Annotated in this window: 55 protein-coding genes and 3 pseudogenes (1 of these 58 running past the window's edge); 19 read left to right on the top strand and 39 right to left on the bottom strand. The window is 66.5% G+C overall.

All coding sequences use genetic code 11. The annotated features are described in order from the left end of the window. The 3 genes and pseudogenes from EAG14_RS01230 to EAG14_RS01220 all read right to left on the bottom strand — a co-directional run. Positions 1 to 669, bottom strand: the 5' portion of a protein-coding gene (locus EAG14_RS01230) for an amidohydrolase family protein (RefSeq protein ID WP_121727829.1). The gene continues 366 nt to the left of window position 1, outside the view; only the first 669 of its 1,035 coding nucleotides appear in the window; the start codon lies at positions 667 to 669; its stop codon lies beyond the left edge, outside the window. 52 nt (positions 670 to 721) lie between these two features. Continuing rightward, the gene (locus EAG14_RS01225) at positions 722 to 2,083 is read right to left on the bottom strand and encodes an MFS transporter (RefSeq protein WP_121727828.1); all 1,362 of its coding nucleotides are present in this window, start codon (positions 2,081 to 2,083) and stop codon (positions 722 to 724) included. A gap of 54 nt (positions 2,084 to 2,137) precedes the next feature. After that, positions 2,138 to 2,825: pseudogene (locus EAG14_RS01220) on the bottom strand (substrate-binding domain-containing protein). A 229-nt stretch (positions 2,826 to 3,054) separates the two neighbouring features. Between EAG14_RS01220 and EAG14_RS01215 the strand changes: the two are divergent. Continuing rightward, positions 3,055 to 3,963 carry a LysR substrate-binding domain-containing protein gene (locus tag EAG14_RS01215; RefSeq protein ID WP_099657025.1) on the top strand — a complete coding sequence of 303 codons (909 nt, stop codon included), beginning with the start codon at positions 3,055 to 3,057 and terminating at the stop codon, positions 3,961 to 3,963. Positions 3,964 to 3,981: 18 nt separating this feature from the next. On the opposite strand, the gene EAG14_RS01210 is transcribed toward EAG14_RS01215, so the two are convergent. From EAG14_RS01210 to EAG14_RS01175, 8 genes and pseudogenes are all read right to left on the bottom strand, one after another. Beyond that, positions 3,982 to 4,929, bottom strand: coding sequence for an AEC family transporter (locus tag EAG14_RS01210; protein WP_121730235.1), 948 nt, complete (start codon positions 4,927 to 4,929; stop codon positions 3,982 to 3,984). Between the two features lie 142 nt (positions 4,930 to 5,071). Then, positions 5,072 to 6,045, bottom strand: a pseudogene (locus tag EAG14_RS01205) (Bug family tripartite tricarboxylate transporter substrate binding protein). A 9-nt stretch (positions 6,046 to 6,054) separates the two neighbouring features. Next, positions 6,055 to 6,780, bottom strand: coding sequence for an ABC transporter ATP-binding protein (locus EAG14_RS01200; RefSeq protein WP_121727827.1), 726 nt, complete (start codon positions 6,778 to 6,780; stop codon positions 6,055 to 6,057). Further along, complete coding sequence (locus EAG14_RS01195; protein WP_121727826.1) at positions 6,773 to 7,543, bottom strand: ABC transporter ATP-binding protein; 771 nt, start codon at positions 7,541 to 7,543, stop codon at positions 6,773 to 6,775. The genes EAG14_RS01200 and EAG14_RS01195 overlap by 8 nt, the downstream gene beginning before the upstream one ends. Next, on the bottom strand, positions 7,540 to 8,517 hold the full coding sequence (locus tag EAG14_RS01190) for a branched-chain amino acid ABC transporter permease (protein ID WP_121727825.1): 978 nt from the start codon (positions 8,515 to 8,517) through the stop codon (positions 7,540 to 7,542). The genes EAG14_RS01195 and EAG14_RS01190 overlap by 4 nt, the downstream gene beginning before the upstream one ends. 128 nt (positions 8,518 to 8,645) lie before the next feature. Then, a pseudogene (locus tag EAG14_RS01185) lies at positions 8,646 to 9,517 on the bottom strand (branched-chain amino acid ABC transporter permease). Between the two features lie 214 nt (positions 9,518 to 9,731). Beyond that, complete coding sequence (locus EAG14_RS01180; protein WP_121727824.1) at positions 9,732 to 10,910, bottom strand: ABC transporter substrate-binding protein; 1,179 nt, start codon at positions 10,908 to 10,910, stop codon at positions 9,732 to 9,734. A gap of 152 nt (positions 10,911 to 11,062) precedes the next feature. Beyond that, positions 11,063 to 11,848 carry a GntR family transcriptional regulator gene (locus EAG14_RS01175; protein WP_121727823.1) on the bottom strand — a complete coding sequence of 262 codons (786 nt, stop codon included), beginning with the start codon at positions 11,846 to 11,848 and terminating at the stop codon, positions 11,063 to 11,065. Between the two features lie 261 nt (positions 11,849 to 12,109). On the opposite strand from EAG14_RS01175, the gene EAG14_RS01170 reads away from it, so the two are divergent. Together EAG14_RS01170 and EAG14_RS01165 are read left to right on the top strand one after the other, a co-directional pair. Further along, positions 12,110 to 13,153, top strand: a complete 1,044-nt coding sequence (locus EAG14_RS01170; RefSeq protein ID WP_121727822.1) for an aromatic ring-hydroxylating dioxygenase subunit alpha — start codon at positions 12,110 to 12,112, stop codon at positions 13,151 to 13,153. Further along, positions 13,150 to 14,118: a PDR/VanB family oxidoreductase gene (locus EAG14_RS01165; protein ID WP_121727821.1), complete on the top strand. Its 969-nt coding sequence runs from the start codon at positions 13,150 to 13,152 to the stop codon at positions 14,116 to 14,118. Before EAG14_RS01170 ends, EAG14_RS01165 begins: the two co-directional genes overlap by 4 nt. Positions 14,119 to 14,148: 30 nt before the next feature. On the opposite strand, the gene EAG14_RS01160 is transcribed toward EAG14_RS01165, so the two are convergent. From EAG14_RS01160 to EAG14_RS01130, 7 genes are read right to left on the bottom strand one after another with little or no spacing between them, the layout of a single operon-like run. Continuing rightward, positions 14,149 to 15,849 (bottom strand): nitrite reductase, encoded by a 1,701-nt coding sequence (locus tag EAG14_RS01160; RefSeq protein WP_121727820.1) that lies wholly within the window; start codon positions 15,847 to 15,849, stop codon positions 14,149 to 14,151. Next, on the bottom strand, positions 15,839 to 17,080 hold the full coding sequence (nirJ, locus tag EAG14_RS01155) for a heme d1 biosynthesis radical SAM protein NirJ (RefSeq protein WP_121727819.1): 1,242 nt from the start codon (positions 17,078 to 17,080) through the stop codon (positions 15,839 to 15,841). The genes EAG14_RS01160 and nirJ overlap by 11 nt, the downstream gene beginning before the upstream one ends. Positions 17,081 to 17,082: 2 nt before the next feature. Continuing rightward, entirely contained in the window at positions 17,083 to 17,565 is a 483-nt protein-coding gene (locus EAG14_RS01150; protein ID WP_121727818.1) for an AsnC family transcriptional regulator, read from the bottom strand. Then, positions 17,546 to 18,052 carry an Lrp/AsnC family transcriptional regulator gene (locus EAG14_RS01145; protein WP_121727817.1) on the bottom strand — a complete coding sequence of 169 codons (507 nt, stop codon included), beginning with the start codon at positions 18,050 to 18,052 and terminating at the stop codon, positions 17,546 to 17,548. Before EAG14_RS01145 ends, EAG14_RS01150 begins: the two co-directional genes overlap by 20 nt. Beyond that, positions 18,039 to 19,175, bottom strand: coding sequence for an Lrp/AsnC family transcriptional regulator (locus tag EAG14_RS01140; RefSeq protein WP_162995871.1), 1,137 nt, complete (start codon positions 19,173 to 19,175; stop codon positions 18,039 to 18,041). The genes EAG14_RS01145 and EAG14_RS01140 overlap by 14 nt, the downstream gene beginning before the upstream one ends. A 1-nt stretch (position 19,176) precedes the next feature. Then, positions 19,177 to 20,397 (bottom strand): cytochrome D1 domain-containing protein, encoded by a 1,221-nt coding sequence (locus EAG14_RS01135; RefSeq protein ID WP_121730233.1) that lies wholly within the window; start codon positions 20,395 to 20,397, stop codon positions 19,177 to 19,179. Positions 20,398 to 20,417: 20 nt separating this feature from the next. Beyond that, positions 20,418 to 20,819 carry a cytochrome c gene (locus tag EAG14_RS01130; protein WP_371414391.1) on the bottom strand — a complete coding sequence of 134 codons (402 nt, stop codon included), beginning with the start codon at positions 20,817 to 20,819 and terminating at the stop codon, positions 20,418 to 20,420. 187 nt (positions 20,820 to 21,006) lie between these two features. On the opposite strand from EAG14_RS01130, the gene cobA reads away from it, so the two are divergent. Then, entirely contained in the window at positions 21,007 to 21,882 is an 876-nt protein-coding gene (gene cobA, locus EAG14_RS01125; RefSeq protein ID WP_121727816.1) for a uroporphyrinogen-III C-methyltransferase, read from the top strand. A 151-nt stretch (positions 21,883 to 22,033) separates the two neighbouring features. Here the strand turns inward: cobA and EAG14_RS01120 are convergent. Then, a protein-coding gene (locus EAG14_RS01120) for an IS5 family transposase (protein ID WP_371414354.1) occupies positions 22,034 to 22,826 on the bottom strand; the annotation gives its coding sequence in 2 pieces (ribosomal slippage) (positions 22,034 to 22,567 and positions 22,569 to 22,826; 792 coding nt in all). Between the two features lie 461 nt (positions 22,827 to 23,287). On the opposite strand from EAG14_RS01120, the gene EAG14_RS01110 reads away from it, so the two are divergent. Further along, positions 23,288 to 24,178 carry a gamma-glutamyl-gamma-aminobutyrate hydrolase family protein gene (locus EAG14_RS01110; RefSeq protein WP_121727814.1) on the top strand — a complete coding sequence of 297 codons (891 nt, stop codon included), beginning with the start codon at positions 23,288 to 23,290 and terminating at the stop codon, positions 24,176 to 24,178. Positions 24,179 to 24,197: 19 nt separating this feature from the next. Here EAG14_RS01110 and EAG14_RS01105 read toward each other — a convergent pair whose 3' ends face one another. Both EAG14_RS01105 and EAG14_RS01100 read right to left on the bottom strand, forming a co-directional pair. Then, positions 24,198 to 24,593 (bottom strand): hypothetical protein, encoded by a 396-nt coding sequence (locus EAG14_RS01105; RefSeq protein ID WP_143226003.1) that lies wholly within the window; start codon positions 24,591 to 24,593, stop codon positions 24,198 to 24,200. A 94-nt stretch (positions 24,594 to 24,687) separates the two neighbouring features. After that, positions 24,688 to 25,608, bottom strand: a complete 921-nt coding sequence (locus tag EAG14_RS01100) for a LysR family transcriptional regulator (RefSeq protein WP_121730232.1) — start codon at positions 25,606 to 25,608, stop codon at positions 24,688 to 24,690. A 73-nt stretch (positions 25,609 to 25,681) separates the two neighbouring features. Between EAG14_RS01100 and EAG14_RS01095 the strand changes: the two genes are divergently transcribed. From EAG14_RS01095 to EAG14_RS01080, 4 genes are all read left to right on the top strand, one after another. Then, on the top strand, positions 25,682 to 26,032 hold the full coding sequence (locus EAG14_RS01095; RefSeq protein WP_121727813.1) for a protocatechuate 4,5-dioxygenase subunit alpha: 351 nt from the start codon (positions 25,682 to 25,684) through the stop codon (positions 26,030 to 26,032). Between the two features lie 120 nt (positions 26,033 to 26,152). After that, positions 26,153 to 26,998 carry a class III extradiol dioxygenase family protein gene (locus EAG14_RS01090; RefSeq protein ID WP_121727812.1) on the top strand — a complete coding sequence of 282 codons (846 nt, stop codon included), beginning with the start codon at positions 26,153 to 26,155 and terminating at the stop codon, positions 26,996 to 26,998. A gap of 225 nt (positions 26,999 to 27,223) precedes the next feature. Then, a complete protein-coding gene (locus EAG14_RS01085) occupies positions 27,224 to 28,516 on the top strand; it encodes a putative DNA modification/repair radical SAM protein (RefSeq protein WP_121727811.1) in 1,293 nt (430 codons plus the stop codon). Between the two features lie 15 nt (positions 28,517 to 28,531). Beyond that, complete coding sequence (locus EAG14_RS01080; protein WP_121727810.1) at positions 28,532 to 29,407, top strand: TIGR03915 family putative DNA repair protein; 876 nt, start codon at positions 28,532 to 28,534, stop codon at positions 29,405 to 29,407. A gap of 85 nt (positions 29,408 to 29,492) precedes the next feature. Here the strand turns inward: EAG14_RS01080 and EAG14_RS01075 are convergent, their stop codons facing one another. Then, positions 29,493 to 30,548: a pyridoxamine 5'-phosphate oxidase family protein gene (locus EAG14_RS01075; protein WP_121727809.1), complete on the bottom strand. Its 1,056-nt coding sequence runs from the start codon at positions 30,546 to 30,548 to the stop codon at positions 29,493 to 29,495. Then, the gene (locus EAG14_RS01070; RefSeq protein ID WP_121727808.1) at positions 30,545 to 31,210 is read right to left on the bottom strand and encodes a glutathione S-transferase family protein; all 666 of its coding nucleotides are present in this window, start codon (positions 31,208 to 31,210) and stop codon (positions 30,545 to 30,547) included. The genes EAG14_RS01075 and EAG14_RS01070 overlap by 4 nt, the downstream gene beginning before the upstream one ends. Positions 31,211 to 31,319: 109 nt before the next feature. Here EAG14_RS01070 and EAG14_RS01065 point away from each other — a divergent pair, with 109 nt between their 5' ends. After that, complete coding sequence (locus EAG14_RS01065; RefSeq protein WP_121727807.1) at positions 31,320 to 32,240, top strand: LysR family transcriptional regulator; 921 nt, start codon at positions 31,320 to 31,322, stop codon at positions 32,238 to 32,240. Positions 32,241 to 32,297: 57 nt separating this feature from the next. Continuing rightward, positions 32,298 to 32,531: a hypothetical protein gene (locus tag EAG14_RS22580; RefSeq protein WP_162995870.1), complete on the top strand. Its 234-nt coding sequence runs from the start codon at positions 32,298 to 32,300 to the stop codon at positions 32,529 to 32,531. Between the two features lie 102 nt (positions 32,532 to 32,633). Here the strand turns inward: EAG14_RS22580 and EAG14_RS01055 are convergent, their stop codons facing one another. The 7 genes from EAG14_RS01055 to EAG14_RS01025 all read right to left on the bottom strand — a co-directional run bounded on the left by EAG14_RS01055 (position 32,634) and on the right by EAG14_RS01025 (position 38,175). Then, positions 32,634 to 32,984 carry a hypothetical protein gene (locus tag EAG14_RS01055; RefSeq protein ID WP_143226004.1) on the bottom strand — a complete coding sequence of 117 codons (351 nt, stop codon included), beginning with the start codon at positions 32,982 to 32,984 and terminating at the stop codon, positions 32,634 to 32,636. A gap of 15 nt (positions 32,985 to 32,999) precedes the next feature. After that, entirely contained in the window at positions 33,000 to 33,473 is a 474-nt protein-coding gene (locus tag EAG14_RS01050) for a peptidylprolyl isomerase (protein WP_099743638.1), read from the bottom strand. Positions 33,474 to 33,619: 146 nt separating this feature from the next. Continuing rightward, the gene (locus EAG14_RS01045; protein WP_121727805.1) at positions 33,620 to 34,693 is read right to left on the bottom strand and encodes a pirin family protein; all 1,074 of its coding nucleotides are present in this window, start codon (positions 34,691 to 34,693) and stop codon (positions 33,620 to 33,622) included. Positions 34,694 to 34,837: 144 nt separating this feature from the next. After that, positions 34,838 to 36,193: a hypothetical protein gene (locus EAG14_RS01040; protein ID WP_121727804.1), complete on the bottom strand. Its 1,356-nt coding sequence runs from the start codon at positions 36,191 to 36,193 to the stop codon at positions 34,838 to 34,840. Positions 36,194 to 36,487: 294 nt separating this feature from the next. Next, the gene (locus tag EAG14_RS01035; protein WP_121727803.1) at positions 36,488 to 36,973 is read right to left on the bottom strand and encodes a DUF1579 domain-containing protein; all 486 of its coding nucleotides are present in this window, start codon (positions 36,971 to 36,973) and stop codon (positions 36,488 to 36,490) included. Between the two features lie 81 nt (positions 36,974 to 37,054). Beyond that, positions 37,055 to 37,750 carry a glutathione S-transferase family protein gene (locus tag EAG14_RS01030; RefSeq protein ID WP_121727802.1) on the bottom strand — a complete coding sequence of 232 codons (696 nt, stop codon included), beginning with the start codon at positions 37,748 to 37,750 and terminating at the stop codon, positions 37,055 to 37,057. Further along, entirely contained in the window at positions 37,747 to 38,175 is a 429-nt protein-coding gene (locus tag EAG14_RS01025; protein ID WP_099657056.1) for a VOC family protein, read from the bottom strand. The genes EAG14_RS01030 and EAG14_RS01025 overlap by 4 nt, the downstream gene beginning before the upstream one ends. A gap of 112 nt (positions 38,176 to 38,287) precedes the next feature. On the opposite strand from EAG14_RS01025, the gene EAG14_RS01020 reads away from it, so the two are divergent. After that, positions 38,288 to 38,953: a TetR/AcrR family transcriptional regulator gene (locus EAG14_RS01020; RefSeq protein WP_121727801.1), complete on the top strand. Its 666-nt coding sequence runs from the start codon at positions 38,288 to 38,290 to the stop codon at positions 38,951 to 38,953. 410 nt (positions 38,954 to 39,363) lie between these two features. Here the strand turns inward: EAG14_RS01020 and EAG14_RS01015 are convergent, their stop codons facing one another. Next, positions 39,364 to 40,350, bottom strand: a complete 987-nt coding sequence (locus tag EAG14_RS01015; protein WP_121727800.1) for a YafY family protein — start codon at positions 40,348 to 40,350, stop codon at positions 39,364 to 39,366. 135 nt (positions 40,351 to 40,485) lie between these two features. On the opposite strand from EAG14_RS01015, the gene EAG14_RS01010 reads away from it, so the two are divergent. Both EAG14_RS01010 and EAG14_RS01005 read left to right on the top strand, forming a co-directional pair. Next, complete coding sequence (locus EAG14_RS01010; protein ID WP_240456898.1) at positions 40,486 to 41,259, top strand: NIPSNAP family protein; 774 nt, start codon at positions 40,486 to 40,488, stop codon at positions 41,257 to 41,259. A gap of 20 nt (positions 41,260 to 41,279) precedes the next feature. Beyond that, positions 41,280 to 41,813 (top strand): hypothetical protein, encoded by a 534-nt coding sequence (locus EAG14_RS01005; RefSeq protein WP_121730230.1) that lies wholly within the window; start codon positions 41,280 to 41,282, stop codon positions 41,811 to 41,813. A gap of 103 nt (positions 41,814 to 41,916) precedes the next feature. On the opposite strand, the gene EAG14_RS01000 is transcribed toward EAG14_RS01005, so the two are convergent. After that, positions 41,917 to 42,819, bottom strand: coding sequence for an oxidoreductase (locus EAG14_RS01000; RefSeq protein WP_121727799.1), 903 nt, complete (start codon positions 42,817 to 42,819; stop codon positions 41,917 to 41,919). Between the two features lie 189 nt (positions 42,820 to 43,008). On the opposite strand from EAG14_RS01000, the gene EAG14_RS00995 reads away from it, so the two are divergent. Beyond that, a complete protein-coding gene (locus EAG14_RS00995; RefSeq protein ID WP_121727798.1) occupies positions 43,009 to 43,989 on the top strand; it encodes a LysR family transcriptional regulator in 981 nt (326 codons plus the stop codon). Between the two features lie 90 nt (positions 43,990 to 44,079). Here the strand turns inward: EAG14_RS00995 and EAG14_RS00990 are convergent, their stop codons facing one another. Further along, positions 44,080 to 44,640, bottom strand: a complete 561-nt coding sequence (locus EAG14_RS00990; RefSeq protein ID WP_121727797.1) for a DUF1439 domain-containing protein — start codon at positions 44,638 to 44,640, stop codon at positions 44,080 to 44,082. Between the two features lie 353 nt (positions 44,641 to 44,993). Here EAG14_RS00990 and EAG14_RS23625 point away from each other — a divergent pair, with 353 nt between their 5' ends. Beyond that, positions 44,994 to 46,841 carry a methyl-accepting chemotaxis protein gene (locus tag EAG14_RS23625; protein WP_121727796.1) on the top strand — a complete coding sequence of 616 codons (1,848 nt, stop codon included), beginning with the start codon at positions 44,994 to 44,996 and terminating at the stop codon, positions 46,839 to 46,841. Positions 46,842 to 46,985: 144 nt separating this feature from the next. Here EAG14_RS23625 and EAG14_RS00980 read toward each other — a convergent pair whose 3' ends face one another. The 6 genes from EAG14_RS00980 to EAG14_RS00955 all read right to left on the bottom strand — a co-directional run bounded on the left by EAG14_RS00980 (position 46,986) and on the right by EAG14_RS00955 (position 51,092). After that, entirely contained in the window at positions 46,986 to 47,402 is a 417-nt protein-coding gene (locus EAG14_RS00980; RefSeq protein WP_121727795.1) for a hypothetical protein, read from the bottom strand. Between the two features lie 228 nt (positions 47,403 to 47,630). Then, on the bottom strand, positions 47,631 to 47,882 hold the full coding sequence (locus EAG14_RS00975) for a hypothetical protein (protein ID WP_099657064.1): 252 nt from the start codon (positions 47,880 to 47,882) through the stop codon (positions 47,631 to 47,633). A 230-nt stretch (positions 47,883 to 48,112) separates the two neighbouring features. Beyond that, positions 48,113 to 48,991: a PA4780 family RIO1-like protein kinase gene (locus EAG14_RS00970; protein ID WP_121727794.1), complete on the bottom strand. Its 879-nt coding sequence runs from the start codon at positions 48,989 to 48,991 to the stop codon at positions 48,113 to 48,115. 31 nt (positions 48,992 to 49,022) lie between these two features. After that, entirely contained in the window at positions 49,023 to 49,841 is an 819-nt protein-coding gene (locus tag EAG14_RS00965; RefSeq protein WP_121727793.1) for a tRNA-uridine aminocarboxypropyltransferase, read from the bottom strand. After that, entirely contained in the window at positions 49,841 to 50,458 is a 618-nt protein-coding gene (locus EAG14_RS00960; protein WP_121727792.1) for a class I SAM-dependent methyltransferase, read from the bottom strand. The genes EAG14_RS00965 and EAG14_RS00960 overlap by 1 nt, the downstream gene beginning before the upstream one ends. Positions 50,459 to 50,711: 253 nt before the next feature. Next, positions 50,712 to 51,092 (bottom strand): VOC family protein, encoded by a 381-nt coding sequence (locus tag EAG14_RS00955; RefSeq protein WP_099657068.1) that lies wholly within the window; start codon positions 51,090 to 51,092, stop codon positions 50,712 to 50,714. 156 nt (positions 51,093 to 51,248) lie between these two features. Between EAG14_RS00955 and EAG14_RS00950 the strand changes: the two genes are divergently transcribed. The 3 genes from EAG14_RS00950 to rarD all read left to right on the top strand — a co-directional run bounded on the left by EAG14_RS00950 (position 51,249) and on the right by rarD (position 54,451). Then, the gene (locus tag EAG14_RS00950) at positions 51,249 to 51,869 is read left to right on the top strand and encodes a flavin reductase family protein (protein WP_121727791.1); all 621 of its coding nucleotides are present in this window, start codon (positions 51,249 to 51,251) and stop codon (positions 51,867 to 51,869) included. 212 nt (positions 51,870 to 52,081) lie between these two features. Beyond that, positions 52,082 to 53,185: an MBL fold metallo-hydrolase gene (locus EAG14_RS00945; protein ID WP_121727790.1), complete on the top strand. Its 1,104-nt coding sequence runs from the start codon at positions 52,082 to 52,084 to the stop codon at positions 53,183 to 53,185. A gap of 360 nt (positions 53,186 to 53,545) precedes the next feature. Then, a complete protein-coding gene (gene rarD, locus EAG14_RS00940; RefSeq protein WP_121727789.1) occupies positions 53,546 to 54,451 on the top strand; it encodes an EamA family transporter RarD in 906 nt (301 codons plus the stop codon). The last annotated feature ends 77 nt before the right edge of the window (positions 54,452 to 54,528 follow it).

The following is a 54,528-nucleotide window of genomic DNA, read 5'->3' as shown; positions in this document are numbered from 1 at the left end:
GATCAGGAACTTGAGCGTGGGGAAGTCCTTGAACAGATCGCCCTGGATGAGCTGCATGAAGGCCGTGGTGTCGGCGTTCAGGTAGTGCGCGCCTGTGGTGTGGAAGCACGCGTTGCAGCTGGTGCTCACGTGGATCATGGCGGGCAGGTCGTACTCCACCATCTTTTCGTAGATGGGGTACCAGTGCTTGTCGGTCAGTGGCGGGCTGGTCCAGTGGCCGCCAGAGGGGTCGGGGTTGAGGTTGATGCCGACGGCACCGTATTCCTTCACGCACTTTTCCAGCTCGGGGATGCAGGTGGCAGGGTCCACCCCGGGCGACTGCGGCAGCATGGCCACGGGCACGAAGTGGTCGGGGAACAGGATGGAGACGCGATGGCACAGCTCGTTGCAGATGGCAGCCCAGGTGCTGGAGACGTTGAAGTCGCCAATGTGGTGGGCCATGAAACTGGCGCGCGGGCTGAACAGCGTGATGTCGCTGCCGCGTTCTTTCATCAGCTTGAGCTGGTTGGTCTCGATGGACTCGCGCAGCTCATCGTCGCTGATCTTCAGGTCTGCCACTTTGGGCATGGCGGCGGGGTCCTTGATACCGGCGATCTGCGCATTGCGCCAGTTCTCCAGCGCCTTGGGGGCCGTGGTGTAGTGGCCGTGGCAGTCGATGATGAGGCTCATGGGTTTGCTCCTAGGAAATCGAAAATCAGTGACAACAGGGATCGCAGCGCCGTCAGTGGGCTGCCGAGCCCGCCACGGCAGACAAGGGGGCCGCTTGCGTGGGGTAGATCATTTGCTTGGCCCATACCGCAGCAGCCGCGATCAGGCCGGGGATGGCCACCACCGCAAAAATCTGCCCAAAGCCCATGTGGGCCGCCGACAGCTGGGCCACGAGGAACGAGCCCGCAATGCCACCAAAGCGGCCAATGCCCAGCATCCAGGCCACACCGGTGGCGCGGCCACTGGTGGGGTAGAAGGCCGCAGCCAGTGCAGGCATGGAAGACTGGGCCGTGTTCATCAACGTGCCCGCCACAAACACCACCACCACCAGCAGCCCCACATTGCCCAGGGCATGGCCAATGGCATAGATGACCAGTGCGGTGAGCAGGTAACCCAGGGCAATGATGCGGTCGGCGTTGAAGCGGTCCATCAGCCAGCCAAAGAACACCGCGCCCACGCCCCCCAGGGGGAACAGCGCAGACACCAGGGTGGCGGTGTGCGGCTCAATGCCGCCTTCCTTGAACAAGATGGGCATCCAGTTGATGAGCGCATAGAAGATCACCAAGCCCATGAAGTAGGTCACCCACAGCAGCAGCGAGCCCCAGCGGTAACGGGCGGACAGCACCACGCCCAGGCCGCTGGCGCCTTGGGCGGCCTGCGCCTCACCGGCCACAAAGCGCCCCACCTGCGCAGCAGAGGCAGAAATGCGCACCAGAATGGCCCGCACGCGCTCGGTGGACGCACCGTGCGCCACCAGGTAACGGGCCGATTCAGGCAACAGCAGCAACATCAGCACGCCCAGCACCAAGGGTGCCACACCGCCCAGCTCCAGCACGCTGCGCCAGCCCCATAGAGGAATCATCCACGCGGCCAAGAAGCCACCAAAGGCCGCACCGAGCGGAAAGCCGCAAAACATGGCGTTGGTCAGCAAGGCACGGCGGGGCGATGGGCAGTATTCGCTCATCAGCGTCACGGCGTTGGGCATGGCCGCGCCCAGGCCAATGCCGGTGACAAAGCGCAGCACGGTCAACTCGGTCAACCCCGGTGCAAACGCCGAAGCCAGGCAGGCTGCGCCAAACAGGAAGACGGAACCGGTCAGCAGTCGCTTGCGGCCCAGCTTGTCGGCCAAAGGGCCAGCCACCAAAGCGCCAGCGGCCAGGCCAAACAGCGCAGCGCTCAGCACGGGCGCCAGGGCGGGCTTGCTCACCCCCCACTCGGCCACCAGAGAGGGCGCGATGTAGCCGATGGCAGCGGTGTCAAAGCCGTCCAGCAGCACGACCACAAAACACAGCCCAAAAATCAGCCATTGGTAGGCTGAAAACGGGTGCGCATCAAGAAAAGTCTGGACGTCGGTGTCCTTGCCGTGTGCCTGCATTGCAAATGTCTCTGAGTTGGTTGTGATTGTTTTGAAATGGTGCGGGCCGCTTGCTCAGGCTGGGTCCATGCCCTGGCGGCGCTTGGCATCGGCGGCCTGGGGGACGCCATGAAAGCCAGCAGGGCCTGCGCCGCCGCAGGTTGGGCAGAGGCAGCGCCCACGCCTGCGCAGAAGGTGGTGGTGATCTGGATGGCGGCGGGCAGCGGGCCCACCAGGGTAATGCCGGGCACATGCAGCAGCTCGCTCAGTTGCTGAAAGCCCAGTGCCACCTCGCCGCGCGCCACCAGGGTGCCCACAGGCACGCCTGGGGGGCCTGCATAATGCGCGGCGCAATCTCTTGGGCAATGCCCCAGCGCTCAAACAGCTGGGCCAGGGCCACCCCGCTGGGGCCGGTGGAATAGCTGATGCTGGGGGCGGCCAGCACCGCTGCGCGCACGGCGTCTTCAGAGCCGATGTCTGGCACCGGCGCACCGGCCTGCACGGCCACGGCCACACCGGAATGCACCAGATCGACCTTGCTGGCCGCGCTCACATGGCCTGCCGCCACGAGCTTGTCGATGGCATCCGACGCCAGGATCACCACGTCAAAGGGCTCCCCCGCCTGCACGCGCTTGGCAGCGTCCACGCCCCCCACGGATTCGATGCCCACGCGGTCGGATGACTGCTGCGCGTACAAGGCCACCAGCTCTGCCAGCACCTGGCGGGTGGCCATGGACGAAATGCCTTTGATGTCGATAGTCATATTGTCTCCTTGAAGGCCCGGGAAAGGCATCCCGTGGCCACCGTGGCGCACACCCAGCGGTGCGCCACATCACCCCTCTACCGGAGGTGAAAACACCCGCATTGTGAACAGGGCTGCCCCGCTGCGACAGCAGTCTGCGGCACTACCAGATATATCATTCTGCAATTGGTGATGCAGAGATATGCAAAATTCTGCTAGTTTGCAGACCCCTTTTGACAAGGCAAAGGCGATGGACCTCAAGCAAATCGAGTACTTCGTGCGGGTGGCCGAGCTGGGCAGCTTCACCCGGGCATCGGTGGTGCTCAACATCGCCCAGCCTGCGCTAAGCCGGCAGGTGCGCCTGCTGGAAGTGGAGCTGCGGCAAAACCTGCTGGTACGCAATGGCCGGGGCGCCACGCCCACCGAGGCGGGCAAGGTGCTGCTGGAGCACGGGCGGGGCATCCTGCACCAGGTCGAGCGGGCCCGCGAAGAGCTGGGCCGGGTGCGCGGCGCGCTGGCCGGGCGCGTGGCCATTGGTCTGCCCAACAGCGTGGCCCGGGTGATGACGGTGCCCCTGACCCGTGCGTTTCGCCAGGTGCTGCCCGAGGCGCGGCTGTCCATCAGCGAAGGCTTGTCGGGCGCCATCCTTGAAGGACTCAACAGCGGGCACCTGGACATCGTGGTGCTCTACAACGGGCAGCCCTCGCGCGACATCGACGTGGAGCACCTGCTGGACGAGGACCTGGTGCTGGTGCGCGCCCGCCCTCCGGGTTTGTCGGAAGACCCGCCCCCCGGCCCCGTGGCCTTGAGCGAGGTGGCCGCGCTGCCGCTGGTCATCCCATCGCGCCCCAACGCCATCCGCATGCATGTCGAATCCGAAATGGCGCAGATTGGCTGCCGCCCCGAGATCGCGCTGGAGATCGATGGGGTGTCGGCCATCCTGGACCTGGTGGCCGATGGTGCGGGCAGTGCCGTGCTCTCGCGCAATGCGTTGCTCAACTCGCCGCGCCCGTCCGCTTACACCGCGCAGGCCATTGGCACGCCCCCCCTGCGCATTGCGCTGTCGCTGGCCACGAGCTTGCAAAGGCCGTCCACACAGGTGCAAAAGGCGGCGCTGGACCTGGTGCGCCAAACTGTGGCGACCGTGTTCAAAGGCTAAGCGCCTGCTGGTGGGCCCTCACACCGGCGCCAGCCCCAGCCACCACAAAAACGCACTCAGGGTAAAAAACGAGGCCACAGTGGTCACCAGCAGGGCCGCCGAGCTGATGCCTTCGTGCCCATGGCGCTGCGAAAGAATGGCGTAAATGCCCAGCATGGGCATGGCGCAGCTGAGCAAGGCTGCTGTGCGCAGCTGCGGGTCGTCCACCGGCACCAGCCAGCCCAGCACCAGCAGCATGGCCAGTGGGTGCAACACCAGCTTGCCCACGCTGATTTGCGCCACCGTGCCCAGCGTGCCCTTGATGTGCAGCCCCACGAGGCTGCCACCAATCACAAACAACGACAGCGCCCCGCTGGCCTGCGCAAACAGCTGCACCGTGCGCGACAGCGCTGCAGGCAGCGCCACACCGGCCCATGACGCCAGAATGCCTGCCGCAATGCTCAGCACCGTCGGGTTGCGCGCCAGCCCTTTGAGGCTTTGCCACAGCACCGCATGCCAGGCACCCTTGCGGCGGTCGCCCAGGTCAGACAAGACCAGCAGCACCGGGATCAACAGCAGGTTCTCCACCACCATGTTCAGCGCCAGGCTGACACTGGCCACCGAGCCCCCCAGTACCAGCAGGGCCACCGGGTACCCCACAAAACCACTGTTGGGGCACCCCATGCCCATGGCCACCATGCTGCTGAAGCTCATGGTCTGGCGCCGACCCCAGCGCATCCACGCAAAGCCCAACAGCAGCACCAGGCCACACGCCAGCGCGTAGGCCCCCAGGTACTGCAGGTTGAGCACCTCTCTGACAGGGCGCTGTGACAGCGAACTGAACAGCATGGCAGGCAAGGCCAGGTGCATGACAAATTTGCCAAAGACACGCATGTCGGCCTTGGCAAATAAGCCCCAGCGCGTCACGCCATAGCCCAGGGCAATGATCAGGTAGATGGGGCCCGTGATGGACAAAATATCAAGCACGCCAAAGATCCCTCGTTGGCCTGAAGGCACCTGCGGTATGCGGCGCGCGAAAAACAGACCAGGCCATCACGGCCTGGGCCCCACGACATGCATTGGCCATGACAAGGGTTCGATTTGGTGGCTTTTCAAGCGCTCAACCCGCTCACTGTCGAGCAATGCGCGCACGGGCGATGACGTCGCTCCAGCGGCGAATATCGGCAGCCAAGTGCTCCCCCGCCTGGGCGGGTGTGCTGCCCTGCGCATTCAGGTTCAGCTCCAGCAGGCGCTTCTTCACGTCAGGTTGCGCCAGCGCGGCGTTGACTTCGCGCGACAGCCGCTCCACCACGGGAGCAGGGGTTCTGGAGGGCACGGCCAGCCCATTCCAGGAGGTCACATTGAAGGAGGCAAAAGCGCCACCGCTTTCGCGCACCGTGGGCACCTCGGGCAGTTGCGCCGCACGCTGCGCCCCCAGCACAGCCAAAGGCCGCAGTGCCTTGGCATCAATTTGCGGCATCAAGCCCCCAGAATGTCCACCATCACGTCCACCTCGCCACCCCGCACAGCGGTGATGACGCCAGGGGTTCCGTTGAACGGCACGATCTGCGCATCCAGCCCGGCGGTGGCTTTGAACAGCTCCGCCGCCAGGTGCTGCGTGGTGCCAATCTGCGGGGTGCCCAGGTTGAGCTTGCCCGGGTGGGCACGGCCATAGGCCAGCAGATCGGCCAGGGTCTTGAAGGGGCTGCCTTCGCGGACCACCAGCGCCAGATCAAAGGTGGCCAGCAACGACACGGGCGCAAAGTCCTTGAAGGTATCGAAGGGCAGGGTATGGAACAGCGCCGCACTCACGGCCGTGCCGCTGCTCACCAGCAGCAGGGTGTGCCCGTCGGGCTCGGCACGGGCCACCAGGTCTCCGGCCACCACTCCGCCCGCGCTGGGCTTGTTCTCGATCACGATGCTTTGCCCCAGCGGGCCCGCCATCTTTTGCGCCACGGTGCGCGCCGTGATGTCTGCCGCACCGCCTGCTGCATTGGGCACCACGATGCGGATCGGACGTGAGGGAAACGGAGCCTGGGCGCGCGCACCCGAAGCCAGCGAAACGGCCAGTGTGGCCAGGCAGGTTCTGCGTGGGATCGTCATGGCGTGCCGTTACCTTGCCACACCCAGCAAGCGCGCCAGCAACTCGGGCTGCGCACTCAAGTCGTCGGCCGCCCCGGTGTGCACTACCGTGCCCCGGTCCAGCACCGCAGCGCGGTCGGAGATGGCCAGGATGGCCTGCGGATGCTGCTCCACGATGATGGCAGAGAGGCCTTCCTCGCGGGTGATGCGGCGGATGGCGCGCAGCAGCTCTTCCACGATGATGGGCGCAAGGCCTTCGAGCGGCTCGTCGAGCAGCAGCAGGCGCGGGTTGAGCACCAGCGCGCGGCCCACGGCCAGCATCTGCTGCTCGCCGCCCGATAGCTGCGTGCCCAGGTTGGTCTTGCGCTCGGCCAGGCGCGGGAACATTTCGTACACGCGCTCGGGCGTCCACTGCCGTGCAGTCGAGCCTTTGCGGCCCGGGCGCGCCACGGCCGTGAGGTTCTCGTGCACGGTGAGCGACTTGAAGATGTTGCGCTCTTGCGGCACCCAGCCGATGCCGGCGGCCGCACGTTCGTGGGACGCCAACTTGTGCAGCGCAATGCCGCCCAGGGTCACGCTACCCGCGTGCTGGCGTGTGGCCCCGGCCAGCGTGTTGATGAGCGTGGTCTTGCCCGTGCCGTTGCGGCCCAGCAGGGCCAGCGTGTCACCCTCGGGCAGGGCCAGCGAAATGCCTTGCAGCACCACGGCCTCGCCGTAGCCCGCGCTCAAACCGTCAATGTGCAACAGCTCAGACATGCGCGTCCTCCCCATGGCCAAGGTACACGGCCTTCACCTGCGCGTCGTTGGCAATGGTGTCCGGGTTGCCCTCGGTGAGCACCGTGCCGTTGACCAGCACCGTCATGCGATTGGCGAAGCTGAAAACCAGGTCCATATCGTGTTCGATCAAAAGCACTGAGACATCGGCGGGCAGGGCCGCCACGGTCTGCAGCAGCTCCTCACGCTCGCCGGCGGGCACACCGGCCACGGGTTCGTCGAGTAGCAGCACGCGTGGCTCACAGGCCAGCGCAATCGCAATCTCCAGCAGGCGGCGCTTGCCGTAGGCCAGCACGCGCGTTTCCTCGGCCATCACGGAAGTCAGGTGGAACTGCTCCAGCAATTGCTCGCAACGTTCGGTGACCGCCTTGCGCGCACCCAGCGGTTGCCACCACTTGCCGCCCAGGCCCTGGTGCTGCGACACGGTGAGCGCCAGTGTCTCCAGCGGCGTGAGCGTGTCGAACAGCTGGTTGATCTGGAAGGTGCGCACCATGCCGCGCTGCACACGCTGGTGCGGCGCAAGGCGGGTGATGTCCTGGCCTTCCAACGTGATCGAGCCTTCGGTGGGCTCCAGCACGCCGGTTAGCAGGTTGATGAGCGTGGTCTTGCCCGCACCGTTGGGGCCGATGAGCGCATGGCGTGCGCCCTTTTTCAGATTCAGCGTGACATTGTTGGTGGCGGTGATGCCGCCAAATCGCATGACGAGCCCCTGCGCGGAGAGCACGGTGGTGTTATCGGTGTTCATGCGTTTCTCCCGAACCACGTCCAGGGACGAAATAGCCGTTCGCGCCCCACCAGCACCAGCACCACGAGGAACAGGCCAATCCAGAACGTCCAGTACTGGGGCGTGACCGACGAGATCACGTCCTGCAGCAGCTTGAAGCCAATAGCGCCCAGGATGCCGCCGTAGAGCCATCCCACGCCGCCGATCACGAGGATCAACATCACATCGGCCGAGCGGTGGAACTCAAACAGATCAAGCGATGCAAAACCTGTGGTCTGCGTAAGCAAGGCGCCCGCAGCCCCGGCCAGCGCAGCGGCCAGCGTGTACACCTGCGCGAGCTTTGCAGTCACCGGGATACCGATGGCCATGGCACGCAGCCGGTTGTCGCGGATGGCCTTGAGCGTGGCCCCGAACGGCGATTGCACGATGCGCCGCGCGATGAGGAAGAACACCAGCAGCACGGTGAGCGAATACCACGCGGCCGTGCGGCCGTACAGGTCGAACTCGAACTGGCCCAGCACAGGCCCCAGCACCACACCCTGCAGGCCGTCGGCACCACCAGTCAGCCAGTCGAGCTTGTTGGCCAGCTCCAGCATCACCAAGCCCACGCCCAGCGTGACCATGAGGCGCGTGAGATCGGTGCCGCGCATGATAGTGAGCGACGCCACGGCGCCCAGCACCGTAGCCGCAGCAATGCCCACGGCCAGGCCCACCAACGGGTCAGGCATCACATGCTTGGCAAACAGCGCCGCCGCGTAGCCACCCAAACCAAAGAAGGCGGCGTGGCCCAACGAGACGATGCCGGTGTAGCCCAGGATCAGGTCCAGCGACAGGGCAAACAGCGCGACGATGGCGATCTCGTTGATGATGAGCGCGTGGCTGGGCAGGGCCAGCGGCGCCACAAAGGCCAGCAGCCACAGCACAGGCTCCCACCAACGAAAGCGGCGGGCGCGCAGCAACGACTCTGCGGTGGAGGGGGATGTTGCGGGGTTCATTGCTCGGAGTCCGACGAAGAGGGCGAATACGCCAGTGCACCCGTGGAACTGGCTTTGCCAGGCCACCGGGTGCGTCCTCCTCCCACAGGAGAGGGGGAAGACGCGAAGCGGCTCAGGGGGTGCTTCATCTATTTGCCCCCCTTGCGCACAAAGAGGCCTTGGGGGCGCCAGATGAGGATCAGGATCATGAGGCTGTACACAATGAAAGCGCCCAGCTTGGGGATGTAGTACTTGCCCGCCACGTCGGCAATGCCCAGCAGCAGCGCAGCCAGCAGCGGGCCGGTGATGGACGAGGTGCCGCCCACCGCCACCACGATCAGAAAATAGATCATGAACTTGAGCGGAAAGCTCGGGTCGAGCCCCAGCACCTCGGCGCCCAGAGCCCCCCCAGGCCAGCGAGGCCCGAGCCGAACGCAAAGGTGGACAGGAACACGATGTTCACGTTGATGCCCATGCCAGCGGCCACGCGCTGGTCGTCCACACTGGCGCGCAGGCGGCTGCCGAAGCGGGTTTTGGTGAGCACATACTGCAGGCCCACGGTGAGCGCAGCGCACACCGCGATGATGAACAGGCGGTAGTGCCCCATGCCCAGCATGAGGGCACCGCTGCCGATCTCGGTACGGCCCTTGAGCCATTCAGGCAGCTGCATGATCTGCTGCGTGGAGCCCACAAAGTAGTCCACGCTGGCCACGGCCATGAACACCAGGCCAATGGAGAACAGCACTTGGTCTAGGTGGGCCTTGTGGTACAGCGGGCGGTAAAGCGTGCGCTCCAGCACTCCGCCCAGCACGGCCGTACCGACAAAGGCGATGGGCAGGCAGACGAGGAAAGGCACATCCAGCCGCTGCATGAGCAGCACGGTGATGTAGCCCCCCGCCATGGCAAAGGCCCCGTGCGCGAGGTTGATGAAGTTCATCAGCCCCATGGTCACGGCCAGGCCTACTGCCAGGATGAACAGCAGCATGCCGTAGGCAACGCCGTCGAAAAGAATGGTCAGCATGAAATCACTTCATTGAAGACAAAAGTGCACCACCCTGCTCAGGGCTGTGGAAGTGCGACGAATCACCAAAGCCGGACGTTCAACCTGCGGCCCCCGGTTTCGACAGGCCCAGCCCGAACGGATCGAGAGGGAGCCTGCCCGTAAATACTGGCGCGGCCCAGACCAGCGGCCGCCGCGCAAGGGCCGCCCCGCCGCGCTGGCGGCTCAGGGGGGCTTATTTAGTCTTGCCGGGGTCCTTGACGTCCTTGATCACGTCGAACTCCACGTTGTACAGCTGGCCATTCACCCGCTCCACCTTGCGCAGGTAAACGTTCTGCACGATGTCGCGGGTCTGCGCGTCGATGAACACGGGGCCGCGCGGGCTCTCGAAGATCTGGCCCTTCATGGCGGCCAGCAGTGCATCACCGCCGCCCGCGCCCTTGGTGGCCTTGAGCGCTTCATAGATCACACGCATGCCGTCATATCCGCCCACGGCCATGAAGTTGGGACGCAGGCCCTTGTTGGCCTTCTCGAACGCCTCGACAAACTTCTTGTTCAGCGGCGAAGGGTGCGCGGCCGAGTAGTGGTGCGACGTGACCACGCCCAAGGCGCCATCACCCATGTCGTTCAGTTGATCGTCATCGGTCACATCGCCGGTGGCAATCAGCTTGATGCCGGCCTTGTCCATGCCGCGCTCCAGGAACTGCTTCATCACGGCCGCCCCTGCGCCCGATGGCACGAAGACGAACAGCGCATCGGGCTTGGCGTCGCGCACCTTCTGCAGGAAGGGGGCGAAGTCGGGGTTGCGCAGCGGCACGCGCAGGGCTTCGGTCACCTGGCCACCGTTGAAGGTCAGGCGCTGGTTGAAATACTTCTCGGCATCGATGCCCGGGCCGTAATCGCTGACCAGGGTCACAACCTTCTTGATGCCGTTCTTGGGTGCCCAATCGGCCAGCGCGACGGAGACCTGGGGCAGCGTGAAGCTGGTGCGCACTACATAGGGCGATGCCTCGGTGATGCTGGACGTGGCGGCGGCCATCACCACCAGTGGGGTCTTGGACTGCGTGGCCAAGGGCGCGGTGGCCATGGCCGAGGGCGTGATGCCCATGCCGGCGAGCACGTTGACCTTTTCGTTGACGACCAGCTCCTGGGCCAGGCGGCGGGTCACGTCGGGCAGGCTGGTGTCGTCCTTGATGATGAGCTGCACCTTCTTGCCCGCCACGGTGTCACCGTTTTGCGCCATGTAGAGGCGCGCGGCGGCCTCGATCTGGCGGCCAGTGGTGGCTTGTTGGCCGGTCATGGGCAGGATCAGGCCGATCTTGAACGTGCCATCTTGGGCCCAGGCGCCCGGCATGCCAGCGCCCATGATCAGGGCGGCCGCAGCCGAGGCACGCAAAAGAGTGCGTTTTTGCATCGTTGTCTCCTGTGGAAATAATCGTTGTATACAGAAAAATGCAGGCCGCAGTGTGAAACCAGTCCGGCTATTGCACAAGCGAGGTTTCCAACTTTTAGTTATCGCCAAATGCAATAGCTGCCATCTCGGCTATAGCTTGCCACGCTACATGGTCAAGGCATCGCCACGGCTGCGGCGCGCTCGCGGATCAGGTTCACACCGGGCAGGCCATTGAGGTGGGGGCTTTGCACGGCCGCCAGCAGGTTGCGCCGGGTGATGCGCGAGTGCTCTCGCATGATGGCCTCTGCGCGTGCGCCTTCGCGCCGCTCAATGGCGTCCAGCACCTGGCGGTGGTGGTCTTGGGCAATCACCAGCATGTCGCGGGCCGCGTTGGAATGGGTCTGCACCACCACAAAGGCCGAGGGCGAGGCAAACGGCAGGCTTTTGATGCGCTCTAGCTCGCGCACCACCAGGTCACTGCCCACCATGCGGGTCAGCAGGTGGTGAAACTGCGCGTTCAGCGCTACATAGCGGGCAAACCCATCGTCGTCCAATGCCTGCGGTTGCAGCACTTGGTCAATGGCGTCCAGGCACTGTGTGGCCTGGACCAGCAGCAACGCATCGGCCCCGCGCTCAGCCGCCAAGCGCGCAGCCAAACCCTCCATGGTGCCGCGCAGCTCAATGGCATCGGCCACATCGGCCTCTGAAAACGTGCGCACCGCATAGCCTCCACTGGGCAGGCCATGCAACAGGCCTTCTTGCTCCAAGCGCAGCAGGGCCTCACGGATGGGGGTGCGCGACACCCCCAGCCTCTCCACCAGCGCCAGCTCTGCAATGCGGGCGCCTCCAGGCAGGTCCCCCGCCAAGATCATTTCGCGCAACCGCAACTGCGCACGCACCGCCTGCGAGGCCCCAGCGCCTGTCGAAGGGTGTGCAGAGGAAAGGTCTGATGGATTCATTGGGGTTTGCATACAAAGTCGCACTGAACGCCATCAATGTATACACAAAAACCTCCAAAACCATCTACCCGCACTTTGAAGTTCATACAAAACAACAACTTACGATGTATGCCAAATTGCAATAACAGCCAGATCGTATTTTTCTGTATACATAAAATCCAACACTTTGCACAATGCCATCGCTGACACAGGGCCTTCCGCCTTGGGCGAAAGCGGCATTCAGACCGCAGGCCCCGCCCCCCGAACAAGGAGACAAACACGATGTTCCCCAAAAACGCCTGGTACGTGGTCTGCACGCCCGACGAGATCGCCGACAAACCCCTGGGCCGCACCATTTGCGGCGAAAAGATGGTGCTCTACCGCCCTGCCCCCGACCAGGTCGCGGCGCTGGACGATTTTTGCCCCCACCGGGGTGCCCCCCTATCGCTGGGCAAGGTGTGCGATGGCCACCTGCAGTGCGGCTACCACGGCCTCAGGGTCGACTGCACGGGCAAGTCGGTCTCCATGCCCGGCCAGCGGGTGCAGGCCTTTCCCAAGGCGCGCAGCTTTGCGGTGGTCGAGCGCTATGGCTTCATCTGGGTGTGGCCGGGCGATGCCGCCCTGGCCGACCCGGCCACCATCCACCACCTGCCCTGGGCCAACAACCCCGCATGGGCCTACGGCGGCGGGCTGTACCACATTGCCTGCGACTACCGCCTCATGATCGACAACCTGATGGACCTGACGCACGAGACCTATGTGCACTCCACCAGCATCGGCCAAAAGGAAATTGACGAGGTGCCCTGCAAGACCCGCGTGGAGGGCGACGAGGTGATCACCAGCCGCTTCATGGAGGGCATTGAAGCCCCGCCGTTCTGGAAGATGGCCCTGCGCATGAATGGCCTGCCCGACGACCAGCCCGTGGACCGCTGGCAGATCTGCCACTTCACACCGCCCAGCCATGTGCTGATCGAGGTCGGCGTCGCACTGGCAGGCCATGGCGGCTACGATGCGCCCGCTGACAAGAAGGCGTCCAGCATCGTGGTGGACTTCATCACGCCCGAGACCGAAACCTCGATCCACTACTTCTGGGGCATGGCGCGCAACTTCAAGCCGCAAGACCCATCGCTGACGACCCAGATTCGCGACGGCCAAGGCAAAATCTTTGCCGAGGACCAGGAGATGCTGGAGCTGCAGCAAGAGAACCTGTTGCGCTACCCTGACCGCAAGCTGCTCATGCTCAACATCGACTCGGGCGGTGTGCAGTCGCGGCGCATTCTGGACCGCTTGCTCGCCGCCGAGCAGACCCTCAAGGAAACCGCATGACCGCCCAGGAAACCTTGCTCGTTCGCGTCACCCAAAAGCAGGCCGAGGCCGAAGGCATCACCAGCTTTGAGCTGGCCCGCGCCGACGGCGCACCGCTGCCGCCGTTCAGCGCAGGCTCGCACATCGATGTGCACCTGCCCGCCAGCGCGGGCGGCCTGGTGCGGCAGTATTCGCTGTGCAACGCATCGCACGAGCAGCACCGCTACCGCATAGCCGTGCTGCGCGACGCCGCCTCGCGCGGCGGCTCGGTGGGCATGCACGATGCCGTGCACGAGGGCGATCTCATCACCATCAGCACACCCCGCAACCTGTTTGCGCTGCACCCCGCGCCGCACACGCTGCTGGTGGCTGGGGGCATTGGCGTCACCCCCCTGATGTGCATGGCAGACCGGCTGCAGCGCACCGGGGCCAGCTATGCGCTGCACTACTGCACCCGCTCGCCCGAGCGCACGGCCTTTGCCAACGAACTGGCGGCATCGCCCATGGCGCCGCACGTGCACTTTTACGCCGACAGTGGCGGGCACAAGCTGGACGCCCTGGCGCTGCTGGCCGATGCACCGGCGGGCACGCGCCTGTATGTGTGCGGCCCGGCAGGATTCATCGAACATGTGGTCAACACCGCCAAGAACCTGGCGTGGCCGCAAGACCACATCCACCTCGAATACTTTGCCGCCCCCGAGCAAGACACGTCGGCAGACCAAACCTTTGAAGTGCGCCTGGCCAGCACCGGCAAGACCTACACCGTTGCGAAAGACACCTCGGTGGTGCACGCCCTGCGCGTGCACGGCGTGGACATCATGACCGCGTGCGAACAAGGGGTGTGCGGCACCTGCATCACCCGCGTGCTGGAGGGCGAGGTGGAGCACCGCGACATGTATCTGACCGAAGAAGAGCGCGCCAGCAACGAGCAGTTCCTGCCCTGCTGCTCACGCGCGCGCAGCAAGCTGCTGGTGCTGGATTTGTAAGCCCTGCGCAGCGATCGGTGAACAGGCACTCTAGTGCGAGGTGCCTTCGCTGCGCGAGATCTTGTTCCACACGTTGTACTTGCCCACGGGCTTGCTCATGGGCAGGCGCTTGACCTCTTTGAAGGTCTGCGCGTCGTACACCACCACGGCGCCGTCCATCTCCCACACGCTGGCCAGGGCGTAGCGACCGTCCTTGGTGAACTCGATGTGCGCCAGCGTCTTGCCCGGCTCCCGCACCTGGGCCACCACTGCCAGCGTGCGCTTGTCGATGATGGTGAGCGTGTCTTTTGCGCTGGGGCTCATCATGGAATCGGTCCAGGCATAGGGCGTCTTCTCATGGCTGCGCATGAAGAAGCCGGGGCCGGGCGTGGCAATGGTGCGCACAGGCTTCCAGGTCTTCATGTCCACCACGTCGATGGCGCCCCCTTGCAGATTGGGACTGGCCAGCACGGTGGTGCCGTTCCAGGCAAAGGTGATGCCCGAGCCCAGGTGCGGCATGCCGGCAATGGGCAGGTCGGCCACCTTGCGACGGATGTCCAGGTTCACCACCTGGGCGGTGGCGCCAGGGGCCGCCGCCGCTGGGGCTGCTGCATCAGGCTTGCTAGAAGCGCCAGCGCCTTCTGCCTGCCGTGGGCGCGTGGCGCCCAGCACGTAGGTGTAGGTCTGGTCAAAGAAGAAGTCGTCCAGCGGCTCCTCCAGCGCTGTGCGCCGCACGCCTTGGAAGCCCGGCTTGGCAATCGACTCGCCCATGCGGTAGTCGTGCACATAGCCGTCGTGGATGGGCGCGGCCGCCGGGTCGTACGAAATCTCCCACAGCTCGGGCACGTCCTTGAGGGCCACCACAAAGCTGCGGCGCGGCGTGGCGTCGTACACCGCTGATACGCGTGATGCCTGCTTGCCGTCCAGCGTGGTGGCGGGGTAGTTGCGCACCAGGTTCAGGTCGGCATCGAACAGCACCACATTGCGCGGCAGGTAGTTGGCGGCCATCACCCAGCGCCCGTCGCCGCTCACGGCCACGTTGCGCATGTTCAGGCCCGCACGCACCTCGGCCACCACACGCAGGCGCCACAGGTCGTACTTGGTGATCCAGCCATCGCGCGAGCCAAAGAACACATAACGCCCATCGGGCGTGAACTTGGGGCCGCCATGCAACGCGTAGCGACTGGCAAAGCGGGTGATGACTTCGAGCTTGTCGCCATCGAGCACCGACACATGGTGGTCGCCCCCTTCCACCACCACGAACAGGTTCATGGGGTCGGCAGACCACACCGGCTTGGCGGGCTCATCGGCTGGCGCGGGGGTGACCACGCGGGACGCACGGATGTCCTCGTTGCCCCAGGTGGGCGCAACGGGCGCTGGGCTGCGCACCCACTGCGCCAGTGCCTGGATTTCGGCGGCGCTCAGCGTGGCGGCAAACGCGGGCATCTGCGTGGCGGGGCGGCCCTGGCCGATGACGCGCAGCACCTCGGCCGGGCGTACGCGCTCCAGGCTCTCGGGCAGCAGGGCCGGGCCCATGGCACCCGTGCGCTGCGGGGCGTGGCACACAGCGCAGTGCTGCTGGTACAGGGCCGGTGCATTGGGCAGATTGGCCGTAGCGGCCGTAGCAACCGCGTTAGCGCTGGGCGCGGGGGCTTGCGCCCATGCAGCACCAGCGGCTGCCCACACGCCCGTGGCGGCGGCAAGGCACAGCGCGATCCAGCGCGCGGTGCGGGCAAAGCGGTCACTGCGCATGGCTCACCTCCATGAAATGCACGGGGTGCTGGGCCACTGGCACAGCCACGGCCAGGTGCTCGGTGCCGGTCTCTTCATCGCTCAGGTAGCAGCCGGGGTCAGGCGCCCAGGCATTGCCGGTGAGCTGCTGCGCACGCACCCGGGTGTTGCCGCCACACAGGCTGAAGTATTGGCACGCCGCGCAACGCCCTTCCACCGGCCGTGGGTGGGCCTTGAGGCCCGCCATCAGCGGATCGCTGGTGTCCGCCCATATGGCAGAAAACGGCCGCTCGCGCACGCTGCCCAGGTCGTGGTGCCACCACATGGTGTCGGGGTGCACGTGGCCCAGGTTGTCGATGTTGGCCACGTTGACCCCGCTGGCGTTACCGCCCCAGGCCTGCAGGCGCTCGCGCAAGGGGGCCTGCCAGCGCGGCAAGCGCTGCTGCACCCACTGCAGCAGGTAGGCACCGTCGGCGTCGTTGTTGCCCGTCACGTAGTCTTCGTCACGCCCGTCCAGCGCGGCTTGCCAGGCGCGCTCAAACAGCAAGTCCAGCGCCTCGCGCGTGGCGGTGAAGTGCGCGTCCTTGCCCCGGTGGATGTTGCCGCGCCCCGCGTAGTTGAGGTGCGAGAAGTAGAACTTCTGCGCGCCCTCCTCGCGCATCAGCGCCAGCAAGGCGGGCAAGTCGTGCGCGTTCATCGAGGTCATCGTGAAGCGCAGGCCCACCTTCACGCCGCGTGCGTCCAGGTGGCGCACGGCGGCCAGGCTGCGGTCAAACGCACCGTCGAGGCGGCGGAACTTGTCGTGCGTGGGCTTGAGGCCATCGAGGCTGATGCCCACATAGTCAAAGCCTGCGGCGGCCACGCGGTCGGCCATGGGCTCGTCGATGAGCGTGCCATTGGTCGACAGGCCCACATAAAAACCCATGGCGCGCGCACGCGCCGCAATGTCGAACAGGTCCGGGCGCATCAGCGGCTCGCCGCCCGAGAGGATCAGCACCGGCACGCTGTAGGCACGCAAATCGTCCATCACGGTGAACACCTCCTCGGTGCTCAGCTCGCCTGCGTAGTCGTGGTCGGCCGACAGGGCGTAGCAGTGCTTGCAGGTGAGGTTGCAGCGGCGAATCAGGTTCCAGATGACCACCGGGCCGGGGGCCTTGCGGCCTTGCGTGCCCCGGCGCAAAGAGGGCACAGGGTATTGGCCCGTGGCTTCGGCCTGGGCCAGCTCGCGCATGTATTGGCTAATGCGAAACATGGTTAGTCTTCCTTCAGGCGCAGGCCTGTCTTCTTGAGCACTGCACTGGAATACAGAATGTCGTGCTGGCGGCAGTGCGGCCCCAGCAGTTGGGCGAGGTCGGCGGCCTGCTCGGCCACTTCATCGCGGCTGCGCCCATGCAGCATGGCGAACAGGTTGTAGGGCCACACGGGCAGGCTGCGGGGGCGCAAGTAGCAGTGGCTCACACCCGGCAGCAGCGCCACCTGCTGGGCCAGCGCGTCCACCTGCTCATCGGCCACGTCCCACACGCTCATGCCGTTGGCGGTAAAGCCCAGCCGGTAGTGGTGGGGCACAGCACCGATGCGGCGCACCAGACCGGTGTGCAATAGCTCACCCAGCCGCTGGCGCACGCGCTCACCGCTCACGCCCAGGGCAGCGCCCACAGCGTCGTAGGGGCGGGGCACCAGGGGCAGACCGGCCTGGGTGGCGGCGATCAGCGCCCGGTCAAACGCATCCAGCGCCATGGGGCACCTCCTGCGGTGTTGGCAGCGCTTCACCGGGCGGCAGCAGCGGCAGGCGCAGCTCCACGCGGTATTCACGCTCCTTGGGAAAGGCATGGACCTTCAAGCCCGTGGTGTCTTCAATGCGCTGCAGCACCTGAGTCGCCTGCGCGGGCGACTCGGCTGCCACCACAAACCACATGTTCAGGGCGTGTTCGCGCCGGTAGTTGTGGGCCACCTCGGGCAGGGCGTTGACCTGCACGGCCACCACGTCAAACTGCGCCTCGGGGGCCGACAAAGCGGCCAGCACAAACTGCCCGCCCGCGCGCTCGATCTGGAACAGCGGGCCAAAGCGGCTGAGGTAGCCATCACCCAGCAAACGCTGCAGACGCTGCAGCACATCCTGCTCGGAGGTGCCCAGAGCCTGCGCCACGGCGGCATAGGGCTCGTCCACCAGCGGAAAGCCGCCGTGCAAGTAGGCCATCAAACGCAGGTCGTCAATGGACGGCATCGGCCACCCCCTGCACAACACCCTGCGGCGCCACCGGGGTGGCAGACCCAAAGCGGCGCCCCCCCGTTTGCTTGAAGCGGCGGCGCGAGAACAGCACCGCGCGCGGCACGGCGGCCAGCCCACTGCGCTCCAGCGCGCTGGCCAGCACCTGCTCCACCGCCTGGCGGTGGGCGCCATGCACCATGAAATACAGGTTGTACGGCCAGCCCGTGGCACGGGCACGGCGGTAGGCCAGGGTCACCCCCGGCTGGGCGGCCAGGGCGCGGCCTGCGGCATCCACCTGGGCATCGGGCACGTCCAGCACCGTCATGGCGTTGGCGGCAAAGCCCAGTTCGTGGTGCCGCACCACCACGCCAAAGCGGCTGAGCACGCCGGTGTGCACCCACTGCTGCAGGCGCGCCTGCACCTGTGCGGCGGTGGTGCCCAGGGCCTGCGCCCATGCGGCGTAGGGCTGCTCCACCAGGGGCAAACCCGCCTCGGCCAGCGCGGCCAGGGGCCAATCGGCATCGGCCAACACTGCCGTGGCCGCAGCGCGCGGGCCATGGGGGGCTTGTGAGGCGGGCAGCGCAGCGCAGCCCACAGCCACAGGGCCAATGCACGGCCCCGCTGTCAGGCCAGTCGCCAAGTCAAAGGCCAGGTCAATGCGGTAGGGCTGCAGCATGGGCAGGCGCAGTGCGCTCAGGCCCGTGGCAGCTTCCAGCGCCACCATCGCCTGCTCTACCTGGGCATCGCTGGCGCCGGTCAGCACAAACCACAGGTTGTAGGCGTTTTCGCGCTCGTAGTTGTGGTTGACGCCAGAGTGCGCCGAGACCACAGCGGCCACGGCTTCCAGCCGGTCGGGCGGCACGGCCATGGCGGCCAGCACCGAGGCACCGCCGCTGCCCGGCGCAAACACGGCGCCAATGCGGCTGAGGGCGCCCTCTTGCGCGAGCTGCCGGTATGCCTGCAGCACCTGGGCGCTGGGCATGTCCAGGGCCGCGCCCACCACGGCAAACGGTTCATCACACAGCGGAAAGCCGCGCTGCCAGGCGTTGAGAAGCGACAGCCGCTGCGCTGGGCTGGGATAGGGACTAGGGCTTGGGCTGGCCAGGGACGGCGCAGCAGGGTCGGGCACGGCTTGCATGTCAGAACCCCATGCGCTGTGCACGCGCCGTGAAGAAGATGCCACTGGGCGCATCCACCGCCAGCGTGGCCAGGGTCTGGCGCGTGGCGGTGTCGATGACGCGCACCAGGTGGTCGTCGCGGCAGCTGATCCACACCGCGTCGCCGCGCGGCGTGAACTCCATGTGCAGCACCGCTTTGCCGGGGCGCAGCGTGTCCACCACGCGCTGGCTGGGGGTGTCGATGACCTGCACCTGGTCGTAATCGGGCACGGCAAAGTTCACCCACATCTGGCGGCCATCGGGCCGGGCCATCACGAACACCGGTTGCCCGGCCACCGGGATGCGGCCCACCTCTTGCCAGGTGGTGGTGTCCACCACCAGCACCTCGTGGCGGCCAATGGCGGGCAGGTAGGCATGGCGCCCGGCCACGGCCCAGCCGCGCAGGTGCGGCATCTTGTACACCGGCAAGGGTTGCTGGCCCCGGCCATAGCCCGCCAGAATGCGCCGCACCACGGGCTTGGGCTCCCACAGGTCCACCATGGCCAGCCCGTCTTCGCCAAACAGGCCTGCGATGTAGTAGCGCCCGTCGGGGGTGACCAGCGCGTCGTACGGCTGGCGGCCAATGCCTTCGAGCGTGTGCACGCGCGGGTGGGCCGGGTCGGCGCAGTCGGCAATGCAAATGGCGTCGGCATCGAACAGGCTGTAGGCAAAGCGGCGCTGGGGCAAGTCCACCAGGCCCACCACGCGCGAACGCTGCCCAGTGCCGTAGGTGGCGGGCAGATCGGCCAGCAGGGCCAAGGTTTTCGCGTCAAACACCTTCACGCCGCCGGGCACGTAGTTTTGTGCCGCCACCAGCGTGCCATCGGCGCTGATGGCGCCGCCAATGGAGTTGCCCGCCTGCATCACCCGGTGCACCGTGCGCTCGCGCAGCAGGTCCACCTGCGTGAGGCCGCCATCGCGCCCGAACACATAGGCATAGCGCCCATCGCGCGAGAACACCACCGAGGCGTGCGACAGATCGCCCAGCCCGGTCACCTCGCCCAGCAAGGTGCGCTGGCTGGTGTTGACCACCGTGATGGCGCCCCGTGCGCGCTGGATGACCACGCCCAGATCGCCCGTGCCGCGCAGGGTGTCGGCGGTGGGCGCCGCACCATCGGCCAGGGCCGCGCAGCCGCTGGCCCACAGGGGAGAGGCCGCCACCGCAGCGCTGGTCGCCAAGGACAGCCAGCCGCGCCGGTGCATGGCAGGAAGGGGAATCGGGTTCATCGAGCGGGTCTCCGGGGTTCTTCAGGAAAGCCATCGGCCAGTTGCTGCGCCACCCACTGGGCTTCGTCCTGGGTGAGCATGGCGCTCCAGCCCGGCATGGGAGTGCCAGGGCGGCCGCCGTAGATGGTGGAAGCCATGGACAGCAGGGGCTTGCCCTCCAGCGCCTGGGGCGTGAGGGCCGGGCCCAGCCCGCCCGTCAGGCGCATGCCGTGGCACGAGCCGCAGTCTTGCCGCACCATGCGCACCAGCGCGCCCTGGCGCTCGGGGCTGGGGGCGGCGGGGGCAGGTTGCGCGACAGCCATGCCTGCCAGCCCCAGGCCGGCACACCAGGCCAGACAGGCGGCGCCCAGGCGCGCACGCACCGGGCTGGCCTGCGGGGAGAGGGGGTTGTGTGTCATGTCTTCACCGTGGGTGAGCGTGGGCGGCGTGGCATGCGCAAGACAAGTGCTTGCCCTGCGCCGGTCGTCACCGCCAATGAACGCATCGTCTCGCGGCTTGCAAGCGCCGACCTTGAACTAAGTCAAGGTCGGGCGGTGCATTGCGTTTAAACATCGGGCCTGTTCCCATCACACAACGAGATCCACGATGAGCCCGATGAACGACGCGACCGGCACCGCCGCAGACAGGGCCTGCGCGGCCCAAAGCCCATGCCCGCAGGCGGGTCATGTCACGCTGGTAGGCGCGGGCCCCGGCGACCCGGATCTGCTCACCCGCAAGGCCTACCGCGCGCTGCAAAGCGCCACCCTGGTGCTGTACGACCACCTGGTCGGCCCCGCCGTGCTGGACTGCATCGCCCCCGGTGCCGAGCGCATCTACGTGGGCAAGGAGTCCTCGCGCCACACTCTGCCGCAAGAGCAGATCATTGAACTGATGGTGCGCCTGGCCCAAAGCGGCCGCAGCCTGGTGCGCCTGAAGGGCGGCGACGGCTACATCTTTGGGCGCGGCGGCGAAGAAGTGCAGGCCCTGGCGCAAGCGGGCATTGGCTTTGACGTGGTGCCGGGCATCACGGCGGCGCAGGGCGCAGGGGCCTCGGTAGGCATCCCACTGACGCACCGCGACCACGCCTGCACCCTGGTGTTTGCCACCGGCCACCTGCGCGAAGACCGCACCGTGGGGCTGGACTGGGAACTGCTGGCCCGCCCCCGCCAAACCGTGGTGATTTACATGGGTGTGGGTGCCCTGCCCGCCATCTGCAGCCAGCTCATCGCCCACGGCCTGCCCGCCGACACACCCGCTGCCGTGGTGGAAAACGCCACGCTGCCCACCGAGCGCTGCCTGGCCGCCACCCTGGCCACCCTGCCCGCACTGGCCGTGGCCGAGAAGGTGCAGCCCCCGGCCCTCATCATGGTGGGCCAGGTGGTGCAGCTGCACGCGCTGCTGGCGCACCCCGGCATCGCCTTGCAAGCCCAGCCTGCCGCAGCAGAGGCCGCCCGCCAGGCGCCGGAGCTGGTCACTGCCTGATCGGGTCAAACGCTATTTTTTATATAGCTGCTAGCGCTTATTCAACAAGCGCTAGAGGCCATTTTCATGCCTAACCAGGCCCTGCTGGGCCTGCGGGTGCTGCGCCACGTCCATCGCCCCACGGGCTGGTAGGCCGGGCCTAAGAACCTGTTCAAGATCTTTTGAGCAGCAGAGCCAAGAATGCCAGATGGACGAACTGCAAGCTGGTGTTCAGCAACCTCTCGCAGTTCTTCCACAACCGCCTGTTCTTCTCCAACCAGGCAAAGCTGCGCTCCACCACCCAACGCTGGGGCATCACCTTGAACGTATGCAGTTCACTGCGCTTGGCGATCTGTGCCACGACGTGTCCGCCCAGAATGTCTTGGACGCCCTGGGCAAACGGCCGGCCCACATAGCCGCTGTCACACAACAGGGCTTGCACCCGGCTCAAAGCAGGTTTGCAGCGCTGCAGTGCCTGCAAAGCCCCTTTGCGGTCCGTCACCTCTGCCGTCGTCACCGCAACGGCGTGCGGCAGCCCTAGCGTGTCCACTGCAATATGGCGCTTGATTCCCGAGACTTTCTTGCCCGCGTCATAGCCCTTGCTGCCCGCCGTTTCCGTGTTCTTCACGCTCTGCGCGTCCACGATCAAGAACGTGCTTGAGGCGTTGCGCCCCAGTTTCTCTCGGGCCGCGCCAACCTGATTTTTTTAAAGCCTGCTCCAGCAGGCTGCCTCCCTCACGCGGCTCGCTCCAGATGGCAAAGTACGCATGCACCGTGCGCCACTTGGGAAAGTCACTGGGCAACGCCCGCCACTGGCAACCGGTGCGCAGCAAATAGAGCACTGCGCAGAACACCTCATACAGATCAACACTGCGTGGGCGCGTACTCTTGCGGGCACTCTCCAGCAAGGCACGGATGGGTTCAAATTGCTCGGGGCTAATGTCGCTGGGGTACTTGGCTCTCATGGAGCACGCAGCTTAGCTTCAGTCACAGTCAGCCTGCTATCAGTACCTCATCGGGAAAAGATTTTGAACAGGTTCTAAGAACCTGTTCAAAGTTTTTTTGGAGTTGCACAAGTGGCTCGCCGGGATGGGCTGCTAGGCGCAGCGCGCAGCCAATAGCCCGTGCTATTGGCAAGCGTTGCAACAACGCAGACCGCCCGGCAAGCCACTTACCCGCAGGGTTGGAGTGAAATCGGGCGATTGGACGCCCCGGCTGCTTGCATGGGCACGAGCCCATGCGGCGCATCCGAGCCATCCACTCATCCCGATTGCACTCCAATGCAATCTCCCAAAAGACTTTGAACAGGTTCTCAGATGCGGCAACGGAAGCCGACGCTCTCCTACACCGCCACGGGCAGCGCGGTGCTACAACCGTGGCTGGCCTGTGCGCCCCCTCGCCAGCGCACCTTCAGTACCACCCCGCTATGCCCGACGCCCCCCGCCTCAAAATCGGCCTGTCCGCCTGCTTCCAGCACGCCGACCCCACCCGCCCCCTGTTCACCAATAAGACGCTGCAGTACGTCGAGCAATCCATCGCGCACTGGATCATGTCGTCCGGCGCCATCGTCGTGATGGTGCCCTGCCCCACGGGCGAGACCGCACGAGGCGACGTGACCCTGCAGCACTATGCGGAGTGGCTGGATGGCGTGGTGATGCACGGCGGCGCCGACGTGTGGCCCGGCAACTATGGCGAAGAACCTCTGCGTGAAGAATGGGTGGGCGACCGCGTGCGCGACATCTACGACCTAGCCCTGGTCAAAGCCTTTGCCGAAGTGGGCAAACCCATCTTTGGCGTGTGCCGGGGCCTGCAGCTCATCAACGTGGCCTTTGGCGGCGCTCTGTACCAGGACATCGAAACCCAGCACCCCGGCGCACGGCAGCACCGCAACGCCACCACCTACGACCAGCACTTCCACGACATCCAGATCGTTCCCGGCTCGCGCCTGGCCCAGCTCTACCCCGAGGCGCCCCGTGCGCGGGTGAACAGCATCCACCACCAGGGCATCAAGCGTGTGGCCCCCGAGTTTGAGGTCGAAGCCCTGAGCGAACCCGACGGCGTGCCCGAAGCCATCCGCCTCAAGCCCGCCCCCGGGCGCGGCTACATCGCGGCCACCCAGTGGCACCCGGAGTTTCATAAAAAAGGCTCGGACACGCTGGACGACACGGCCATCCTGCAGGACTTTTTGGCGGCCTGTGTGGAGGCACGCAAGCACCCGGTGCGGCCGGGCAAGCCGGTGGGACTCAAGGACCGGGCGACGCGGTTGCTGAAAACGGCGCTGCGCAAGGACCGCCAGCGCGTCGAAGAAGGTCACTGAAGCGGCGCTCAGCGGCCTATCAACGGCACTGCTCAAGCACCTCTTTTTCGGTTTTGACCTCGACGCCTTTGCAGAAATAGAACGGCACTGCGCAATGCAGGTATTTGCGTCCCACATCTTTGGATACGGCCATGCTGGACACGATGGCCGGTGTCGAAGACATCTGGGCCGCAGTACAAGCATCGGCCCGCTTGCCCACCTCACGCAAGCAGTCGTCGTGCGACAGGTTGAAACGTTTTCGCGCATCGGCACATTGCTGCAAAGCGACCTCCCGCCAGAGGTTGAGCATCTCGGTGCGCGGAACCGGGTTCGATTCCACTGTTTTCAGACTGTAAGGTGCTTGCGCATGCGCAACTGGTAGCGCGCCCCACAGCGCGATGGCCAACATTGCGGCCATTCGGTTTTTGACGTTCATCATTCCCTCCCTACTCCCCTGCCTAAAGGTCACTAATTCGTTGGCCAACGATTGTGAAGGCCCGCGCCCACAGCCGCCGCAACACCCCCATGCGTCAACTGGATACCTGCAACACCGGCCCCACCCCCCCCTCCACCTCGGCCCTCAGCCACCGATGCGCCGCATCCTGCTGATACCGCGCATGCCAGATCAAATACATCGGCATGGCCGGGCACACCACAGGCACGGACGCGCTGGCCAGGCCTGCCAGGGCGGTACGGGCCAGCAGCGACGGGGCCGTGGTGAGCAGCGCGGTGCCGCGCACAAACGCGGGTAGCGCCGCAAAGCCCGGCACGCGCACGGCGAAGCGGCGGCGCACGCCACGGGCCTGCAGTTGGCGGTCCAGGTCCAGCCCACGGTGCGCTTCATACGCCACGGTGGCGTGGTCGGCGGCCAGGTAGGCGGCCTCGGTGGCGGGGGCGCTGCGCACGCTGGCGTCGTAGAACACGCGGTACTGGTCTTCAAACAAACGCTTTTGCACGATGTCCGTGCCGTCCGGCGGGCGGGGGCTGATGACGAGCTGGCACGCGTCCGAGCGCAGCAGTTCGGCGCTGGGCGCGCCGCTGGGCAGGATGCGCAGCATGACGCCCGGTGCAGCGCTGCGCAGTCGCGCGGCCAGCGCGGGCAGCAGCAAATCGCGCTGGAAGTCGTTGGCGGCGATGGTCAGCTCGGTCTGCCAGGCGCGCGGGTCAAAGTCGGCCCCTTGGGCAAACAGCTGCATCTGGTGCAGCATGTCGCGCGCGGGCTGGGCCAGGGCCTCGGCGCGTGCGGTAGGCACGATGCCGCGCCCGCGCTTCACAAACAGCGGGTCGCCGGTGATGGCGCGCAGCTTGTCGAGCAAATGGCTCACCGCCGACTGGGTGACGCCCAGGCGCTCGGCCGCCGCCGTGATGCTGCCCGTCTCTAGCACCGCCAGCAGCAGTTTCAGCAGGTGCCCGTCCAGCTGTGATCCATCGAATTTGCTCATGCATTCGATGATCTTTTCCCCCTTCATCTTTGGCAATGGCGCCTTGACACTGCGCTGACTTACATCAAGACCTGGAGACACCATGCCTTCCAAACAGCCCCCGATTCCCGGCACCACGCCGTTCGACGGCGACCAGGCCCGCAAGGGCTATGCGCTGAACAAGATGTGCTTTTCATTCAACGACGAGGCCAACCGCAAGGCCTTTGTGGCCGATGAAGAGGCGTACATGCGCAAGTACGGCCTGAACGAGCAGCAGGCCGCCGCCATCCGCGCCAAGAACGTGCTGCAGCTCATCGCCGCAGGCGGCAACGCCTACTACCTGGCCAAGTTCGCGGGCATCTTCAAGCTGGACATGCAGGACATCGGCGCGCAGCAGACGGGCATGACCAAAGACGAATTCAAGGCGATGCTCGTGGCCGCAGGAAAAGACTAAGCCCCCACGCTCCCCACTGCGTGTGGTTCGCTGCCCCCCAGGGGGGCCTCAGGCGGCTTGGGGCGGCCCGGCGCCGCCTGAAGCAACACATGCCACAACAACCTTCATCAGGAAAATAACATGGCACAACTCATCGGCGGCCTCGGCACCTCGCACATCCCGGCCATTGGCAACGCCATCCACAAGGGCCTGCAAAACGAGCCTTACTGGAAGCCCTTCTTCGACGGCTTTCCGCCCATCCGCCAATGGCTGGGCGAGAAGCAGCCCGACGTGGTGGTGATGTTCTACAACGACCACGGCCTGAACTTCTTCCTCGACAAGATGCCCACCTTTGCCGTGGGCGCAGCGGCGCAATACAACAACGCCGACGAGGGCTGGGGCATCCCCACGCTGCCGCCCTTCCCGGGCGAGGTGGACCTGTCGTGGCACCTCATCAACACGCTGATCGACCAGGAATTTGACGTGACCACCTGCCAGGAAATGCTGGTGGACCACGCCTGCACGCTGCCGCTCAAGCTCTTCTGGCCCGAGGGCGATTGCCCCGTGACGGTGGTGCCGGTGTGCATCAACACCGTGCAGTTCCCGCTGCCCTCAGCCAAGCGCTGCTACGCGCTGGGCAAGGCGGTTGGGCAGGCCATCCAAAGCTGGGACAGCCACAAGAAGGTGGCAGTGATTGCCTCCGGCGGCCTCAGCCACCAGCTTGACGGCGAGCGCGCAGGCTTCATCAATAAGGCGTTTGACCTGCAGTTCATCGAAAGCCTGACCACCAACCCCGAATGGGCCACGCAGTTCAGCGTGCACGAGCTTGTGGAAAAGACCGGCACCCAGGGCGTGGAACTGCTGATGTGGCTGGCCATGCGCGGGGCCCTCGCCACCGCCAGCGCGGGCGTGCGGCGGGTGCACAGCAACTATCACATCCCTATCTCCAACACGGCCACCGCTGTGATGGCGCTGGAGGCGGTGTAACGCAGCGGTGTAGGTCGGGTTAGCACAATGGGCGTAACCCGACAGGGACCGGCGGGAGCGATGGTGTCGGGTTACGCTGCGCTAACCCGACCTACGATTTAGCACTTTTTTGGCCTCTAGCGCCTTTCCATAAAGCGCTGGCAGCTATCAATTTTGAACCATCACGCCCCCGGGACTTTTACCCCAGGGCTGGTGCCGAGCCTCCAAATACTGTAAATTTATCCAGTGAATTTACAGTCCAAACTCGCCATCCTGGCCGACGCCGCCAAGTACGACGCCTCTTGTGCATCCAGCGGCGCTGCGCCGCGCAACTCGGTGGGCGGGCGCGGCATGGGGTCCACCGAAGGCATGGGCATCTGCCACAGCTACGCGCCGGACGGGCGCTGCATCTCGCTGCTCAAGATTCTTCTCACCAACTTCTGCCAGTACGACTGCCTGTACTGCGTGAACCGCGTGACCAGCAACGTGCCCCGGGCGCGCTTCACGGTCGATGAAGTGGTGCAGCTCACGCTGGACTTTTACCGCCGCAACTGCATCGAGGGGCTGTTCCTGTCCAGCGGCATCATCCAGAGCCCCGACTACACGATGGAGCAGGTGGTGGAGGTGGCCCGCGTGCTGCGCGAAGAGCACGACTTTCGCGGCTACATCCACCTCAAGACCATTCCCGATGCAGCGCCGGAGCTGATGGAGCGCGCAGGCCGCTATGCGGACCGCCTGTCCATCAACATCGAGCTGCCCACGGCCGAAGGCCTCACGGCCCTGGCGCCCGAAAAGGACAGCGCCGCCATCGACCGCTCCATGGCCCGCATGGCCGTGCACATTGGCGAATCGCGCGCCGCGCGCAAAGAGCAGGCTGCACAGGCCATCGTGTCGATGCCGCAATCGCGCACCACGCGCCGGGCCAGCGTGCCGCACTTTGCGCCCGGCGGGCAAAGCACGCAGATGATCGTGGGGGCGGATGCGACCAACGACCGCACCATCCTCGCCACCAGCGCGCGCCTGTACGGCGTGCACCGGCTGCGGCGCGTGTACTACTCAGCCTTCAGCCCCATTCCCGACGCAGCCCGCGCCCTACCGCTGGCCGCACCGCCCACGGTGCGCGAGCACCGGCTCTACCAGGCCGACTGGCTGATGCGCTTTTACGGATTTACCCACGACGAGATCGTGCCGCCCAGCCAAGGCAAGTCCGGCAGCCAGGCCGGCATGCTGGCACTCGATGTGGACCCCAAGCTGGCCTGGGCACTGGCGCACCGCGAGCGCTTTCCGGTCAACCTCAACACCGCCCCGCGCGAACTGCTTCTGCGCGTGCCCGGGTTTGGTGTGCAGACGGTGGACCGCCTGCTGGCCGCGCGCCGCGTGCGCCGCCTGCGGCATGCGGACTTGGCGCGGCTGCATGTACCGCTCAAGAAAGTGCTGCCCTTTGTGGAGGCGGCCGACTACCGCCCCGGGCGTGCGCTGGACGCTGCCGACCTCGCCGCGCAGTTGACGCCGCCGCCGGTGCAGCGCAGCCTGTTTTGAGCGCGAGAGCCCCGCATGCAGCGCCACACCGTCACGCTGGACCACCCCACCGACTGGCCCGGCTTTCGCCAAGCGGCACGCGCCCTGGTGCAAGCCAACGTGCCTCCGCAGGCTGTGGACTGGCGCTGCCAAGCCGATGCGGCAAGCGACCTGTTTGCGCCCGAGCCTCACAGCCACAACGTCCTGCCACCACCAAGCCCCGATGCGCCCGCGCTGCGCGTACCGCCCGACTTTGTGCACCTGTGCGAGCAGCTCATCCTGCACCGCGACCCCGCCCGCTTCCCGCTGATGTACCGCCTGCTGTGGCGCATGGCGCAGGGCGGCAATGAAGCCGAAGCCGCGCGGCACGACCCGCTGGACGCGGACCGCATGCTGGCCCACCACATGGTCCGCGCCGTAGCACGCGACAAACACAAGATGCACGCGTTTGTGCGCTTTCGCCCCGTGACCCAGCCCGATGGCGAGACCCTGCACATGGCCTGGTTCGAGCCCGACCACTACATCACCGAGGCCAACGCGGGCTTCTTCATCCGCCGCTTCACGCAGATGCGCTGGGCCATCCTCACGCCCGACGCCAGCGTGCGCTGGGACGGCCAGCAGCTGCACACCGGCCCCGGCGCGCAGCGCAGTGACGCGCCACCGCCCGACGCAGGCGAGGCGCTGTGGCTCACCTACTACCGCCACATCTTCAACCCCGCGCGGCTCAAGCTGGGCATGATGAAAAAAGAGATGCCCACGCGCTACTGGCACAACCTGCCCGAGGCCGCGCTCATCACCGAGCTGGCGCAGACGGCGCACGAGCGCAGCGCGCAGATGGTGGCAGCAGAGCCCACCACGCCGCGCAAGATGATTGCGCCGCTCAAGCGCCCAATACCCGTGGAGCCGGAATGAGTCGGCCTCTCCGCACATGAAACCCCATTCGGGCTGAGCCTGTCGAAGCCTTGCGCGGCGCTTCGACAGGCTCAGCGTGAACGGTTCAAGTGGGTGGGCGCCGCCCCTGAACGCCCGAGGCCTGACGCATCGCACTGAACTGCGGCGCGGGCTGCGCCACCGTCCACCGCCAGGGCAGTGCCTGCGCGCGCCACACGCCACCCAGCACCAACAACCGCAGCACGCGCTGCGCGCCGGGCCATGGGGCGCGCTCGGCCTCGCCCCACAGCAGCTCGGCGCGGGCGGCCACGTGCAGCAGGCCGCCATCGTCGTAGTCCACCCACAAGAGTCCGGCCAGCGGGTGCTGCGCGAGGTTGCCCAGGGTATTGAAGAACAGGTTGCCGGGGTAGTCGGGCAGCCACAGCTCCAGGCCCTGGGGCGTGTGCTTCACCTGCACAAAGCCGGGCTCGCCACCCCGGTGGGACATGTCCACGCCCTCGCCCCGCTTCACACCGGGTCGGGCGGCCGAGGCACTGGCGATGAACAGCGTGTCGCTGCGCGCAATGAGGGCCAGCGCGGCGGCATCCAGCGACGGGCCCAGCGGCTGGGCAGGTTGCGGTGGCGTGACGGCGGCGCGCAGGCCCGGTGCGCGGGCCTGGATGTACTTGGGGCAGTTGCCAAAGCTCTGCGCCACCGTGATCGACAGGCCCTGCTGCGCGCCCCAGCGCACCACATGGCCGTTCATGCGGTTGCGGCGGCGCGTGTGCGGCTCCAGCCCCAGCACGCCCACGGGTGCGCCGGTGCCGTGCGCGGCCAACGCCGCCATCACTGGGTCAACGGGGTCAGCGGGGTCGGCCGGGTCGGCCGGGTCGATGGCCGCGGCAATGTCCATGCGCTGCGCGTGGGGCGTGTGCACAAAGCCGGGCGGGCCCGCCAGCATGGTGGCCCAGGGCTGGCCCTGCGCGTCGAGTGCGCCCAGCAGCAGCGTGGGTAGCTTTTCGAACAGGTCGCGGTGCTGGTCGGGCATGTGGTCGCGCACCACCACCTCGCCCACGGCGGCCATGCGCTCGCGCACGCCTGCGCGGGCCTGCAGCGCCTGCTCGCCGGCGTGCCAGGCGCTGGGTGCGGGGCCTTCGCTGCCGCCCGTGGGCAGGGCGGTCATGCGGCCTCCGCAGGCTGGGGAGTCACACCGCTGAGGTGGTCCAGCAACGGCACATAGCCGGGCAGCGCCTGCACGCGCGCCACCCAGGCGGCGATGCGCGGGTAAGCGGTGGGCAGCGGCAGGCCTGCCAGATGGGCCTGCGAGGTGTAGCTGACCATGGCCACATCGGCCAGGCTGGGCGTGGCGCCGCCCAGCAGCCAGTCGCGCCCCCGCAGCTCGGCTTCCATGAAGTCCAGCAGCCGTCGGCCTTGGGCCTGGGCGACCTCGTTGATGGGCTTGCCCGTCAACGTCGCAAAGCGCGGCCCACCAATGCCCGCCGCTAGAAAGCCTGCCGCCAGGCTGAGCCAGCGCTGCAGCTGCGCCTGGCCCACGGGGTCTTGCGGCATCCATGCACTGCCGGGCGCGTAGCGCTGCACTAGGTAGACCAGGATGGCGTTGCTGTCGCTCAGCACCACGTCGCCATCCACCAGCACGGGCACCTGGCCCAGCGGGTTGAGTGCACGGTGCGCGGGCAATTGGTGCTCGCCCTCCAGCAGGTTCACCTCCACCAGCCGATGCGGCAGGCCGAGCAGGGACAGCAGCAGCTCCACACGATGGCAGTGGCCAGAAATGGCCGTGCGGTGCAGCGTGAGCGGGGCGGCAGGAAGGTGGGTAGCGGCCATGGGGTGCGTCCTTGTCAAAACAGATTGTGTGAAGGACTCGACCTTATCTATTGCACTTGGCGGCGTGAATAGCGATAGTGCGGCTTTCAGAATTTCGAGAGACGCAACAATGGACCACCTCGACACCCTGCGCTGCTTTGTGACCGTGGCCGATGCGGGCGGCTTTGCCGTGGCGGGGCGGCGGCTGGGCTGCTCGGCAGCGGCCGTCACGCGCGCCATTGCGGCGCTGGAGGCGCGGCTCGGTGTGCTGCTGTTTCAGCGCAGCACGCGTTGGGTGCGGCTGACGGAGGCCGGCGAGCGCTTTCTGGCCGACTGCCGCCCCATCCTGAGCGACTTGGCCGAGGCCGAGCAGACCGCCAGCGGCGCGCAGGTGCAGCCGCAGGGGCTGCTGTCCATCACCGCGCCGCAGATGTTCGGCATCCAGCATGTGGCGCCCATCGTGTTGGGCTTTTTGCAGGCCCAGCCGCGCGTGCAGGCGCGCACACTGTTTGTGAACCGGCTGGTGCACCTGCTGGAAGAAGACATGGATGTGGCCTTGCGCATTGCCCACCTGCCGGATTCGGGCCTCACCGCCCTGCCCGTGGGCGTGCTGCGGCGGCTGGTGGTGGCCTCGCCCGACTACCTGGCACGCCACGGCGAGCCGCAGCACCCGCAGGACCTGGCGCAGCACCGGGCGATTGCGTTCTCGTTCGATGCCCGCGCCGCTGCGCCCTGGAAGTTTGGCGACGGGCTGGTGGGTCAGCCGCAGATCGCGTGGATCAGCAATGCGAACGAGGTGGACATTGCCGCCGCCGAGGCGGGCCTGGGCCTCACGCGCTGCCTGGCCTACCAGGCGGCAGCCAGCCTGCGCGCGGGGCGGCTGCGCATTGTGCTGGCCGGGTTTGAGCCCCCGCCGGTGCCCGTGCACATCGTCTACCCCGCCGGGCGGCGCGCCCCCGCCAAGGTGCGGGCGTTTGTGGAATTTGCGCGCGAGCGGCTGGCGGCCGAGCCGGTGCTACAGGGCAAAGGCTTGACCCGAAAGGGGCGCTGAGTTTTATGCCATTTGGCCGAAAACGCTTACCAATCAAGCGCCAGCAGCTATCAATAGATGAGCAATCTATCGGACCTCTTTGCCACTGAAAAATGCCAGAAGCTCGTTACAACGGCGCTGCCGATCATCGAGGGGCAAGGACGCCAATGTCAGCGCATTCATGCGCGCAAAGGACTGAATGCTGGGGCGGGTCCCACCGGTCATGCCCCGCTCTGCAACTATCGCAGCGCCCTCGGCCAGTGCGGCTGCATGGGCGGCTCGCCAAGCCTGGAACGCACGCCCAAAATCTGAGCCCATGCCGACCGATGGGCTTGCGCAGATGTCGAGCTTGGCCTCGGCCTCCACACTTTGGAGGTAGAGGATCAGTGCTGGGTCGGCAGCGCCAGCCATGGGCTAGCCCTTGATCGGGCTGGTAAACCAGATCGCCGCCACCGCAATCACCAACACCACGCCGCCCAGCACGGCAGACGCCACACGGCCGGGCGCGGGGTTGAATTCGAAGTGGAGCATCGCAGACAGCGTGTCGGCCACCACATCGGCCGCACGCTCGCGCAGGAGGAAGCCCAGCACGCCAAAAATGGCGCCGCCGTACTGCACCCAGTGGCGCAGCAGCGGGTCCATACCCGGGCCTCGGTAGCGCACGGAATGCGCCACGCCATACAGCCACCAACCCGCCACGCCGATGAGGGCGCCAAAGAACAGGCCGATCAGCGCATAGCCCAGGCGGTCCAATAACCCTTGCACGGCGGGGCGGCCCGATCAGTGCTGGTGCCCGTGGGCGCCGTGCACGTGGCGGTGGGCGATTTCTTCGGCGCTGGCAGCGCGCACGGCCGTGACCTTGCAGCTGAACTTGAGCGCTTCGCCCGCCAAGGGGTGGTTGCCGTCCAGGTGCACTTCAGGGCCTTTGATCTTGACCACGTTGAACACGGCGGGCTGGCCGTCAGCGCCCACGCCCTGCAGTTGGCCGCCCACCTTCACGCCGGGCGGGAACTCGCTCTTGGGGATGGTGCGCACCAGGCTTTCATCGCGGGCGCCAAAGGCGTCTTCCACGGCCAGGTCGATGTTGGCGGTGAAACCCACGGCCTGACCTTCCAGCGCGGCTTCGACCTTGGGGAAGATGTTTTCATAGCCACCGTGCAGATAGGCCAGGCTGCCAGAGTCGAGCGGCTTGCCTTGGGGCGTGGTCACCTTGTAGGTGATGGTGACTGCGGAGTCTTTGGTGATGGTCGTCATGCGGTGTGCGCCTTGGGCTCGGTTGCGGGGGTGTGCAGCCGGGGGCCACACACCAGTGAAATCAAAGCGCGCATTGTCCACGACGCAGCGCCCCCACCAGCGCCCCGCCCCACCCACCAGAGCGAGGCTCAGCGGGTAAGCGTGGCTTAGCCTGCGGCGGCGCCGGGCACCTCGTCCTCAGACTGACCCGGGTAGCGCGCAAACCGGCGCGCCTCAGGCCCGTGCACCGGGTCGCTCTCGGGCCAGGGCCAGCCGCCAAACTGGGTGCGGCGGTAGTCCTGCATGGCCTGCATGATTTCCTGCTGCGTGTTCATCACAAACGGGCCGTACTGCGCCACGGGCTCGCCAATGGGGCGGCCTTGCAGCAGCAGGCATTCCACCGCCGTGGAGCCGGTGTTGACCAGCTCCCAGGCTTGCCCGGCCACGATCTCCAGTGCGGCGTGGCCAGCCAGGGCCTGCGCGCCCACGGTGAGGCCGTTGCCCACAAAGTAGTACAGCATCCGGCGCGTGCCCTGGCCGGTGGCGGCGGGCAACGTCCAGCGTGCGCCGGGCTCCAGGTGCAGCGTCCAGATGGCCACGTCCGCATCGGGCTGCGAGGCCCAGGATTCGGGCGGCGGGCTCAACGGGGCATCGGCGCCTGGCAATGCACCAGCCACCACGGTGACGGTGGTCAGGCGGCCTTCAGCGTCACGGTGTTGCAGGCGCGGGATGCGCTCGTTCCAGAGCATGGTGAAGTGCGGCTCCACCATCTTGTTCTTCGCGGGCAGGTTCAGCCAGATCTGGAAGAGTTCGAGCGGATTGGGCTCGGTGGCGTTGAGCAGCGGGAACATCTCAGAGTGCTGGATGCCCTTGCCCGCCGTAACCCACTGCACATCGCCCCCGCCAAAACGCGCGGCCGCGCCCAGCGAGTCGGCATGGTCGATGAGCCCCTTGCGCACCAGCGTCACCGTCTCAAAGCCCCGGTGCGGGTGGCCCGGGAAGCCGGGCACGGTGTCGCCGTGGTACATGCTCCAGCCGTCCTTGCGGCTGAAGTCGCTGCCCATCTGGCGCCCTTCCAGCGACACGGCGGGCGCAAACGCGCCGTCGCCAGCGGGGTAGGCGTCGTCGTGGTAGGCGCAGAAGAGAAACGGGTCCATCGTGGGCCACAGCGGGCCCAGGGGCTGGGTTTGCAGCACGGGGCTGCTGGCGGCAGTGGATGGGGCAGTGGGGGCGGACGACATGCTGGCTCCTTATGAAATGCGCCGCCCCTGTCGGGCGGCACGCAGGGTGAATATGGGGCCCGCGCGCCCCAGCACTAGTGCGGCCGCTGGAACAATGCGCCCTGCGAACAGGACAGTGCCCACTGCCATCAGCCCTCTGCGCGATCAGCGCACGCCCTGCTGCGTGGCCAAAGCGCGCAAAGGCGCGTCGTTGAAAATCCACAGCCCCCAGTGGCCCTCCACCGTGGCCAGGTCGGCCTCGCTGCCGGGTTTGATCCAGGCCAGCCGGCTTTGCGCGCCGGGCAACTCGATGGGCGGGATGTGGGCCGCCTCGAGGCCGATGGGTTTGGCCCAGCCACCCCCCAAAGCAAAGCGGTGGGTGTGCCACGCATCGGCGCGGCCCAGCAAGGCGGAGTGGACCAGCAAGGGCTCGATGACAAAGGCCAGCGCTGCCATCCACAGCACCGCAGCAAAGGCCAGGGCGGGCTTGGACAAGGGCACGGCAGGCTGCTGCGTGGGCGCTGGAACTGGGTGCGAGGCCCGATAGCGCCGCCACGCTGGCCACGCCGCCGCCCACAGGGCCAAGGTCCCCAGGGCCCAAGCGGCGCGCGCACCCCAGCTGGGCGTAGCGTGCAGGTGGACATTCGGGGCCGCCACCATCAAAGCCAGGCCCGTGACAAACACCACGGCGGCTGCCCCAAAGAGCATCAACACCTCAGGCTGGCGATTCAGATCGGTGCCGATGGAGTTTGGTATGCCGGGCCACGGCAAGGCGACGTCCGGCAGGGGTGCGTATTGCTGCAGCGCGCGCACCAAACGCAACTCTGCAAACGCTCGCGCCAATCGGGTTTGGTTGTCGGCCCCCGCCCAGGGCTGCGACAACAACCAAGAGCTGCGTATGGACTTGAGCTGCGGGCGTGGTGGATCGCTAGGCCGAAACCAGAACGCGGGCTGCAGCACACGTTCGCGACCTCTGCCCAGTTGCAGCACGATCACGGTCCGCGCCATCGGGCTGACGTTCCCATTCCAAACATCCATGCGACGCGCAGTGATACCGCGCACCTCACTCCAGTCAATCTGCCAGTTCTGCCCAAACAGGTGGTGCAAGCCCAGCGGCAGTCGGTGCTCTTGCCGCAAGCCTTGCGGGGTGATGTAGAGCCGGAGGTGGCGATTCCACAGCCAACGCGCCCCCAAGAAAACCATGGCCCCAATCACGTAGATCAAAAACAGCCATGGTGTTTCTCTTTCCGACATTTTCTGCATGAGGGCTGCCCCCATGGCCCGCCAGCCTTCCCAGCCCATGTGGGCCAAGTTGGGAAGCGTGCGCAGCAGAGTCCACGCCACAAAAGCCGTCGCCACCGCAGCCATCCCGCCCAACACCAGCCATTGCACGCGCAGGCTGACGACGGGCACTTCATGTGATGTAGCGTGGCGATACACCAGCATCTCTTCGCTCTGGCGGTTTCGCTCTTCAAAGAGATCGGTGGGCAGCACAGGCGCTAGGGCGTTTTCAGTCGGCATGGATGGGAGCAGAGGAGGACAAGGCCGAAGGATTATCTGGCGCTGCCTCCGGCCAAACCCCAAGGGTTGCGTTACAAGGTATTTCAGCCGCCCAGGCCTGAACCCGCCCCTCCAGCCGCCGTGTGCCCTAAGGCGCTGTGGGTACCAACTTGCCTGCGGTTTGCGCAGGTGCGGCCCTAACCCACGGTAGCCGGCACCCACCCAACATGCAATCCATTTCAGCCTCTAGCGCAGTCTCCACAAGCGCTAGCAGCTACACATTCAATAGCAAATCACCACTTGCCAGCGCAACACTCACCCCACGCGCCGGTAGCTGGCGCGCATGAAGGTGTTCCAGCGGCCGTCCGGCTGCAGGCCTGCGGAGGTGAGGGTGCGCTCTTGCGGGCTCAGCACGGTGATGGTGTCGCGGTAGCGTGTGGTGCTGCCGTCGCCCGTGAAGCTGGGGCCTTCGGTCTCCAGCGTCAGCACGCGCTGGTCGGCGTCGAGCGTGCCGCTGTACACAAACATGTGCGCCATCATCGAGCCCACCCAGCTGCCGCGAAACACCTGCTGCGCAGGGTCGTAGCCCAAGGTCATCAGCATGCGGGCCTCACCGCCGCCGGGCATGGTGCCGGTGCCTTCGCACAGCACCCAGTAGTCGCCCAGCGCCCGCACCTGCTCGGTGCCAGTGCCGCGCTCAGGGGGTTGGCCGGGGCCCATGTCGGCCTCGGAGGTACAGGTCCAATCGCCCAACAACTGGTGCAGCCAGCGGTGCAGGGCATGGGGTTCTGGATTCATCATCAATGGGTCTCCTGGTGGGGTGGATGGCGGCGCGTTTGCACACCGCCCGTCGCTCGCTCCGTCATTCAGTCACTCTGTGGCTCAGTCGCGGTCTGGCGCACCGAGCGGAAAGTAGTGGCGGTAAGGTCGCCCACCCTCCACCGCGCGTGCAAACGAAGGGCGTGCCAGCAGCCGGGCACGGTACGCGCGCAGCTGCGGGTAGGTAGCGGCGATGGGGTGCGTCCAGTCGGCATAGAACAGCGAGGGGGCTGCTGCGCAGTCGGCCAGCGAAAAGTGGTCCCCTGCAGCCCAGGTCCGCCCAGCCCATGCGCCCTCCAGCCAGGCATAGGCCTTGTCCAACTTGTCGGCCGCCCAGGCCACGCCTTCTGAGCGGCGCTCGGGGTCGCCGGTCAACGCGGCATTCACCGCGTGCTGCACGGGGGCCATCACATGCAGGTCAAAGAAGCGGTCCATGAACCGCACCTCCAGCGCCGCCTTGGGGTCGAGCGGAATCAACGGCACCGGCCCCGGGTGCGCAAGCTGCAGGTGCTCGATCACGATGCTGCTTTCCACCACCGTGCGGTCACCATCCACCAGCACCGGAAACTTGGCAAGCGGCCAGCGGCGCAGCCAGTCGGGGGCATGGTTGTCCGGCGCTGCGGGGTCGAGGTTGCGCAGCTCAAAGGGTGTCCCGTTCTCGTAGAGCGCGGTCAGCACCTTCTGGGTGTAGGAAGAAAACGGGTGGCCGTAGAGGGCGAGGATGGCAGCGCCTGCGGGGGTGGACGCCAGCGCGCTCATGCGGGCACCACCACCATCCAGCTGACGCCGAACTTGTCGGCCACCATGCCAAAGGCGGGTGAGAAGAACGTCTTGGACAGCGGCATCTGCACCTGCCCACCCTCGGCCAGTGCGTTGAACAGGCGCTGCGCCTCGGCCTCGCTGGCCGGGCTCAGCGCCAGCGAGATGCCCTGGAACGTGGGCTTGCCCGAGCCCATGCCGTCGGACGCCATCAGCACCGTCTCGCCCACCGTGAAGGCGGCGTGCATCACCATCTCGGGCGTGGGGCCGGGGCCAGGGCCTTCGCTGCAGCCCTGCCCGGCGGCGGGCTCGGGGTTGTCCTTGTAGCGCATCAGCATGGTCACCTGCGCGCCCAGCGCGCTGCGGTAGAAGTCCAGGGCCTCTTCACAGCGGCCTTCAAACATCAGATAGGGCTCAACTCTCATGGGATCTCCTGCGGGATGGAACGGACGGAGTGGCAACGGTGCAAACGTCATTGTGAACACCGTCCACAAACAATAGCAAAGATAATGGACAGTGTCCACATCCAAGCTGTCCATGACCGTAACCCCCCGCAACAAAGCCGCCACATCCAGTGAGCCCACCGCACGCACCACCTACCGCCACGGCGACCTGCACCGTGCGCTGCTGGACGCAGGCATCGAACTGGCGCGCCAGGGCGGCCCGGATGCGGTGGTGCTGCGCGAGGCCACACGCCGCGCGGGTGTGGCGCCCAATGCGGCGTACCGCCATTTCGCCAACCGGGACGACTTGCTGGGTGCCGTGCGCGCTGCTGCCGTGGCCGCCGCCGCGCGGTCCATGGAGACCGAACTGACCCAGGTGCCCACCACCGGCACGCCCACAGAGCAGGCCCATGCCAAGGTGCGCGCCGTGGGCGCAGGCTACCTGCGGTTTGCGCACGCCGAGACAGGGCTCTTTCGCACCGCCTTCGGTGGCCGCTTCACGGTGCAGCAAAACCCAGACCCCGCCATGGGCGGCGCCACAGGACTCAACCCCTTCCAGCACCTGAGCGCCGCGCTGGACGACCTGGTGGCCGCTGGCGCCCTACCGCCCGCGCGCCGCCCCGGCGCCGAATACCTGGCCTGGTCCACGGTGCATGGCATGGCGCTGCTGGCCATCGACGGGCCGCTGCGTAGCACGCCCCAGCAGATGCTGGACCAGCTGGGCCAGCGACTGCTGGACATGGTGGAACGAGGGCTCTGAGAACCTGTTCAAAGTCTTTTTTGGAGATTGCATTGGAGTGCAATCGGGATGAGTGAATGCTTCGGGTGCGCCGCATGGGCTTGTGCCCATACAAGCAGCCGGGGCGTCCAATCGCCCGATTTCACTCCAACCCTTCGGGCAAGCGCCTTGCCGGGCGCCCGGCAAGGCGCTTGTGCAACTCTAAAAAGACTTTGAACAGGTTCTGAGCCCCCGCGCATGCGCTGGGCCAAGTCCAGGAGCCTGTTGACGATATTCCAGGAGTCACACAACGGTCTTTGTGGACAAAGATGCGCAAGGTACTTGTGCGGCTCCCAAAAGACTCTGAACGGGCTCCTATGACGCTATCGGCTGATAGCGCCCATCCATCAATCCGATAAAGCTATTGATTTAATAGCAAAACCCACAACCCCTCATCTGGCAACCAGCCCATACAGCCGCGCCGTGGCCAGCACCCGCACCACCAGCGCGCGGCGCAATGCCGCGGGCCGCAGCACCTCCACCTGGGGTGACAGTCGCATCAGTTGGCCGCAGACATGCTCCACCGACTCGATGGGGATCGTCACGGCCGTGCGGCCATCCTTGCGGCGGGACGGTGGCGCGGCGGCCACTGCGCGCGCCACGGCGCTGCTGAGGACGCGCAGGCCCCGCAGGCCAGCGGGCGTGGCCAGCAGCACGGCCTCACCCGTGTACAGGCCCGACTCAAAACGCTGGATCGACGCGGCCCAATAGGCGGGCAAGTCAAAGCGCGCGGGGCGTCTGGCCGACTTGTCCAGCACGGTGGCCGCCAGGATGTTCGAGACCCGGTACGTGCGAGGCGCGCGCTCGTCCGCGCCCGTGGGCATGGCAACCAAGTACCACACGCCCGCCTTCAGCACCAAGCCCAACGGGCTCACAGTGCGCTCCACGGTGTCCGTCCAACTGGTGTAACGCATCGCGATCTGGTGGCCACTCCACACCGCTGCGGCCACCGTGGGCAGGTGTGGCGTGGGGTCGCTCTCGCGGTACCAGTCCACCGGGTCCAGGTGCAGGCGGGCACTCACGCGCTGGGCGTCCTCGCGCCAGGCGGCGGGTAGCGCTGCCAGCAGCTTCAGCCGTGCGCCCGCCACATCGCCGCCCAGGCCCAGGTCCTGCGCGGGGCCGGGCAAGCCGCTCAAGAACACGGCCTGCGCCTCGGACGGCGTGAGGCCGGTGAGCGTGGTCTTCCACCCCGGCAACAGCGCAAAACCGCCGTGTCGCCCCCGCTCGGCATAGATGGGCACACCGGCGGCGCTCAACTGGTCCACGTCGCGGTAGAGCGTACGCACCGACACCTCCAGCGCATCGGCCAGCGCGGTTGCGCTCATGCGGCCCCGGGTTTCGAGCAGCATCTGAAGGGAAAGCAGGCGGCTGGCGCGCATGGTGGGGAACGGCCGGGTGTGCCGAGAAAAGCGATGCGCAAAGATATCCCAAATACCTGCCACAAGGTGGCAGGTATGGCGGCGCAGACTGCGGGCTCGTTGTGTTTCTCTGCCCCCTTTTCACCAGGAGCCCCCATGCCCAAAGCCCTCATGGCAACGCCACCCCCTCCCTGCGCAGCAGCGCCCGCCGACGACGAATGTGCCGTCGTCGAGCTGCGCCAGTACACACTGCACCCGCAGCAGCGCGAGGTGCTCATCGACCTGTTCGACCGCGAGTTCGTGGAAACGCAGGAGGCCCAGGGCATGCGTGTGCTGGGTCAGTTCCGCGACCTGGACCGGCCCGACATGTTTGTGTGGCTGCGCGGCTTTGCCAACATGGAATCCCGCCGCTGCGCGCTCGAAGGCTTCTATGGCGGCCCGGTGTGGGCCGCGCACCGCAATGCAGCCAACGCCACCATGGTCGATTCGGACAATGTGCTGCTGCTGCGCCCTGCCTGGCCCGGCGCCGCCATCGCACTGCCCCAGCACACGCGCCCCGCGCCGGGCTGCAGCGGTGCGGCACCGGGCGTGCTCACCGCCACCGTCTTCCCTTTGCACGAGAGCCCCACACCCGCACTGCTGGACTTCTGCCACCACCGCATGGCCCCGCTGCTGCAGCGCAGTGGCGCGCGCCAGGTGGCGTGGTACTGCACCGAGGCCCGCGCCAACACCTTCCCCCGCCTGCCCGTGCGAGAGGGCGAGCCCGTGCTGCTGGCACTGGCCCTGTTTGGCAGCGCAGCGGCCGCCCAGGCCGTGACCAGCAGCGGCGCCTGGGAGCACGGCGAGGCCCCGGGCCTGGCCCCCTGGATGGCGGGCCCGCCCCACACCTTGCGCCTGCAGCCCACGGCGCGCAGCGCCTTGCACGCATGAAGCCCCACCAGAGCACCGCCATGACCACGCCCCATCTCATCACCATCCCCTCGCCCACAGTGGCCCCCAGCGCCGCGCGCGACTTCGACTTCCTCATGGGCCCCTGGCGCATCCGCAACACGCGCTTGGTGCGTCGCCTGGCGGGCTGCCACGACTGGGAGGTGTTCGACGCCACCGGCACCGCGCGCCCGCTGCCCGCGGGCATCGGCAACTGCGACGACTTCACGCCACTCGTGTGGAAGCCTGGCTATGTGGGTATGTCGCTGCGGGTGTACTGCCCGGCATCGCAGCGCTGGAGCATCTACTGGCTCGACAACCTCACCGGCGGCCTGGACCCTGCCACCGGCCAGCTGCTGCCGCCCGTGGTGGGTGGTTTTCAGAACGGCGTGGGCCTGCTTGAAGGCGAGGAGCTGTTCGAGGGCCGCCCGGTGCGCGTGCGCTTTCAGTGGTCGCAGATGCACACCGGCGCGCCGCGCTGGCAGCAGGCGTTTTCGGACGACGGCGGCGCGACCTGGGAGGTGAACTGGGTGATGGAGTTTGCGCGGCCAGTGTGAGCGTCGGCAGCCCCCGCAGCACCCAGGCCCAAAAATAGGGGCCAAAACAGCCCCTGCCGCTCGGTGGCTGGTCGTTACCAGCTACTAAAACAGGAGCATTGACTCACACCGTCTGAGGCGCCGCGCCCTGCACCGGGAAGTCTGTGGACGCCGCCACCGCACGCCACTGCGCCGTCTCTTTTGCCACAAAGGCATGTTTGTCGGCAATGGTTTGCAGCGTGTCCGTACCCAGCGGCAGGCGCAGCGGCGGGTGGGGGCTGGCCACCAGCTGCATCACGGCCTGGGCCAGGCGCACAGGGTCGCCGGGCTGGTTCAGGTTGATGCGGCGTGCGGCCTCGCGCACGGCACCGGCGCTCTGCGCGTAGTCGTCCAGCATCTGGGGCGACACGGCCAGCGAGGCGCTGTCCAGGAACTCGGTGCGGAAGTACCCGGGCTCCACCACGGTGGCGTGGATACCCAGCGGCGCCAGCTCGGCGTGCAACGCCTCGGTGATGCCCTCGACCGCGAACTTGGTGGAGCAGTACAGGCCAAACCCGGCGGCCGACTGCACGCCGCCCAGCGACGAGATGTTGACCACATGCCCGGCGCGGCGCGCGCGCATGGCAGGCAGCACAGCGCGGGTCACATGCAGCAGGCCAAACACATTGGTGTCGTACAGGCGCAGCACCTCGTCGGCGGTGGCCTCTTCCACCGCGCCCAGCAGGCCGTAGCCCGCGTTGTTGACCAGCACGTCGATGCGGCCGAAACGGTCGAGCGCCGCACCTGCGACATGGCGGGCCTGGGCCTCGTCGGTCACGTCCAGCGCCAGGGGCAACAGGGCATCGTGCCCGCCAAAGCGCTTTTCGATCGATGCGGCGTCGCGCGACGTGGCGATAACGGCGTCGCCCTGGGCCAGCGCGGCCTCGGCAATGCGCGCGCCGATACCGCGCGAGGCGCCGGTGATCATCCAGACGCGGGGGTAGGAAGAGTTGTTATGGGGTGTGGAGGAAGGAACAGCAACGGCCATGGCGAATGAAGGAGTGGGTGGTGGTGTGGAAAGGGCCCCATCAGGGGTGGGCGGGCGTCTTACCGCGCCCGCAGCGATGAACTTTAGGGACGGCATTGCCATTTGAATAGCCCATAATTCACGGATTCATTGGCAACGCATGGTTGCCAATCCACATCGACTGCGCTCCCTCTTGGGCAATCACACCCCATGGCCATCAACGAACTGCGTGCCATCTTCAACTTTGCCAAGGCCGCCGAAATGGGCAGCCTGCGCCAGGCAGCAGCCGCACAAGGCATCACGCCCCAGGCATCCAGCCAATTGCTGGGGCAACTGGAGTCCCATTTGGGGGTGCGGCTGTTTCACCGCACCACGCGCAGCCTGAGCCTGACCGAGGAGGGCCGGCAGTTCCTGGCGTCCGCACAACCGGGACTGGCAACGCTGCAACAGGCCATACAGGGCGCGCGCAGAGGGGGCGAAGCGATGGCCGGGCCACTGCGCATCGTGGCGCCGCGCTCCATCTTGCTGGAAGTGGTCTGGCCAGTCATCACCGAATTCTGTCGCCGTCACCCGCAAGTGGAGCCCGATGTGCAGTTGGACGACCGCATTGGCAACTGGGTGGAAGACCGCGTGGACGTGGGCTTTCGCTCGGGGTACCCGCCCGAAGGGGGCGTCGTGGCACGGCGGCTGCTAAGCCTGCAACTCATCGTTTGCGCCTCACCCGCGTACATCGCTCGCCACGGAGCGCCCACATGCATCGCTGATCTGGCCCAGCACCGTTGCAGTGGCTTTCGCCACGCTGCCACCGGCAAGCCCATGCCCTGGGAATTCCAGGTAGGCGATGACATCGTCGCTCGTGACATCCTGCCCGCGTTCTGCACCAACGACATCGAAGTCGAGGCCCGCGCGGTACTGGGCGGCCACGCAGTGGGCCAACTGGTGGGAACCACGGCCGCCCCACTGGTGCGCAGCGGACATTTGGTGCCACTGTTGCCCCAGCATGTAGCGCAGCACCTGGGCTTGTACGTGTACTACGGCAACCGCAAAGCACTGCCCGAAAGGGTTCGTGCCTTCATCGACTTGGCGGTGGAGATGCTGGCCAACAATCCCGCGTATGCCCTCACGCCCCAGGAACTGGGTCTCGCTCAGGCAGAACCGGGGAAGAGGCCCCGCGCACGCCAGACAAGGTGATCCCCGCGCAAGGCCCCACTGGTGGGTCCTCCAGGTGAGACGGCAGCATGGGCTGGATAGTCCAAACATGCCCCCTGCACGGCACCTCGGTCACCCTGGGGGCCTGTGAACAAATGCCACTTCCAGCCCGCTGTCCGTCACGGTGATTGCGCCCGGCTGCAGGCCCAGGCCGTCCAGCAGCGCCAGCTCTTGTGGTTTGACCTGGTGCAGCACCACTTCCATCAAAGACTGCTGGGCCAGCGCGGGGCCGTAGACATTGAGGAGATCGACCACCGCAGGCTGCAGGGTGGGGAACTGCAGCCGCGCCAGCCGCAGCTGGTGGGCGCGCACGGTGCGGTCGCTGGGCTCGTAGCGCAGCGCAAACTCCACCACCAGCTGCCCGCTGTGGGCGCGGCGCAGGGCTTGGCCTGCGGCGTCCACGGCCATGGCGGCGCTCAGGCGGTTGGCAGCAGGCAGCGGGGCCAGCTGGGGCGTGTGCACGGTCAAATCGAGCATGCCCTGCACCGGGTAGCGCAAGGGAAAGCGCTGGGCCACGCGCTCTTGCAGTTGGTCCAGCGGCACCGTCCAGCGTGGCTGGGCCTGGGCCAGGCCTGGCAGGCTGGCCAGTGCGCAGGCGGCGGTCAAGTGGTTCAAAAAAGATCGGCGATGCATGGGCTGGGCCACCTGTTCAGAAAAAAAGAGAGGGCGCGGGCCCCGGGGCAGGCCAACGCACCCAGGGTCTGAGCACCCACCGGCCGCAAGGTTGCATGGGCGCCATCACCCGCAACACCCAAAAATTCGGGCCCTCAAAACGGCCTGCGCAGGCGGCGCCGCCCGATACCCCTGCGTGGCGCTCTGATGTCTGCGGCGTCCTACACCCTATGGGCAACAGCCACCGCATACTGCATACGCCGGTAAAAACAACCACAAATTGCATCATTTGCATGCAAAACAGGCAAACGTCAATTAATTGTCAAAAGCAATGACACCCCTTCCCACCGCTACACGCGGATGACCCGCAGGCCATGAACTTCCACAACCAAACCATTACCCAAAAATTGACGATCGCATTTTCGGTGCTCATCGCCATCTTGATCGGGGTGTCCATCCTGTCAGTGCACAGCCTCAGCGAATCCCAGCGCGAATTCCAGGACTTTGTCAGCGACGAATTCAGCCGTGGCGGGCTGGCCCGCGACGTGCGGGCGGCCGCCAGCGCCCGCGCCATTGCGGCGCGCAACCTGATCTTGCTGAACAGCCCCGAAGACATCAGCGCAGAAACCGTGGCCGTGAAGGCCGCCCACGAGCGCGTGCAAGAGCGCCTGGCCTTGCTGAAGAAGGCCCTGGCCGATTCCAAGGAAGCCCAGGCGCAAGAGCGCGAACTGTTCCAGAAGCTCGAAACCATCGAAGCCAAATACGGCCCCGTGGCGCTGGACATTGTGGGCATGGCCCTGGCAGGCAAGAAGGACGAGGCCACGGCCAAGATGAACGCCGAGTGCCAGCCGCTGCTCAAGCAGCTCATCGGCACCACGTCGGAATACACCAAGTTCATCGCCACATCGGGCGACAAGGAAATCCAGAAGGCGGCGGACAAGTTCAGCACCAAGCGCCTCACGCTCATCCTGGCCGCCATCGCCGCCGTGCTAGCCGCCCTGGCGCTGGCCACACTGATCAACCGCAGCCTGATGCGGTCGCTGGGGGCAGACCCGCTGGAGCTGAGCGCCGCCGCCAAGCGCGTGGCATCGGGCAATCTGGGCCCCGTGCCGGGCAGCGCCACCGCGCCCGCCAGCAGTGTGCTGGCTTCGCTGGGCGAGATGCAGGCGGCCCTGGCCAGCATCGTGAGCAGCGTGCGCGCATCGGCCACTTCCATCGAAGCGGGCTCGCAAGAGATTGCCACGGGCAACACCGACCTGTCGCATCGCACCGAACAACAGGCCAGCAATCTGCAGCAAAGCGCCTCGTCGATGGAAGAGATGACGGCCACCGTCAAACAGAACTCTGACACCGCGCACCAGGCCAGCCAACTGGCATCGGCCGCCCGCTCGGCCGCAGAGCATGGCGGCACCGTGGTGGGCCAGGTCGTCACCACCATGGACGACATCACCACCAGCTCGCGCAAGATCGCCGACATCATCAGCGTGATCGACGGCATTGCCTTCCAGACCAACATCCTGGCGCTGAACGCGGCCGTAGAAGCCGCCCGTGCGGGTGAGCAAGGCCGGGGCTTTGCCGTGGTGGCAGGCGAGGTGCGCACGCTGGCCCAGCGCAGCGCACAGGCCGCCAAAGAGATCAAAACCCTTATCGAGGCCAGCGTGCAGAAGGTGGAAGCGGGCTCCACCCTGGTCAACACCGCAGGCTCGGCCATGACCGAGATCGTGGGCGAAGTCAGCCGCGTGGCCGACCTGATCGGCGAGATCAGCGCCGCCACGCGCGAGCAGACCACCGGCATCAGCCACATCGGCGGGGCCGTGGCCCAGCTGGACCAGGCCACCCAGCAAAACGCCGCACTGGTCGAACAAATGGCCGCAGCCGCCAGCAGCCTGAACCAGCAAGCCCACGCGCTGGTGACATCGGTGGCGGTCTTCAGCCTGGCAGACAACGACACCCGCCAGGCCGTGGGGCAGCACGCAGCATGGCAGCCTGCTGCGGCACCCGCTCCGGCGCCACGCAGGGCGGTGTCTGCCGCTGCCGCCCCCGCCGTGCGCGCGCCCATGCGCACGGCCAAGGCTCCGGCACCCAGGGCACTGCCCCACCGGGCAGCCCACTCGCCCGCCACCGCAGCACGCCCTCCCGCACGGTCTGCGCCACTGGCGGCCCCGGCGAAACAGACACCCGCCAGCGCGCCCTCCAACGACGGTGACTGGGAGTCGTTCTGACCCAGCGCTGAGCGCCGCACCGCGCTATGCCCCATAAGCCAACGCCCCGGCACCGTGCAATACGGTCCGGGGCGTTGGGCTGTGTGCAGGACAAAAACGCTGGGAATTCGCAGGCCGCTTGGGGCCCCGCGCAGCGTCAGGCCATTACTTGTCCAGCACGGTCGTGATCATGTCCCAGTGGGGGTAAGAGCTTTCGTCGGTGCTGGCCGTGCCCTTGCCGCCTGCAAACTTGAAGGCTGCGGTGCCGGTGCGGGCAATCTCCAGGGTTTTGAGCTTGCAGATAGCGGCCTTGGAAGGCGCATCGGTGCAGTAGCCGCGGGCTTTTTCAGTAATGGATTCGGCCACATAGCGCACTTGGCGCAGGTGGTCCACGGTCTGGAAGGTGCTCATCTGCACGTCCATCTTCACATCGCAACCGCAAGACTGCTTGAGCGCACCGGCCGCGCTGCGCACAGCGGGCTCCACTTCGGCGGTGTAGAAGTCGCGTTCTGCCTTGCCAGCGTGGGCCAAAGAAGCGGCGGCCAAGGCCAACGATGCGAGCACGAGCGAGTTGAATTTCATCAGGAATCCTTAGTCGGTTGAAACATGCTCCCAGGCGAAGGGTGCGCTCAGCGCCTGCCCTTCATGTGCCTGCCCGAACCTGTTCAAAGGCCCCTGGAGCGGGCGCATTGTGCGCCGCGCCAATGCGCCTCAACCGCCAAACATCGCCCTTTGCAACGCTTAATGGCACATGTTGTGCACTATTTCACTTTTGCTGCAGCACGGCCTGCTGCGGCGGCAGGGCAGCGCTCAGCGCCCCACCACCGACCAGCCAGCCTTCTGGTTGGACTTGTCGTTTTCATATTCCCAGGCGGTGCCGCAGCGGTCGCACACATAGCGGGTGATGGTGACCGAGCCTTGCTCGCGGTCTTCCTTGCGGTTGCCGCGCTGCACCAGCTCGGCGTGGCCTGGGGCCTTGCGCCAGTTGCGCTGGATGCCCTGGCAGGGCTCGCACAGGGTCATGGGGTTGAGTTCGCGTTGGCGGGCTAGTTCTTTGGTCATGTGGGGGCAGCCCTCGGGGGCCGGGGTGTGGGGTGGGATTGCGTGCTGCAGGGCGGCTACTGTAAGGCACCCGTGCGCACATGAACACAGCGGGGCGCACCGTTGACAAGCCAAATTGGCCTCTAGCGCTTAATAAAAAAGCGCCAGCAGCTATCAAATCAGGAGCTATCTCGCGGCCCCAGCACCTTCGCCATGCGGGCGTTGCGCAGCACCACGCGGTCGGGAAACCGTCAGCCCGCCGCCATGCGCAGTCTGCGCGCCGCGTCCTCGTCGCGTGCGTCGTCGATCTCGCGCAGCACGGCTTGCATGTCCACATCGACGTGGTCGGGGGCATACACGCCGCTCAGTGGGGTCTCGTTGGTCAGCAGGCCGCTTTGGTACAGGCTCCAGATTTCGGGGCCGTATTGGGTGGTGCGCAGCTCGGGGGCGAACTGGCCGAAGAAGTCGCGCAGGTTGGCCACGTCGCGCAGCAGCATGCGCTGGGCGTGGTTGTTGCCCGCAGCGTCCACGGCCTGGGGCAGGTCGATGATGACGGGGCCATCGTGGCCCGCCTCTTCACCTTCTGTGCCCGGCAGGTGGGCCAGCAGGATGTTGAACTCCGACAAATCGCCATGCACCACACCCGCACACAGCATGCGCACCACCTCGGCCACCAGCGTGGCGTGGTGGGTGCGCGCGTCTTCGGGCGTAAAGCGCACATCGTTCAGGCGCGGGGCCGCGTCGCCGTGGGCGTCGGTCACCAGCTCCATCAGCAGCACGCCATCGTGAAAGTTGTAGGGCTGCGGCACGCGCACGCCCGCAGCGGCCAGGCGGTACAGCGCATCGACCTCGGCGCTTTGCCAGGCGGCCTCTTGCTCTTGCCGGCCAAACTTGCTGCCCTTGGCCATGGCGCGGGCCGAGCGCGAGTTCTTGACCTTGCGGTTCTCGGTGTAATCGACGGCTTGGCGAAAGCTGCGGTGGGTGGCCTCTTTGTAGATCTTGGCGCAGCGTGTTTCATCACCGCAGCGCACCACAAAGACCATGGCCTCCTTGCCGCTCATGAGTTGCCGAACCACGGTGTCGATCAGGCCTTCCTCGATGAGGGACTGCAGGCGGGGGGGTGCTTTCATCGGTGCATTTTGCGCCCGGCGCGCAAGCCCCTCAGCCGCCAGCGGTCACATCGCGCAACCGCTGGTGCTCAGGCCCCTGCCAGTCGGGCGGCAGTTGGTGCTTGGCCTGCAGGTAGTGGTGGGTGAACACGTCCAGGTAGGCCTGCAGCGCCTGCGCGGCCAGCGGCTCGCCCGCCAGGTCCAGGCACAGGCCTGCCACTTCCGAGGTGCAAAAGTGGTCCTCCCGGCGCGAGCGGCGCAGCTGGTAGCGCGAGATCTGCTCGGGCTGCAGGCTCAGCACCGGAAAGCGGTCGATGTACGGGCTTTTGCGGAACATCTTGCGCGCTTCGGGCCAGGTGGCATCGAGCAGGATGAACAGCGGGCGTTTGCTGTCGGTGGCACCTTCAGGGGGCAAGGCCACCTCGGTCACCACCCGCTCAGGCGCCACGAACTCGCCAGGGAAGACCACGTAAGGCTGCCACTGCGGGTCGGCGAGCAAGGCCAGCAGGGCCGGGTCCACCTCGGTGCGCGCCCAGCCAAAGGCAAAGGTGTCGGGCACCACATCGGCAATCAGCCAGCCGGTGTTGCTGGGCTTGAGGGGCTCGATGTCTGCCATGAGCAGGCACACCCCGGCGCGCGTGGGCACCACAGGGCACACGCCGCACAGGCAGTGGCTGGGCACCAGGCGGCAGCCAGGGCAGCGCTCGCCACGCGGGCCGCCGCGCGCCAAAAAGGGCTTGGCGCTGCGCGCCAGCCGCGCCGTGCGCAGGCGGGCCACGGCATGGGGCGACGGGGATTCAGGGCGCGCAGGGGAAGCTGCGGGCGCTTGGGGGCCGCCAAGCGCCTGCGGGGCGAGGGGTGGCAACGGCATCAGCGCCGCCCCGCCTTCTCCAAAGCAAACAGGGGCACCTCGGCGTGCTCGCTCAGCCACACCCCGCCGCCCAGTTCGGTAAAGCCTTCGGCCAGCGTGCGGCGGTACAGGCTGGCGGGGTGCTTGTGCATGCGCGGGTCGGTCACCTGCTCGTCCACCACGTCGTCTTCCCAGTCCTCGCGGGCCACGGCTTCGATGTAGAGCGCGCCTCGGCTCAGGCGGGCCAGGTTGCGCAGGGCCTTTTTCGCATCGGCCTCGTTCAGGTAGGGCAGCACACCCTGGCAAATCACCAGGTCAAACGGCTCGGCCGGGTCGTGGGCGCGGTAGTCCACCACCGATCCACGCTCCCACCCAAAACGCTCGCACAGGTAGCTGCTGAACTCCACACCATGGAACTGCGCGGTTGGGAAATGCCGCGCCACCACATCGCGCCACAGGCCAATGCCGCAGCCCACATCCAGCACGCGCAGCACCGGCACGCGCAGGTACTGCAGGTAGCTGCACACAAACGCACCCAGCCGCTCGGTGTGGGCCGGGTCTACCACGCTGGTTTTCTTGTCAAAGTAAAAGCGCTGGTAGTACGCCTCGTCAAACATCGTTGCACTGGCAGATTGCATCCGCAGCCGTCCCATCATTCAAAACAAAAAGAGCCTCTAGGGACCCTCTGCACAAATCACCGCGCCGTGTGCATCTGCGGTCTCGGGCGGTCTGCGTCGTTGCAAATACTCGCAATAGCGATGGCTATTGCTGCGTTTTGCGCCTTGCAGCCCATCCCGATCCGCAGCGCACACTTGGCCAGCTCGATTCGTGCAGAGGATCCCTACGCTTACCAATCAAGCGCCAGAAGCTCTTAAAAATAGAGCAAACCAATCAAGCAGCGGGCCGGTGCAGAACGCACAGCTTGTTGCCGGTGGGGTCACGCAGGTAGGCCAGGTACAGCTTGCCGCTGGGGCCTTCGCGATAGCCGGGTGGGTCTTCGCAAGTCACACCACCGCTGGCCACGCCTGCGGCATGCCAGGCATCGGCCTGCTCGGGCGATGTGGCCAAAAAGCCGGTGGTGCCACCATTGCCATGCGTGGCGGTCTCACCATTGATGGGGGTAGAGATACAGAACGTGCCCGTGGGGCTGCGGTAAAAGTAGCGGTTCTTGTTGGCCACACCGGGTGGCACGCCCAGGGTGCCGAGGACGGCGTCGTAAAACTTCTTAGACACTTCCAGGTCATTCACACCCAGCATCACGTGACTGAACATTGTTTTGATCTCCAAAGGGGGCGCCCAATAGCGGGCAAAGGTTGCGCGGATCGTACCCGTAGCCGCCATCCTGGCCCAAGCGCCTGTTTACGATCTCGCAGGGGATCGTAAACAGGCTCTCAGCCCCGCCCTGAAACCACCGCGACAGCGCACACCATGACGACACCTTCCTCTGCAACCTTCACAAACCCAGCGCACTTCACCCCAGTGCCGCTCGACAAAGCCTACCGGCTGCTCAACCACGGGCCCACCGTGCTGGTGTCGGCTGCGCACGCGGGCCAGCGCAATGTGATGGCTGCCGCCTGGGCCTGCGCGCTGGACTTTGCCCCGCCCAAGGTCACCGTGGTGCTCGACAAAGCCACCCGCACCCGCGAACTGGTCGAGGCCAGCGGCCACTTTGCCCTGCAACTGCCCACCGTGCCCATGGCCGCGCTGACCGAAGCCATCGGCACCGAAAGCGCCCACACCCACCCCGACAAGCTGCAGCGCCACGCCGTGCCACTGTTTGACGCACCTGCGCTGCCAGACATCGCGGCAGAGCACAACCCGCCCCTGGTGCAAGGCTGCGCCGCCTGGCTGGTGTGCCGCGTGATCTCCGAGCCGCACAACCAGCAGGCCTATGACCTGTTCATTGGCGAAGTGGTGGTCGCCTGGGCCGACGACCGCGTGTTCCGCAACGGGCACTGGGAGTTTGACTCCGCCCCCGACAGCCTGCGCACGCTGCACTACGTGGCGGGCGGGCAGTTCTATGCTACGGGTGCGTCGGTCAAGGTTTGAACCAAAAGCACCTGCGCCGCCCGCACAATAAGCGCAACAAGCTACCAAAACAATAGCAAACACCTGCTGCTTGCGCCGCCCACCCGCACGGCACAGGCGGAACTTTGCAGCGGTGCCCCACTCCAGTATCCGGTATTAAAAATAACCATCTACCGCCCCTGCGGGCGAGCAAGCCTGGTTCATGCCAACCTGATCACTGGAGAAACTTGCCCATGAAGCTGTTCCGATTTCTGGAGGGAACGCCCGCGCCCACCCCCGCCCATACGCCCGAGGGCCTGAACCCCGGCCGACGCCGCATGCTGGCCATGGGCTGCGCCTGCTGCGCCATGGTGGCTGGCGGCATCAGCCCCGCCGCCGCGCAACTGCCCGGCGTGCAAAGCCACCTGGCCGCCGCCAAGAAGGCTGCGGGCACCGACCTGCTGCCCTACCTGCGCCTGGGCGAAGTGGCCGACCCCGCCATGGCCGACCCCAAAGCCATGCCCCGCGACCAACTCATGCGCCTGCCCGCACCGCCGCCCGGCCAGGCGTTTGACAACCTGTACTTTGTGGGCAACAAGTGGGTCAGCGCCTGGGTCATTGCCACCAGCCAGGGCCTGATCCTGGTCGATGCCATGGACAACGACGACGAGGCCGAGCACATCATCGACGCTGGCATGCGCAGGCTGGGCCTGAACCCGGCGCAGATCAAGATGGTGATCGTCACCCACGGCCATGGCGACCACTACGGCGGCGTGGGCTACCTGCGCCGCCGCTACGCCCCCGCCGTGCACATGGGCGCACCCGACTGGGAGATGACCGCCACCCAGCTCGAATTCGACCGCCCCGACTGGGGCCGCCCGCCCGTACGCAACCCCGCCACCGACCTGGCCCTGAAAGACGGCGACCGCCTGCGCCTGGGCGACACCGCCATCGACATCCTGATGACGCCCGGGCACACCATGGGCACGGTGTCCCTGCTATTCAGTGCCCGCCAGGGCAGTCAGGTGCACCGCACGCTGCTGTGGGGCGGCACCTCGTTCAACTTTGGCCGCCAGCCCAACCGCGTGGAACGCCTGCAGGCCTACATCGACGCCACGGCCCGCGTGCGCGATGTGGCCCGTGCGCAGAACGTGGACGTGTTCATCTCGAACCACAACGGCTTTGACCAGGCGGTGGAGAAGCTGGCGCTGATGCAGCAGACCGGGCAGAGCCGGCACCCTGCGCGCAACCGCTCCGCCAACCCCTTCGTCATTGGCGCAGACGCCACCCAACGCGCACTGACCGTGATGCACGAATGCGCCCAGGCCACCCTGGTGGCGTGGCAAAGCGGCAAGTAAGCCCAAATGCCCCCAGCGCTTATCCTCAAAGCGCTTGCAGCTATCAAAACATGAGCAAACAAAGTAGGAAGCAGGCCGTGCAAGCGGCCCGCTGCCCGCCCGGCGCAGCGCTGCAAACCGCGTGAAGCGGCCCTGCCCGCCGTTCGTACGCTCTGTCCGTTCGTGTTACCGTGCAGCCCGCCCCGGCTGCTGCCCGCAGCCACCAGTGCCAAAGAAGAAAAAACGGGGCGCGCCGCCACGCCGTGGTGGGCGGCGAATCCACTCCCCCTGTCCTTGGACCCTGTTCACGATCTTTTCGGAGATCGCGAAAAGTCCGTGAACAGGTTCTCACCCTTCTTCGATAGCAACTGCCTTATCGCCATGTCCAGCGGCATCCTGTACGGCCTGTCGGCCTATGTCCTGTGGGGCCTGTTCCCCCTGTTCTTCAAGCAACTGCAAGCCGCCACGGCGCTGGAGGTGGTGCTGCACCGCATGGTGTGGTCGCTGGTGTTTGTGCTCATCGTGCTGGCGGTGCTGCGCCGGTTTGCCTGGCTGGGCGATGTGCGCCGCAGCCCCGCGCTGCTGGGCAAGTTCGCGGTGTCGGCGCTGCTGCTGTCTGCCAACTGGCTCAGCTACATCTGGGCCGTGAACAACGGCCATGTGCTCGATGCCAGCCTGGGCTACTTCATCCTGCCGCTGGTCAACGTGGCGCTGGGCTTTGTCTTTTTGCACGAACGCCCCCGCAGGGCCCAGTGGCTGGCCTTTGTCGTGGCCGCCAGCGGCGTGCTGTGGATGGCGGTGCAGTCGGGCCATGTGCCCTGGCTGGCGCTGCTGATTGCGTTGACCTTTGGCTTCTACGGCCTGATGCGCAAGGTGGCCGTGCTGGGCCCGCTGGAAGGCATGTCGCTGGAGACCATGCTGCTCGCGCCCCTGGCCCTGGTGGCCTTGCTGTGCCTGGGCCCCACCGGCCCCGTCAGCACCACCCAGCATTGGCCCGCACACGACACGCACACCTGGCTTTTCTTTGTGTTGAGCGGCCCCGTCACCGCCATCCCGCTGCTGCTGTTTGCCGCCGGGGCGCGGCGCGTGCCGCTGTCCACCATGGGGTTCCTGCAATACATCACCCCCTCCATCCTGGCGCTGATGGGCGTGTTTCTGTACGACGAGCCCTTCGCCGGCCCGCGCGCCGTGGGCTTTGTGCTGATCTGGGCGGCGCTGGCGCTGTACACGGCCGAGGGGCTGTGGGCGGCACGCAAAGCCACAGCGGCCAAGGCAGCGGCGGCGTAGGGCGCCCCGGCGCATCAGCTCGCATCCACTACCGAAATCAGCCTCCAGCGCTTACTGCATAAGCGCCAGAAGCTATC

Origin of the sequence: Acidovorax sp. 1608163 (assembly GCF_003669015.1) — a bacterium.
Taxonomy (GTDB): domain Bacteria; phylum Pseudomonadota; class Gammaproteobacteria; order Burkholderiales; family Burkholderiaceae_C; genus Acidovorax.
This window is presented reverse-complemented; position numbering and strand designations above follow the sequence as displayed.

Bases quoted from the DNA above. Each gene is read 5' to 3' on its own strand.
- EAG14_RS22580 (WP_162995870.1), top strand. From the start codon at position 32,298: ATGAGCAATCTATCGGACCTCTTTGCCACTGAAAAATGCCAGAAGCTC.
- EAG14_RS01070 (WP_121727808.1), bottom strand. From the start codon at position 31,210: ATGGCCGCTACCCACCTTCCTGCCGCCCCGCTCACGCTGCACCGCACG.
- EAG14_RS01065 (WP_121727807.1), top strand. From the start codon at position 31,320: ATGGACCACCTCGACACCCTGCGCTGCTTTGTGACCGTGGCCGATGCG.
- EAG14_RS01005 (WP_121730230.1), top strand. From the start codon at position 41,280: ATGACCACGCCCCATCTCATCACCATCCCCTCGCCCACAGTGGCCCCC.
- EAG14_RS01190 (WP_121727825.1), bottom strand. From the start codon at position 8,517: ATGAACCCCGCAACATCCCCCTCCACCGCAGAGTCGTTGCTGCGCGCC.
- EAG14_RS23625 (WP_121727796.1), top strand. From the start codon at position 44,994: ATGAACTTCCACAACCAAACCATTACCCAAAAATTGACGATCGCATTT.
- nirJ (WP_121727819.1), bottom strand. From the start codon at position 17,080: ATGTTTCGCATTAGCCAATACATGCGCGAGCTGGCCCAGGCCGAAGCC.
- EAG14_RS01000 (WP_121727799.1), bottom strand. From the start codon at position 42,819: ATGGCCGTTGCTGTTCCTTCCTCCACACCCCATAACAACTCTTCCTAC.
- EAG14_RS01135 (WP_121730233.1), bottom strand. From the start codon at position 20,397: ATGCACCGGCGCGGCTGGCTGTCCTTGGCGACCAGCGCTGCGGTGGCG.
- EAG14_RS00965 (WP_121727793.1), bottom strand. From the start codon at position 49,841: ATGCCGTTGCCACCCCTCGCCCCGCAGGCGCTTGGCGGCCCCCAAGCG.
- EAG14_RS01110 (WP_121727814.1), top strand. From the start codon at position 23,288: ATGCCCGACGCCCCCCGCCTCAAAATCGGCCTGTCCGCCTGCTTCCAG.
- EAG14_RS01225 (WP_121727828.1), bottom strand. From the start codon at position 2,083: ATGCAGGCACACGGCAAGGACACCGACGTCCAGACTTTTCTTGATGCG.
- EAG14_RS01180 (WP_121727824.1), bottom strand. From the start codon at position 10,910: ATGCAAAAACGCACTCTTTTGCGTGCCTCGGCTGCGGCCGCCCTGATC.
- EAG14_RS01215 (WP_099657025.1), top strand. From the start codon at position 3,055: ATGGACCTCAAGCAAATCGAGTACTTCGTGCGGGTGGCCGAGCTGGGC.
- EAG14_RS01035 (WP_121727803.1), bottom strand. From the start codon at position 36,973: ATGATGAATCCAGAACCCCATGCCCTGCACCGCTGGCTGCACCAGTTG.
- EAG14_RS00945 (WP_121727790.1), top strand. From the start codon at position 52,082: ATGAAGCTGTTCCGATTTCTGGAGGGAACGCCCGCGCCCACCCCCGCC.
- EAG14_RS00980 (WP_121727795.1), bottom strand. From the start codon at position 47,402: ATGAAATTCAACTCGCTCGTGCTCGCATCGTTGGCCTTGGCCGCCGCT.
- EAG14_RS01175 (WP_121727823.1), bottom strand. From the start codon at position 11,848: ATGAATCCATCAGACCTTTCCTCTGCACACCCTTCGACAGGCGCTGGG.
- EAG14_RS01030 (WP_121727802.1), bottom strand. From the start codon at position 37,750: ATGAGCGCGCTGGCGTCCACCCCCGCAGGCGCTGCCATCCTCGCCCTC.
- EAG14_RS00950 (WP_121727791.1), top strand. From the start codon at position 51,249: ATGACGACACCTTCCTCTGCAACCTTCACAAACCCAGCGCACTTCACC.
- rarD (WP_121727789.1), top strand. From the start codon at position 53,546: ATGTCCAGCGGCATCCTGTACGGCCTGTCGGCCTATGTCCTGTGGGGC.
- EAG14_RS01025 (WP_099657056.1), bottom strand. From the start codon at position 38,175: ATGAGAGTTGAGCCCTATCTGATGTTTGAAGGCCGCTGTGAAGAGGCC.
- cobA (WP_121727816.1), top strand. From the start codon at position 21,007: ATGAGCCCGATGAACGACGCGACCGGCACCGCCGCAGACAGGGCCTGC.
- EAG14_RS01195 (WP_121727826.1), bottom strand. From the start codon at position 7,543: ATGAACACCGATAACACCACCGTGCTCTCCGCGCAGGGGCTCGTCATG.
- EAG14_RS01150 (WP_121727818.1), bottom strand. From the start codon at position 17,565: ATGGCGCTGGATGCGTTTGACCGGGCGCTGATCGCCGCCACCCAGGCC.
- EAG14_RS01045 (WP_121727805.1), bottom strand. From the start codon at position 34,693: ATGTCGTCCGCCCCCACTGCCCCATCCACTGCCGCCAGCAGCCCCGTG.
- EAG14_RS00970 (WP_121727794.1), bottom strand. From the start codon at position 48,991: ATGAAAGCACCCCCCCGCCTGCAGTCCCTCATCGAGGAAGGCCTGATC.
- EAG14_RS01165 (WP_121727821.1), top strand. From the start codon at position 13,150: ATGACCGCCCAGGAAACCTTGCTCGTTCGCGTCACCCAAAAGCAGGCC.
- EAG14_RS01050 (WP_099743638.1), bottom strand. From the start codon at position 33,473: ATGACGACCATCACCAAAGACTCCGCAGTCACCATCACCTACAAGGTG.
- EAG14_RS00960 (WP_121727792.1), bottom strand. From the start codon at position 50,458: ATGCAATCTGCCAGTGCAACGATGTTTGACGAGGCGTACTACCAGCGC.
- EAG14_RS01075 (WP_121727809.1), bottom strand. From the start codon at position 30,548: ATGACCGCCCTGCCCACGGGCGGCAGCGAAGGCCCCGCACCCAGCGCC.
- EAG14_RS01040 (WP_121727804.1), bottom strand. From the start codon at position 36,193: ATGCCGACTGAAAACGCCCTAGCGCCTGTGCTGCCCACCGATCTCTTT.
- EAG14_RS00955 (WP_099657068.1), bottom strand. From the start codon at position 51,092: ATGTTCAGTCACGTGATGCTGGGTGTGAATGACCTGGAAGTGTCTAAG.
- EAG14_RS01080 (WP_121727810.1), top strand. From the start codon at position 28,532: ATGCAGCGCCACACCGTCACGCTGGACCACCCCACCGACTGGCCCGGC.
- EAG14_RS01020 (WP_121727801.1), top strand. From the start codon at position 38,288: ATGACCGTAACCCCCCGCAACAAAGCCGCCACATCCAGTGAGCCCACC.
- EAG14_RS01095 (WP_121727813.1), top strand. From the start codon at position 25,682: ATGCCTTCCAAACAGCCCCCGATTCCCGGCACCACGCCGTTCGACGGC.
- EAG14_RS01010 (WP_240456898.1), top strand. From the start codon at position 40,486: ATGCCCAAAGCCCTCATGGCAACGCCACCCCCTCCCTGCGCAGCAGCG.
- EAG14_RS01170 (WP_121727822.1), top strand. From the start codon at position 12,110: ATGTTCCCCAAAAACGCCTGGTACGTGGTCTGCACGCCCGACGAGATC.
- EAG14_RS01015 (WP_121727800.1), bottom strand. From the start codon at position 40,350: ATGCGCGCCAGCCGCCTGCTTTCCCTTCAGATGCTGCTCGAAACCCGG.
- EAG14_RS01140 (WP_162995871.1), bottom strand. From the start codon at position 19,175: ATGCAAGCCGTGCCCGACCCTGCTGCGCCGTCCCTGGCCAGCCCAAGC.
- EAG14_RS00975 (WP_099657064.1), bottom strand. From the start codon at position 47,882: ATGACCAAAGAACTAGCCCGCCAACGCGAACTCAACCCCATGACCCTG.
- EAG14_RS01200 (WP_121727827.1), bottom strand. From the start codon at position 6,780: ATGTCTGAGCTGTTGCACATTGACGGTTTGAGCGCGGGCTACGGCGAG.
- EAG14_RS01145 (WP_121727817.1), bottom strand. From the start codon at position 18,052: ATGCCGTCCATTGACGACCTGCGTTTGATGGCCTACTTGCACGGCGGC.
- EAG14_RS01105 (WP_143226003.1), bottom strand. From the start codon at position 24,593: ATGAACGTCAAAAACCGAATGGCCGCAATGTTGGCCATCGCGCTGTGG.
- EAG14_RS01160 (WP_121727820.1), bottom strand. From the start codon at position 15,849: ATGCGCAGTGACCGCTTTGCCCGCACCGCGCGCTGGATCGCGCTGTGC.
- EAG14_RS00995 (WP_121727798.1), top strand. From the start codon at position 43,009: ATGGCCATCAACGAACTGCGTGCCATCTTCAACTTTGCCAAGGCCGCC.
- EAG14_RS01130 (WP_371414391.1), bottom strand. From the start codon at position 20,819: ATGACACACAACCCCCTCTCCCCGCAGGCCAGCCCGGTGCGTGCGCGC.
- EAG14_RS00990 (WP_121727797.1), bottom strand. From the start codon at position 44,640: ATGCATCGCCGATCTTTTTTGAACCACTTGACCGCCGCCTGCGCACTG.
- EAG14_RS01090 (WP_121727812.1), top strand. From the start codon at position 26,153: ATGGCACAACTCATCGGCGGCCTCGGCACCTCGCACATCCCGGCCATT.